The sequence below is a fragment of the Pseudomonas sp. PS02290 genome, assembly GCF_029960075.1.
GTDB lineage: Bacteria > Pseudomonadota > Gammaproteobacteria > Pseudomonadales > Pseudomonadaceae > Aquipseudomonas.
Genome location: NZ_JASCOY010000006.1, coordinates 57672 through 114228, shown reverse-complemented (window position 1 = coordinate 114228; position 56557 = coordinate 57672). Strand labels below are relative to the sequence as shown.

The 56557-nt window shown below is 58.9% G+C and carries 51 protein-coding genes and 5 tRNA genes (2 of these 56 only partly in view); 28 read left to right on the top strand and 28 right to left on the bottom strand.

Features of this window, described 5'->3' with window-relative positions; genetic code table 11:
- The 4 genes from ileS to ispH form a co-directional block, all read left to right on the top strand.
- Positions 1 to 2675, top strand: the 3' portion of a protein-coding gene (gene ileS, locus QMX88_RS05610) for an isoleucine--tRNA ligase (RefSeq protein WP_282367101.1). Its footprint begins 157 nt before the window's first position; the window shows 2675 of its 2832 coding nt (coding positions 158-2832); its start codon lies off the left edge, out of view; the stop codon is at positions 2673 to 2675.
- Positions 2668 to 3180 carry a signal peptidase II gene (gene lspA, locus QMX88_RS05605; RefSeq protein ID WP_065987672.1) on the top strand — a complete coding sequence of 171 codons (513 nt, stop codon included), beginning with the start codon at positions 2668 to 2670 and terminating at the stop codon, positions 3178 to 3180. The genes ileS and lspA overlap by 8 nt, the downstream gene beginning before the upstream one ends.
- A 7-nt stretch (positions 3181 to 3187) precedes the next feature.
- Positions 3188 to 3640, top strand: coding sequence for an FKBP-type peptidyl-prolyl cis-trans isomerase (gene fkpB / locus QMX88_RS05600; protein WP_282367168.1), 453 nt, complete (start codon positions 3188 to 3190; stop codon positions 3638 to 3640).
- Between the two features lie 82 nt (positions 3641 to 3722).
- Positions 3723 to 4670, top strand: a complete 948-nt coding sequence (ispH, locus tag QMX88_RS05595; RefSeq protein ID WP_192173395.1) for a 4-hydroxy-3-methylbut-2-enyl diphosphate reductase — start codon at positions 3723 to 3725, stop codon at positions 4668 to 4670.
- 21 nt (positions 4671 to 4691) lie between these two features.
- On the opposite strand, the gene QMX88_RS05590 is transcribed toward ispH, so the two are convergent.
- Positions 4692 to 5195 (bottom strand): GspH/FimT family pseudopilin, encoded by a 504-nt coding sequence (locus QMX88_RS05590; RefSeq protein WP_192173394.1) that lies wholly within the window; start codon positions 5193 to 5195, stop codon positions 4692 to 4694.
- 182 nt (positions 5196 to 5377) lie between these two features.
- On the opposite strand from QMX88_RS05590, the gene pilV (QMX88_RS05585) reads away from it, so the two are divergent.
- From pilV (QMX88_RS05585) to QMX88_RS05570, 4 genes are read left to right on the top strand one after another with little or no spacing between them, the layout of a single operon-like run.
- On the top strand, positions 5378 to 5818 hold the full coding sequence (gene pilV, locus QMX88_RS05585) for a type IV pilus modification protein PilV (RefSeq protein WP_282367096.1): 441 nt from the start codon (positions 5378 to 5380) through the stop codon (positions 5816 to 5818).
- Positions 5815 to 6516, top strand: a complete 702-nt coding sequence (locus tag QMX88_RS05580; RefSeq protein WP_282367094.1) for a PilW family protein — start codon at positions 5815 to 5817, stop codon at positions 6514 to 6516. The genes pilV (QMX88_RS05585) and QMX88_RS05580 overlap by 4 nt, the downstream gene beginning before the upstream one ends.
- A 4-nt stretch (positions 6517 to 6520) precedes the next feature.
- The gene (locus tag QMX88_RS05575; RefSeq protein ID WP_282367093.1) at positions 6521 to 7012 is read left to right on the top strand and encodes a pilus assembly PilX family protein; all 492 of its coding nucleotides are present in this window, start codon (positions 6521 to 6523) and stop codon (positions 7010 to 7012) included.
- Complete coding sequence (locus QMX88_RS05570; RefSeq protein ID WP_192173390.1) at positions 7009 to 7431, top strand: type IV pilin protein; 423 nt, start codon at positions 7009 to 7011, stop codon at positions 7429 to 7431. The genes QMX88_RS05575 and QMX88_RS05570 overlap by 4 nt, the downstream gene beginning before the upstream one ends.
- A 3-nt stretch (positions 7432 to 7434) precedes the next feature.
- Here QMX88_RS05570 and QMX88_RS05565 read toward each other — a convergent pair whose 3' ends face one another.
- Genes QMX88_RS05565 through QMX88_RS05540 form a run of 6 tightly spaced genes read right to left on the bottom strand, consistent with a single transcriptional unit; the run spans position 7435 to position 14705 of the window.
- Positions 7435 to 7845 carry a type IV pilin protein gene (locus QMX88_RS05565; protein ID WP_282367091.1) on the bottom strand — a complete coding sequence of 137 codons (411 nt, stop codon included), beginning with the start codon at positions 7843 to 7845 and terminating at the stop codon, positions 7435 to 7437.
- A gap of 11 nt (positions 7846 to 7856) precedes the next feature.
- Complete coding sequence (locus QMX88_RS05560) at positions 7857 to 12218, bottom strand: pilus assembly protein (RefSeq protein ID WP_282367088.1); 4362 nt, start codon at positions 12216 to 12218, stop codon at positions 7857 to 7859.
- A gap of 24 nt (positions 12219 to 12242) precedes the next feature.
- Positions 12243 to 12821, bottom strand: a complete 579-nt coding sequence (locus tag QMX88_RS05555) for a pilus assembly PilX family protein (protein WP_192173387.1) — start codon at positions 12819 to 12821, stop codon at positions 12243 to 12245.
- Positions 12818 to 13618, bottom strand: a complete 801-nt coding sequence (locus QMX88_RS05550; RefSeq protein WP_282367087.1) for a PilW family protein — start codon at positions 13616 to 13618, stop codon at positions 12818 to 12820. The genes QMX88_RS05555 and QMX88_RS05550 overlap by 4 nt, the downstream gene beginning before the upstream one ends.
- Complete coding sequence (pilV, locus tag QMX88_RS05545; protein WP_282367085.1) at positions 13615 to 14169, bottom strand: type IV pilus modification protein PilV; 555 nt, start codon at positions 14167 to 14169, stop codon at positions 13615 to 13617. The genes QMX88_RS05550 and pilV (QMX88_RS05545) overlap by 4 nt, the downstream gene beginning before the upstream one ends.
- Positions 14169 to 14705: a GspH/FimT family pseudopilin gene (locus QMX88_RS05540; RefSeq protein WP_282367083.1), complete on the bottom strand. Its 537-nt coding sequence runs from the start codon at positions 14703 to 14705 to the stop codon at positions 14169 to 14171. The genes pilV (QMX88_RS05545) and QMX88_RS05540 overlap by 1 nt, the downstream gene beginning before the upstream one ends.
- 191 nt (positions 14706 to 14896) lie before the next feature.
- Here QMX88_RS05540 and thiO point away from each other — a divergent pair, with 191 nt between their 5' ends.
- Positions 14897 to 16000, top strand: a complete 1104-nt coding sequence (gene thiO / locus QMX88_RS05535; protein WP_282367081.1) for a glycine oxidase ThiO — start codon at positions 14897 to 14899, stop codon at positions 15998 to 16000.
- On the opposite strand, the gene QMX88_RS05530 is transcribed toward thiO, so the two are convergent.
- The 6 genes from QMX88_RS05530 to QMX88_RS05505 all read right to left on the bottom strand — a co-directional run bounded on the left by QMX88_RS05530 (position 15970) and on the right by QMX88_RS05505 (position 21417).
- Complete coding sequence (locus QMX88_RS05530) at positions 15970 to 16401, bottom strand: hypothetical protein (RefSeq protein WP_442969432.1); 432 nt, start codon at positions 16399 to 16401, stop codon at positions 15970 to 15972. The two genes, thiO and QMX88_RS05530, sit on opposite strands and share 31 nt — an antisense overlap.
- Before the next feature lie 29 nt (positions 16402 to 16430).
- Positions 16431 to 17000: a nucleotidyltransferase domain-containing protein gene (locus tag QMX88_RS05525; protein WP_282367079.1), complete on the bottom strand. Its 570-nt coding sequence runs from the start codon at positions 16998 to 17000 to the stop codon at positions 16431 to 16433.
- A 77-nt stretch (positions 17001 to 17077) separates the two neighbouring features.
- Positions 17078 to 18418, bottom strand: coding sequence for a sigma-54-dependent transcriptional regulator (locus QMX88_RS05520; protein ID WP_192173380.1), 1341 nt, complete (start codon positions 18416 to 18418; stop codon positions 17078 to 17080).
- 2 nt (positions 18419 to 18420) lie between these two features.
- Positions 18421 to 20013, bottom strand: coding sequence for a sensor histidine kinase (locus tag QMX88_RS05515; protein WP_282367077.1), 1593 nt, complete (start codon positions 20011 to 20013; stop codon positions 18421 to 18423).
- A complete protein-coding gene (locus QMX88_RS05510) occupies positions 20003 to 20242 on the bottom strand; it encodes a PP0621 family protein (RefSeq protein WP_282367075.1) in 240 nt (79 codons plus the stop codon). The genes QMX88_RS05515 and QMX88_RS05510 overlap by 11 nt, the downstream gene beginning before the upstream one ends.
- 152 nt (positions 20243 to 20394) lie before the next feature.
- Positions 20395 to 21417: an outer membrane protein assembly factor BamD gene (locus QMX88_RS05505; protein WP_192173378.1), complete on the bottom strand. Its 1023-nt coding sequence runs from the start codon at positions 21415 to 21417 to the stop codon at positions 20395 to 20397.
- A 151-nt stretch (positions 21418 to 21568) separates the two neighbouring features.
- Here QMX88_RS05505 and rluD point away from each other — a divergent pair, with 151 nt between their 5' ends.
- From rluD to QMX88_RS05470, 7 genes are all read left to right on the top strand, one after another.
- Entirely contained in the window at positions 21569 to 22531 is a 963-nt protein-coding gene (gene rluD, locus QMX88_RS05500; protein ID WP_065987655.1) for a 23S rRNA pseudouridine(1911/1915/1917) synthase RluD, read from the top strand.
- 8 nt (positions 22532 to 22539) lie between these two features.
- Complete coding sequence (gene pgeF, locus QMX88_RS05495; protein WP_282367164.1) at positions 22540 to 23268, top strand: peptidoglycan editing factor PgeF; 729 nt, start codon at positions 22540 to 22542, stop codon at positions 23266 to 23268.
- 176 nt (positions 23269 to 23444) lie between these two features.
- Positions 23445 to 26009, top strand: a complete 2565-nt coding sequence (gene clpB / locus QMX88_RS05490) for an ATP-dependent chaperone ClpB (RefSeq protein ID WP_282367068.1) — start codon at positions 23445 to 23447, stop codon at positions 26007 to 26009.
- 351 nt (positions 26010 to 26360) lie between these two features.
- Positions 26361 to 26436, top strand: a tRNA-Asn gene (locus QMX88_RS05485).
- Between the two features lie 20 nt (positions 26437 to 26456).
- Positions 26457 to 26533: transfer RNA gene (locus QMX88_RS05480), tRNA-Pro, on the top strand.
- 6 nt (positions 26534 to 26539) lie between these two features.
- Positions 26540 to 26615: transfer RNA gene (locus QMX88_RS05475), tRNA-Lys, on the top strand.
- A 94-nt stretch (positions 26616 to 26709) separates the two neighbouring features.
- Positions 26710 to 26786 (top strand) — tRNA-Pro (locus QMX88_RS05470).
- Positions 26787 to 26888: 102 nt separating this feature from the next.
- Here the strand turns inward: QMX88_RS05470 and pstS are convergent.
- Complete coding sequence (gene pstS / locus QMX88_RS05465) at positions 26889 to 27902, bottom strand: phosphate ABC transporter substrate-binding protein PstS (RefSeq protein ID WP_442969433.1); 1014 nt, start codon at positions 27900 to 27902, stop codon at positions 26889 to 26891.
- Between the two features lie 233 nt (positions 27903 to 28135).
- Here pstS and QMX88_RS05460 point away from each other — a divergent pair, with 233 nt between their 5' ends.
- Positions 28136 to 29536, top strand: coding sequence for a diguanylate cyclase domain-containing protein (locus tag QMX88_RS05460; RefSeq protein ID WP_282367064.1), 1401 nt, complete (start codon positions 28136 to 28138; stop codon positions 29534 to 29536).
- Between the two features lie 99 nt (positions 29537 to 29635).
- On the opposite strand, the gene QMX88_RS05455 is transcribed toward QMX88_RS05460, so the two are convergent.
- The 4 genes from QMX88_RS05455 to QMX88_RS05440 all read right to left on the bottom strand — a co-directional run bounded on the left by QMX88_RS05455 (position 29636) and on the right by QMX88_RS05440 (position 33373).
- On the bottom strand, positions 29636 to 30934 hold the full coding sequence (locus QMX88_RS05455; RefSeq protein ID WP_282367062.1) for an NAD(P)/FAD-dependent oxidoreductase: 1299 nt from the start codon (positions 30932 to 30934) through the stop codon (positions 29636 to 29638).
- 254 nt (positions 30935 to 31188) lie between these two features.
- Positions 31189 to 31728: an MOSC domain-containing protein gene (locus QMX88_RS05450; RefSeq protein ID WP_192173373.1), complete on the bottom strand. Its 540-nt coding sequence runs from the start codon at positions 31726 to 31728 to the stop codon at positions 31189 to 31191.
- Complete coding sequence (locus QMX88_RS05445; protein WP_074888345.1) at positions 31725 to 32354, bottom strand: DUF1780 domain-containing protein; 630 nt, start codon at positions 32352 to 32354, stop codon at positions 31725 to 31727. The genes QMX88_RS05450 and QMX88_RS05445 overlap by 4 nt, the downstream gene beginning before the upstream one ends.
- A gap of 116 nt (positions 32355 to 32470) precedes the next feature.
- A complete protein-coding gene (locus tag QMX88_RS05440) occupies positions 32471 to 33373 on the bottom strand; it encodes a helix-turn-helix transcriptional regulator (protein ID WP_192173372.1) in 903 nt (300 codons plus the stop codon).
- Between the two features lie 348 nt (positions 33374 to 33721).
- Between QMX88_RS05440 and QMX88_RS05435 the strand changes: the two genes are divergently transcribed.
- The 4 genes from QMX88_RS05435 to QMX88_RS05420 all read left to right on the top strand — a co-directional run bounded on the left by QMX88_RS05435 (position 33722) and on the right by QMX88_RS05420 (position 37721).
- Complete coding sequence (locus QMX88_RS05435) at positions 33722 to 35038, top strand: MFS transporter (RefSeq protein WP_244655970.1); 1317 nt, start codon at positions 33722 to 33724, stop codon at positions 35036 to 35038.
- Positions 35039 to 35231: 193 nt separating this feature from the next.
- Positions 35232 to 35921 carry a fumarylacetoacetate hydrolase family protein gene (locus QMX88_RS05430; RefSeq protein ID WP_282367058.1) on the top strand — a complete coding sequence of 230 codons (690 nt, stop codon included), beginning with the start codon at positions 35232 to 35234 and terminating at the stop codon, positions 35919 to 35921.
- Positions 35922 to 35971: 50 nt separating this feature from the next.
- On the top strand, positions 35972 to 36736 hold the full coding sequence (locus QMX88_RS05425) for an SDR family oxidoreductase (RefSeq protein ID WP_282367056.1): 765 nt from the start codon (positions 35972 to 35974) through the stop codon (positions 36734 to 36736).
- 31 nt (positions 36737 to 36767) lie between these two features.
- Positions 36768 to 37721, top strand: a complete 954-nt coding sequence (locus tag QMX88_RS05420) for a 2-hydroxyacid dehydrogenase (protein WP_282367054.1) — start codon at positions 36768 to 36770, stop codon at positions 37719 to 37721.
- A gap of 381 nt (positions 37722 to 38102) precedes the next feature.
- On the opposite strand, the gene QMX88_RS05415 is transcribed toward QMX88_RS05420, so the two are convergent.
- Positions 38103 to 39002, bottom strand: a complete 900-nt coding sequence (locus QMX88_RS05415) for a LysR family transcriptional regulator (protein WP_282367052.1) — start codon at positions 39000 to 39002, stop codon at positions 38103 to 38105.
- 153 nt (positions 39003 to 39155) lie between these two features.
- On the opposite strand from QMX88_RS05415, the gene QMX88_RS05410 reads away from it, so the two are divergent.
- Complete coding sequence (locus QMX88_RS05410) at positions 39156 to 39800, top strand: hydrolase (RefSeq protein WP_282367050.1); 645 nt, start codon at positions 39156 to 39158, stop codon at positions 39798 to 39800.
- 100 nt (positions 39801 to 39900) lie between these two features.
- On the opposite strand, the gene yacG is transcribed toward QMX88_RS05410, so the two are convergent.
- The 6 genes from yacG to QMX88_RS05380 form a co-directional block, all read right to left on the bottom strand.
- A complete protein-coding gene (gene yacG / locus QMX88_RS05405; protein WP_074888353.1) occupies positions 39901 to 40104 on the bottom strand; it encodes a DNA gyrase inhibitor YacG in 204 nt (67 codons plus the stop codon).
- Positions 40105 to 40106: 2 nt separating this feature from the next.
- Positions 40107 to 40724 carry a dephospho-CoA kinase gene (coaE, locus tag QMX88_RS05400; RefSeq protein WP_282367047.1) on the bottom strand — a complete coding sequence of 206 codons (618 nt, stop codon included), beginning with the start codon at positions 40722 to 40724 and terminating at the stop codon, positions 40107 to 40109.
- Positions 40721 to 41593 carry a prepilin peptidase gene (locus tag QMX88_RS05395; RefSeq protein ID WP_282367045.1) on the bottom strand — a complete coding sequence of 291 codons (873 nt, stop codon included), beginning with the start codon at positions 41591 to 41593 and terminating at the stop codon, positions 40721 to 40723. The genes coaE and QMX88_RS05395 overlap by 4 nt, the downstream gene beginning before the upstream one ends.
- 2 nt (positions 41594 to 41595) lie before the next feature.
- Complete coding sequence (locus tag QMX88_RS05390; RefSeq protein ID WP_282367042.1) at positions 41596 to 42831, bottom strand: type II secretion system F family protein; 1236 nt, start codon at positions 42829 to 42831, stop codon at positions 41596 to 41598.
- Between the two features lie 2 nt (positions 42832 to 42833).
- Positions 42834 to 44528, bottom strand: coding sequence for a type IV-A pilus assembly ATPase PilB (pilB, locus tag QMX88_RS05385; RefSeq protein ID WP_282367040.1), 1695 nt, complete (start codon positions 44526 to 44528; stop codon positions 42834 to 42836).
- A gap of 196 nt (positions 44529 to 44724) precedes the next feature.
- Positions 44725 to 45147, bottom strand: a complete 423-nt coding sequence (locus QMX88_RS05380) for a pilin (RefSeq protein WP_282367038.1) — start codon at positions 45145 to 45147, stop codon at positions 44725 to 44727.
- Between the two features lie 135 nt (positions 45148 to 45282).
- Between QMX88_RS05380 and QMX88_RS05375 the strand changes: the two genes are divergently transcribed.
- A tRNA-Thr gene (locus QMX88_RS05375) sits at positions 45283 to 45355 on the top strand.
- A gap of 1309 nt (positions 45356 to 46664) precedes the next feature.
- On the opposite strand, the gene nadC is transcribed toward QMX88_RS05375, so the two are convergent.
- Positions 46665 to 47513, bottom strand: coding sequence for a carboxylating nicotinate-nucleotide diphosphorylase (gene nadC, locus QMX88_RS05370; RefSeq protein ID WP_282367036.1), 849 nt, complete (start codon positions 47511 to 47513; stop codon positions 46665 to 46667).
- Positions 47514 to 47897: 384 nt separating this feature from the next.
- On the opposite strand from nadC, the gene QMX88_RS05365 reads away from it, so the two are divergent.
- The 5 genes from QMX88_RS05365 to QMX88_RS05345 all read left to right on the top strand — a co-directional run bounded on the left by QMX88_RS05365 (position 47898) and on the right by QMX88_RS05345 (position 55775).
- Complete coding sequence (locus tag QMX88_RS05365) at positions 47898 to 50138, top strand: DUF1631 domain-containing protein (RefSeq protein WP_282367034.1); 2241 nt, start codon at positions 47898 to 47900, stop codon at positions 50136 to 50138.
- Positions 50139 to 50262: 124 nt separating this feature from the next.
- A complete protein-coding gene (gene ampD, locus QMX88_RS05360) occupies positions 50263 to 50811 on the top strand; it encodes a 1,6-anhydro-N-acetylmuramyl-L-alanine amidase AmpD (protein ID WP_282367032.1) in 549 nt (182 codons plus the stop codon).
- 15 nt (positions 50812 to 50826) lie between these two features.
- Entirely contained in the window at positions 50827 to 51663 is an 837-nt protein-coding gene (gene ampE, locus QMX88_RS05355) for a regulatory signaling modulator protein AmpE (protein WP_282367030.1), read from the top strand.
- Positions 51664 to 52083: 420 nt separating this feature from the next.
- A complete protein-coding gene (gene potE, locus QMX88_RS05350; RefSeq protein WP_282367028.1) occupies positions 52084 to 53493 on the top strand; it encodes a putrescine-ornithine antiporter in 1410 nt (469 codons plus the stop codon).
- Positions 53490 to 55775: an Orn/Lys/Arg decarboxylase N-terminal domain-containing protein gene (locus QMX88_RS05345; RefSeq protein ID WP_282367026.1), complete on the top strand. Its 2286-nt coding sequence runs from the start codon at positions 53490 to 53492 to the stop codon at positions 55773 to 55775. The genes potE and QMX88_RS05345 overlap by 4 nt, the downstream gene beginning before the upstream one ends.
- A gap of 42 nt (positions 55776 to 55817) precedes the next feature.
- Here QMX88_RS05345 and QMX88_RS05340 read toward each other — a convergent pair whose 3' ends face one another.
- A complete protein-coding gene (locus tag QMX88_RS05340; RefSeq protein WP_282367024.1) occupies positions 55818 to 56090 on the bottom strand; it encodes a hypothetical protein in 273 nt (90 codons plus the stop codon).
- Positions 56091 to 56451: 361 nt separating this feature from the next.
- Positions 56452 to 56557, bottom strand: the 3' portion of a protein-coding gene (locus tag QMX88_RS29580) for a hypothetical protein (RefSeq protein ID WP_442969431.1). Its footprint extends 53 nt past the window's final position; 106 of the gene's 159 nt are visible here — the last part of the coding sequence; the start codon falls outside the window, past its right edge — the gene reads right to left on this strand; its stop codon occupies positions 56452 to 56454.

Genomic DNA, 56557 nt, shown 5'->3' with positions numbered 1-56557 from the left:
TGCACGACGGGCCTCCGTACGCCAACGGCAATATCCACATCGGTCATGCGGTCAACAAGATTCTCAAGGACATGATCGTTCGCTCGAAGACCCTTTCGGGCTTCGACGCGCCTTATGTTCCGGGCTGGGATTGCCACGGTCTGCCGATCGAGCACAAGGTCGAGGTCACCCACGGCAAAAACCTGCCTGCGGACAAGACCCGCGAACTGTGCCGTGCCTACGCGGCCGAGCAGATCGAAGGCCAGAAAGCCGAGTTCATTCGTCTGGGCGTGCTCGGCGACTGGGACAACCCGTACCGCACCATGGACTTCGCCAACGAAGCCGGGGAAATCCGCGCGCTGGCCGAAATGGTCAAGAACGGCTTCGTCTTCAAGGGCCTGAAGCCGGTCAACTGGTGTTTCGACTGCGCCTCGGCATTGGCTGAAGCAGAAGTCGAATACCAGGACAAGAAATCGTCCACCATCGACGTGGCCTTCCCGGTTGCCGATGCCGACAAGCTGGCTGCCGCCTTCGGTCTGCCGAGCCTGAGCAAACCTGCTGCCATCGTGATCTGGACCACCACCCCGTGGACCATCCCGGCGAACCAGGCGCTCAACGTTCACCCGGAATTCACCTACGCGCTGGTCGATACCGGCGAGCGTCTGCTGGTGCTGGCCGAGGAATTGGTTGAGTCCTGCCTGAAGCGCTGGAACCTCGAAGGTTCGGTGTTGGCGACGGCCGAGGGTTCGGCGCTTGAGCTGATCAATTTCCGTCATCCGTTCTACGATCGTCTGTCGCCCATCTATCTGGCCGACTACGTCGAGCTGGGTGCCGGTACCGGCGTAGTTCACTGCTCGCCGGCCTATGGCGTCGATGACTTCGTGATCTGCAAAGCCTACGGCCTGACCAACGACGACATCATCAGCCCGGTGCAGAGCAACGGCGTGTACAGCCCGTCGCTGGAGTTCTTTGGCGGCCAGTTCATCTTCAAGGCCAACCAGCCCATCATCGACAAGCTGACCGAAGTCGGCGCGTTGCTGCACACCGAAACCATCACCCACAGCTACATGCACTGCTGGCGCCACAAGACGCCGCTGATCTACCGCGCCACCGCGCAGTGGTTCGTGGGCATGGACAAGCAGCCAGCGTCGGGCGACACCCTGCGCAACCGCGCCGTGAAAGCCATCGAAGAAACCAAGTTCGTCCCGGCATGGGGGCAGGCGCGCCTGCACTCGATGATCGCCAACCGCCCTGACTGGTGCATCTCCCGTCAGCGCAACTGGGGTGTGCCGATCCCGTTTTTCCTGAACAAGGAAAGCGGCGAGCTGCACCCGCGCACCGTTGAGCTGATGGAAGAAGTCGCCCAGCGCGTCGAGCAGGAAGGCATCGAAGCCTGGTTCAAGATGGACGCGGCCGAGCTGTTGGGTGACGAAGCGCCGCAGTACGACAAGATCTCCGACACCCTGGACGTCTGGTTCGATTCCGGCACCACGCACTGGCATGTGCTGCGCGGCTCGCACCCGATGGGCCACGAAACCGGTCCACGCGCCGACCTGTACCTGGAAGGCTCCGACCAGCACCGTGGCTGGTTCCACTCGTCGCTGCTGACCGGTTGCGCCATCGACAATCACGCGCCGTACCGTGAATTGCTCACCCATGGTTTTACCGTGGACGAGAACGGCCGCAAGATGTCCAAGTCGCTGGGCAACGTCATCGCACCGCAGAAAGTCAACGACACGCTGGGCGCCGACATTATGCGTCTGTGGGTTTCGGCGACCGATTACTCCGGCGAAATGGCCGTCTCGGACACCATCCTGCAGCGCAGCGCCGATGCGTACCGTCGCATCCGTAACACCGCGCGTTTCCTGCTCTCGAACCTGACCGGCTTCAACCCGGCGACCGACCTGCTGCCCGCCGAAGACATGCTCGCGCTGGATCGCTGGGCCGTGGATCGCGCGCTGCTGCTGCAACGTGAGCTGGAAGAGCATTACGGCGAGTACCGTTTCTGGAACGTCTACTCGAAGGTGCACAACTTCTGCGTGCAGGAGTTGGGCGGCTTCTATCTCGACATCATCAAGGATCGCCAGTACACCACCGGCGCCAACAGCAAGGCGCGTCGGTCCTGCCAGACCGCGCTGTTCCACATCTCCGAAGCGCTGGTTCGCTGGATCGCACCGATCCTGGCGTTTACCGCCGACGAGCTGTGGCAGTACCTGCCGGGCGAGCGTAACGAGTCGGTCATGCTCAACACCTGGTACCAGAACCTGAGCGAGCTGCCAGAAGGCTTCGAGCTGGACCGCGCCTACTGGGAGCGGATCATGGCGGTGAAGGTCGCGGTCAACAAGGAGATGGAGAACCTGCGCGCGGCCAAGGCCATTGGCGGCAACTTGCAGGCCGAAGTCACGCTGTACGCTGAAGACGCGCTGGTTGCGGATCTGTCCAAACTGAGCAACGAGCTGCGTTTCGTGCTCATCACCTCGACGGCCAGTGTCGCGCCTTTCGTCAGCGCGCCTGCCGATGCTGTGGTTACCGAAGTGGCCGGTCTGAAGCTCAAGGTCGTCAAATCCGGCCACGCCAAGTGCGCGCGCTGCTGGCATCACCGCGAGGACGTCGGGGTCAATCCTGAGCATCCGGAAATCTGCGGTCGTTGCGTCGACAACATCAGCGGCGCAGGCGAGGTTCGTCACTATGCCTAATGCATCGGCTGGCCGTATGGGCCGACTGGGTTGGTTGTGGCTGAGCGTGCTGGTGGTGGTCATTGACCAGGCCAGCAAGTTCTACTTCGAAAACCGTCTGGAGTTGTACGAGCAGATCGTCATCCTTCCTGACTACTTCAGCTGGATGCTGGCCTACAACACTGGCGCTGCGTTCAGCTTCCTGGCCGACAGTTCCGGCTGGCAGCGCTGGTTGTTTGCACTGATCGCGGTCGTGGTGAGTGGGGTGCTGGTGGTCTGGCTCAAGCGCCTGGGGCGTGACGAAACCTGGCTGGCGATTGCCCTTGCCCTGATATTGGGTGGGGCGCTCGGCAATCTGTATGACCGAATCTTCATCGGCCATGTCATAGACTTTATCTTCGTGCATTGGAAAGAACACGGCTTCCCGGCCTTCAATGTCGCGGACAGCGCCATCACCGTCGGCGCGATCATGCTGGCTCTGGACATGTTCAAGAGCAAGAAAACCGGAGAAACCGTCAATGACTGATCAGTTGATGACCGAACAGGCAGCACAGGAAACACGCATCGGTCAGAACACGGAAGTCACCCTGCATTTCGCCCTGCACCTGGAAAACGGCGACAACGTCGACAGCACGTTCGACAAGGCCCCAGCGACCTTCAAGGTCGGCGATGGCAGCCTGCTTCCTGGCTTCGAAGCGCTGATTTTCGGTTTCAAAGCCGGCGACAAACGTACGCTTCAGGTGCCGCCGGAAAACGCTTTCGGTCAGCCGAACCCGCAGAATGTGCAGATCATGCCGCGCTCGCAGTTCCAGAACATGGAGCTGTCCGAAGGGCTGCTGGTGATCTTCAATGATGCGGCGAATACCGAGCTGCCGGGCGTGGTGAAAGCGATAGACGATGATCAGGTCACCGTCGATTTCAATCACCCGCTGGCGGGCAAGACGTTGACCTTCGAAGTGGAAATTTTCGAGGTGAAGGCACTCTGAGCATCGCCAGAGCGCTTGGCCCCGGCACTGTTCGGGGCCTTTTCGTTTTTATGTTTCATTGCGCGTAGACACGAGGCACATCATGCAAATCAAACTCGCCAACCCACGAGGCTTCTGCGCCGGGGTGGACCGTGCGATCGAAATCGTCAATCGCGCGCTGGAAGTGTTTGGCCCGCCGATTTACGTGCGCCATGAAGTGGTTCATAACAAATTCGTCGTCGAAGACCTGCGCAGCCGTGGCGCGATCTTCGTCGAAGAGCTTGAGCAGGTGCCGGACGACGTCATCGTGATTTTCAGTGCCCACGGCGTGTCACAGGCGGTGCGCACCGAGGCGGCAGGTCGCGGTTTGAAGGTGTTCGACGCCACCTGTCCGCTGGTGACCAAAGTGCATATCGAGGTGGCGCGCTACAGCCGCGATGGCCGCGAGTGCATCCTCATCGGTCACGCCGGCCACCCGGAAGTCGAAGGCACGATGGGCCAGTACGACGCCAGCAATGGCGGCGCGATCTATCTGGTCGAAGACGAAGCGGACGTCGCCAAGCTGCAGGTCGGCAACCCCGAGAACCTGGCTTTCGTGACCCAGACGACGTTGTCGATGGACGACACCAGCCGTGTGATCGACGCCTTGCGCTCGCGATTCCCGGCCATTGGCGGTCCGCGTAAAGACGACATCTGCTATGCCACGCAAAACCGTCAGGATGCGGTAAAGGTTCTGGCCGATGAGTGTGACGTGGTGCTGGTGGTCGGCAGCCCGAACAGCTCCAACTCCAATCGCCTGCGCGAACTGGCTGAGCGCATGTCGACCCCGGCCTATTTGATTGATGGTGCCGAAGACATGCAGCGCAGCTGGTTCGACGGCGTTGGACGCATCGGCATTACCGCCGGTGCTTCGGCGCCCGAGGTGCTGGTGCGTGGCGTGATTGAGCAGTTGCACGCCTGGGGCGCGACCGGCGCGGACGAACTGGCCGGGCGCGAGGAAAACATCACCTTCTCGATGCCGAAGGAATTGCGCGTCAAGTCACTGCTGTAATCCGGTCATTCTGTCACCGCATCATGCGCAGGGCTCGCTGCCGAATCCCTCGGATCGCAGCGTGACCCTGCCAGTCACCGCGATCGCCAACTGATAGCGGCTGGCGGGTGCGTCTTTGAGGCACACCGCCAGGGTGCCGTTGGCGTTGTTCAGCAGCCGCCCCGTGTTATCAAAACCAATCCGCGCAGCTACTTTGCTGTTGCCGACGACCCTGACATTTCGGTGGCTGGCGAACTCGGCCAGAGAAAGCTCGCCCTCGTCCCTGAACTGGTTGCGGTTGCTGTCAACGAACACATTCCAGCCTCGGCTCCAGTCATTGTCCAGCGCCTGCATCACCACCGGCTGACTGCGCAGAATCGCCTCCGTGCGAGCCATTCGCAGCCCACTGGCCAGTTGCTGAGCCGTGTCCTGACGGCGTTGAGAATCGATCAGTTGCCCGAAGGCGGGGATCGCCAGCGTGGCGACGATGCCGACAATCACCAACCCTGCCAGCAGTTCAATCAGCGTCAATCCTTGCTGTTTCACGAGCGTCTTCCGTTGAGTGCGGCGCTCAAGCAAACACCCGCGTGGCCGCGCTGACAACCGGGTCGATTGTCAGCCGGTATGTCCGCAAGCCGCCGTTACACATCCTCCGGGCAAACCGCCGCGCATCGGCTTCACTGGTGGCTGCACAGCGGATGGCAGAGGTGACGATGCGAGGGAAGACGATGCAATCAGGGATGACATTGATCGAGGTGTTGGTCGCGTTGCTGATCTTCAGTGTCGGCATATTGGGCGTGGCGATGTTGCAGCTCAACGCCCTGAAATACACCGACAGCTCGATGCGCAGCATGCACGTCAGCTTTATCGCCCATGACCTGTTCGAGCGCATCCGCGCCAATCCGGCGACCCGTTACGCGCTGGCTTCGCTGAGTCAGGCGCCTACTTCCGGCAGTCTCGCCGTGCCCCGCCAGCAAGACCTGTACGACTTCGCGACGCAGTTGAAACGCGCGGTCGGTGACGACGCCGAGGCATCGATTGCGGTGGCGGGATCGAGCGTGACCCTTACATTGAAGTGGGACGATTCCCGTGCCAGCCAGAAGCTTGCGGACAAGCAAACACTTACGCTGATCGCCGATGTCGCTGCCGAGCGGGGCGCACGGCCATGAAGACTCTGGAGAGGGGCTTTGGCCTCGTCGAAGTCATGTTGGCGCTGGTTCTGGGGTTGGTGATGTCGCTGGCCTTGGCGCAGATATTTATCAGTTCAAAGAGCAGTTATGCCAGTCAGACATCGTCCGCCAGCCTGCAGGAAGACGCACGATTCGTGCTCAGCAAAATGGTCCAGGAAGTGCAGCTGGTGGGCATGTTTGGCTGCCTGGGGAAGGTCGAAGACGCCAGCGTCAGTAATGGTTTCTCCAGGGCGTTTGAAGACCCCATCACGTGGGACGCCAATTCGCACACTCTGACCCTCGCCACGGCCGGAACCGGGGAGGGCGGCGGCTGGTCGACCTGGGTCATTCACACCGACTGCATTTCATCCGCCACCGCGTACTCCAGCGGCCGGGCGCCTCGACTTGCCGTGGATGAGACCGCCATGCCCATTCACCGGCAGGTCTATCGCTTCAACGAGGCACGCAATGAGCTGTCGCTGAACGGCCAGCCTCTGGTCAGTAACGTTCGCGCGTTCAGCGTGCTGTTCGGCGTCGCCGGATCCATCAACGACCGCTCCATCTCGCGGTACGCCGCCACTGCCGAACCCTCCCTCATCCGCAGCGTGCGATTGACCCTGACCCTGTTCGACCCCGCAGACCGGGCCCAGGAACAGACCCTTGATGTTGTCGCTGCCATCCGTAATCGACTGGGGTAAGTGCATGAACGTGAATGCACAACGTGGTGCGGTGTTGATCGTCAGTTTGGTGTTCCTGCTGTTGTTGACCTTGCTGGCCACATCGTCGATGCAAAACGCCACGCTCCAGGAAAAAGTGGCCGGCACGCTAAAGCTGGGCGATGGGTCGTTTCAGTCCGCCGAGACAGCGCTGCGCCTTGCGGAAGCGAAAATCGTGGCACCGGGTTTTTCCCTGCCAGCTTGTTCGTCGCCAGCCAAATGTGTGCCACCGCCTGAAGCGTTGACCCTTTCCAGCAGCGGAACGGGCGCGGCGTCGGGCGTGGATTGGGTCGCGACGCGAGGTGGTTTTTACGGCATTCAGCATGTTGGCCAAACCGACCAGCCGGCCGAAGGCGCAGACGGTCAGTTTTGGAACTTGTATCGCGTGACGGCTGTTGGCATCGAGGGCGACTCACGCACCGTGCTCGAAAGCATCCACACCCAGGAGCGTCGCGTGATGTGGCGGCAGCGGCAATGAACAGAGCAACCGCAGGCTTCACCCTGATTGAACTGCTGATTGCCATCGCCATCGTCGCGATTCTCGCCGCCGTCGCGTACCCGCAGTACAGCGAATACACCCGTAAAACTCGCCGCTCCGAGATCGCCGGGGTGCTGGTTGAAGAGGCGCAGAAGCTGGAGCGGTTTCATTCGCGGGCAGGGCAGTACTCGGACGTCAGCGGGCCGCCGGCGTTTAGTCATGAGGTGTCAGTGGGAAATGCATTTTATCGGATAGGGGCTGAGCGCAAGGAGCGGACCTTTACGCTGACCGCGTCGCCGATTGGCGGGGGCCTGATGGGAGGCGATGCCTGCGGCAGCTTTGTGCTGGAACACACCGGCAGGCGCGACAATCTCGGGATGTCGGGGGCTGCCAGTGTGGCGGGATGTTGGGGGCGGTGACGGCTATTTGAAACACTCAGCGGCGCCGGATGCTGATGTTTTGTTCCCGAGTTGGTCAATGGTCAACGAACCGCATGCATCTTGCATTTGCTGCCCCAGAGGGGCTGCGGTAAATGAATACGTCGTCGCTGTCGCAGCTACGCTCAACTGGTATTTGCCGGTTTGTGAGGCCGGCGTCGCGCTGGCGAAACCCAAAGCTGTGAGACTCGCCGAATAGCTATTGTTCTGCGCGTAATACCGCTCCATTCGCGCCACTGCGTCGTTGAGCATCACGATCCCTTCGGCACGATAACCGCGCTGGACATATTTGGTGTAGGCCGGATAGGCAATCGCGGCCAGGATGGCGACGATGGCGACGGTAATCATCAGCTCGATCAGCGTGAAGCCGCGTTCAGATCGTGTTACAGAATGCATTGAGTACAGCCTCATGGAGTGTATGGGATGACGCGCCAGTTCTGACGGCCATTGAAAGCGGTTCCGGTGTTGACGGCAGTGGGTTCGCCGCTCGAGTCGGTGGCGTACTTGCTGCCGCCGATGCTGCCAACGTCCACACCCCCGGCACTGATGCTCATCCCGCTGACGACGGTGTCGTTGTAGTTGTCAGCGCTCGAGATCGTACCGTTGCGTCGAAGGTTGAACACGGTAAAGGTCGTGCGGCCTCCGGTGGTCGGGTTAAGGCCGTAAAGCCATCCGGTGACGCCCGGGCTGCATACGTCGGTGACAGGGGTCCTCGTCGATGCAAACAATACGCTGCCGCTGAGGACCAGCGGATCGACCAGCCGCTCACCCAGAAGCGTGTTGCCCACAGCAAGGTCGAGATACCAGCCCGACTTGGCGGTCCAGTCCACCGTGTTATTACTCACGATGCGGACATCGTTACTGGTGCCCGCAAAACTGACGTTATTGGCTTGGGACGTAATCGTCTGAGCCTGAAGGCTGCCCCGCGTCAACGTCGGCGTTGACGATGCTGCAGCGCCCACCGTTTGTTTATCCCAGATGCCGTACAGAGTCTGCAGGTCGGTGCTGGCCTTATCCGCCGTCGCGAAGTAGCGACCCGTTCCGAACAACACGATCGTTCCCGCTGCGGTCGGGTGGGCCACGACCGTAGGCGGCGCAGTAATGGACTGCACGGCGGCCCCTGCTGTATCGCTCGCGGTTGCGGTGTAGAGCGGTTTGTTGCCAAACGCTACTTTGTAGTTACTCGCTGTGGCGTTTGCCGTCAGCGAACCTGCGATCAGGTCAAAGCGCCACAGATTGCCAAGCAGGTCCCCGGCATACACGTAATCTGCATAGCCGTCGGCGTTTGCATCCAGCACCACGGGAGAAGACAGCCCGTTGTTGCCGGTCACCGAGGTGGTCAACTTGCTGATCGTGGCACCTGTGGCGGCATTGAGGATGAACAGTGATGCGTTGCCGTTGTTGCCGCTGTAGCCATTGCCGACTATGACGCCCCATTCTCCGGAGTGCAGCTTGGCGATGACAGGAACGGAAAAACTTGAGCCCAGATCCACGTCGTTCTGTGACGTGAACTCCCAGAGCAGGCTGATGCTGTCGGGATTGGTGACGTCCAGCGCAAAGATTTCCCGTCCTCCAGCACCCAGCGTGCCCACCAGAATCGTGTGCCAGGCGCTGCCAAAGTAAACGTCTGCGACGACCGGCGTGCTGTCGACGAAGAAACGGTGAAGGGCGGAGTTGGAGTTGTAGTCCTTGTTGGTCAACGCATTCAGGTTCGAGATCACTGCCGTGGGGATGAACGCGAATTTTTCGACGCCGGTCAGGGTGTCGAACGCATGCAGCATCCCGTCATTGGCACCGACGTAAACTTGCCCGCGTCGGGTGCTCTGGGTCGTCTGGAACGTTCCGTAGGCGCCGCTCTGTCCGTCGAGCGTATCGGCAACGGTAGCGTCATAGAGCGCTGTGTCCACCACCACTGGCGAGGAGTTGACCAGGTCACCGATGAGCGATGCACGGCGGCGATAGGTGGAGGTCGCTTTACTAGTGTCGCCTTTCACGAAGTCCACTTGGTCAGACGTCAATGTCGTCTGCAAGTTGATGCCGGCGTAGGTACGGTTCGCCAGGTTGGCATAGGTGAACGCCTGCAGGCCGTTAGTGGTCGTGCCTGCCATCTGGATGTTGCGCGAACTCCATGTAGGCACTACCTGCGAGGCAGACCAGTTCTGTACGCTGCTGGTACTGCCGTCCGCTTTGTTGATCGTGGTGGTGGTCTTGATCAGGTCGCCGCTCCAGGTGGCGACATTGAGGCTGTTCAAATATGTCGCGGCCGCGTTGCTGGTGCCGAGCGCAGGGACCACTGCCGGTGTCGCCACCGAGTTATTGGTTTGCAGAATCTGGTTGAAGGCGGCGTCGAGCTGTTGCTTGAGCGTCGAAGCGTTGGTCACCAGGAAGTAATTGTTGGGTGTGCCCGATTTTGTCGAATCCCACTGTCCCGCCACCGGCAGGCTGCTGCTGGTGTTGGTCGGGCCGCCGAAGCCGCCCCACTTGGCCGCGTACCACAATGGATCCTGGAGGTTGGTGATGGAGGTCGTTGGCGAGGCAACGAATCTTCGCGTGTGAGTATCTCCGCGAGTCAAAGGAAGCACAGCCTGGTTTTGGTCTTTGCGTCCCGGCAGCAGGTCGGCCGTGTTGTTGCAGGTCGCGGTGGATGTCGCGCATGCACCGGGAAGTCTCGTACCGGGCGTGTCCAGCGAGTAGTGAAGGTTGCCGTTGGCCCCCCCTGTCACCTCCAGATAAATACCATCGGTGGTGGTGCCGGAAATGGTATAGCCCATGTGCGACTCGGCGCCCGATACCGAGTAGACGGTCTGCAGCGTCACATCCAGAGTGCCGAGGGCGTTGACCGCGACGGTATAGAGCACGATGGCGTCCATGTCGTAATCACAGCCCTGACCGCAGTCATCGAACACCACCCGGAAAACCGCCTGCGCCCGGCCGCCGTTGATATTGGCGTTGGTGGGCTGGCCTGTCATGTTGTACAGCGAATCGATATAAAAGCCGGTGATTTGCTCGGTAATGCCGCTGCTCGCCACTTTGCCAAATGGTACCAGCGTGATTGAGCCCGTACCGACGGGCATTTGAATCCGCGGTAGTGTCGATGAGAGCGCGATGGAAAATGTCTGGACCTTTTGGTTACCCAGTGACGTGATCGGGTTGGTATTGGCGAAATAAGCCACCGCTGCCGCGTTGAACGTGCCCTCTTTGGTGGGCTCTTCGGGCAATCCCCTGATGTCGCCCAGACTGGACGCCACTTTTGCAGTCGGCGCCTGATCGCTAGCGCTTAATGTCTGGCCGATGTTGATGTTTTTGCTGCCACCCACATCGGAGTTCCAGATTGTCTGCCCAAGGGCGCTGACATCCAGGTTTTTCAGCGCATCGGAACTGCCCGGGGCGGCGTTTATCGTGTATTTGCTGCCAGGCAAGTCGGAGTCATAACTAGGGGTGACGTCACTGAAAAGTGTCTCGAATGGTTTGGAACAGCTCGGATAGGTCGGCGGTGTGGCGGCTGCGTTCGGTGTCGCCGAGTAAGGGTTGCTCCACGTCGTGACGCTGGTCAGGCTCAAGCCACCGCTGGTGTCAGCATTCCCGGATTTATAGTTGGCAGTAGGCGTGGTCTCGCCACTGAAGTAGCGCATGGTCTCAAACATCATTTCGCCAAGCGGATTCCCCCAGTTTGGGCAGTTCGCGTTCGGCATCGGGGTCACGTAAATATTGCACCCGGTGGTACTGAGCCTCAGCCCGTCCAAGGTGCCGATGATCGCGCCTTTTACGTAGTTGCCATATCTGTCCTGTGTGCCAAAGATGCCGGTCGAGGCATCGATTTCGGCAGAGAAGCTGCCCATCGCTTTGCGGACCACGCCGCCCTGAATGTTGTTCTGGTAGGTTCCCGTCACAAGCCCGAAATACATCTGGTTGCCTTCACCGTAGTCGTGAAGGATGCCTGTGGGTTTGTAGGTACCATTGGGATAGAGCTTGCAATTGCTTTCGATAAAGCCCGATTTACAGACCTCGACCCGCACCTGATAGCTGGTGGGCGAAACATCTACGTCGCTGAAGCTGGTGTTGGTTGCCTTGGACCCGCCCTGGGTCACTTCCCGGGATACCCAGCCAAAGATGCGGATGTTCGACACGTTGGACAGCACACGCAGCAACGGCGCGCTGCTTTGCGTGTTGTTGGCGAAGAGCGTGTAGTTGCCCGCACTGGGATTCGACAGTGGCGTGTAATCCGACAGGTCGTAACCATCGATTGTACGGCTCGAATATTCCTTGCCCCACGTGTGTGCGTCGGTCGAAATATAGGCGCGGGTAAGAATGGTCTGCGAGGTGGTGTCCACCTCGCGATAGCCGCCATAGAGCACTTTACGCAGCGCATCAGCGCGTGAGGTCGTCAGGTAGTTAAGGTAATCGCCACTCCAGCTGCCTGGACATTTCTTCAGGTTGGCAACCGTTGTTTTTGACTGCGCCGAAAAGTAACCATTGTTGTAGCTGTAGCACGTGAGTGAGTCGAAATAGCCCAGGTAAGTGATTGAAGGCTTGTAACGAATATCGATTGAGCCGTCCCCGTCCAGATCCGAGGCGTCGTTATAGGCAGGGAAAAACAATTTATGGTCGCGGCCCACCACCAGCATGTTCAACGGCGGTACGGAGTTGTTCAGGAACAGCGGCAGCTGCGCGGGAACCTGGCTCACGGCAGCGTGCGCCAAGCCGAACGGCAGCAGGATCAGACAGGCCAGTGCAACGATGAAACTGCTGAGCGTGATTGGCTTATTCATGGTCGTTCACTGTCTGGCAGGCACTTAAGAGTCGGAAACGGCAAAAACCGTGCGAAGGATGACGCGTTGCGTGGTTGTGTCGCTGGAGCATCTGACGTTGGAAGCGCAGGCGGTGATTTCGTAATAGTGACGGCCGCAGTCTCTGGCCAGAAGCGCGCAATTATTCTGCGTCTGACCGTCCAGGAACTTCAGATCGGTTACATACCATTCAATCTCGACGTTATTGCCGGTGACCGGATTGTATTGATAAGTAGTAACCAGGTTGATATTGGCGATGTTGGCGGCGTTGAATGCCGGCAAATAGTCGCCATTTGTCAGGGTCGTCGGGATACGCATGCAGGGCTTGTTCGTATTGCCGGCGATCGCAGTGCATTGCCACTGGTTGATGCTCAGTTCACCGATTCGCAGCCCCGCTTCGGCGGCGTTGGTCAGGGTCTTCTGGAGCCTGAGGTTACCGGTGATCCGGGATTCGAGCGACACCCCCCGCATGCTGGAAAGTGCAAGCAACGTGATGATCAACAGCATCATCAACGCCACCAGAAGCGTGGCGCCGGTCTGGTTGCGGTGTTGCCAGCGCGCAAGCGTATTGATCGGGGGCTTCATGGCATCTGATTCCGGATCATGACGGTCCCCTGCACAATTTGATAAATACCTTTCGTATCGTTGTAACTGGTGCCATAGCGCCCGTTCCAATCTTTCAAAGCGGGTGAAATATCGGTGGTAGAGTCGCGGATCATTGGTGTGCCCGAGCTCTGCATCAACGCGCTGTAGCGCACCGCCGCAATGGTCCCGGTCGGCGCGGAGGTGCTGAATTTGCTGACAGCTTTCGGGTCCGAGGGGTCCGATCCATATTCAAAACGCAGATCCTGAACGCCGCTCACCAACTGTTGAGTCGCGGCACCGCTGGTGCACGTAATGGCCTTGTTGGCAGAATCAAAATCTATTCTTTCAACAATTTTCGGGCGCACAGTGGTCGGCACCGACCGCGCCGAATAGGGCGTGGTTATGTTGTTCTGGTCCCCCGCTGCAAGAGCGGCGCCTTGGCAGGTGACATCAAGCTTGCTGGTGGCCTGATATTGAATGCACAAGGACGATTCGGATAGTGCTACGACGGAGGCACCCTGGGGGAAATTGCAGCCATTCATGGAATTGTCAGCGGGAATCACTGCGCCGAGGCTGCTGCGGTACCCTGCCTTCAGCAGTTCCTGGCTCAGGATGGCCAAGGTAAATCGGCCGTTTTCCTGATTGCCCATCTGTGCCTGCTGGAATAGATAGGTCCGTTGGTTGCTGATGAAAATCTGAGTCACGCCGAGGATCAGAAATAGCCCGATGACCATCGCGACCATCAGCTCGATCAGTGACAGGCCTTCCTGCCGGTTAGGTAAGGCGTTCACTGTCATTTGATGCGTGTCCTCAAGCGGTAGGTGCAGGTGCCTGGCGTCGTGAGACTAGAGCCGGTCATGCAGTCGGCGGCGTTCTTGACCGTCCAGGCAACCTGAATCTCCAGATCAGCGTTCGTTGTGCTTGAGGTCGTACAGGCTGATACATCGCCTGGCGTAGGTGTTTTGCAGATATAAAAGCTGTCCGAGTCAAGCAGGTTGTCGGCGCCTGGCAACATGGTGCGTGCACGTGATGCCCAGCAACCGATCTGCTCGGAAAGCGCTGAAGGTGACGGTGTGCAGTCCGAAGCGGGATCCGGAAACGGAGAGCCCGGCGCCTTCAGGCATGAGTTGGCGGTGGTGCAATCCGCGGGTGCGCTGCGAATGATTTCGACGAGATCGTCCACCAGCATCATCGCGGTATTACGCTGAACAGAATCCTGAGTGTAGGGAATGGCCTTGCTTTGCAGGGCAACCATCCCAAGCACGCCCACCACAGTGATGAGCAGGCTGACCAGGACTTCGATCATGCTGAAACCCGCTGAACGACCGGGCGCGAAGCTAGCGTCCATCAGCACCCTCCAGGGCGCGTCGAGGCGGGAGGTGTTACCCGTCCGCTGGACTGCACGGAGATAAATTGCGGCGTAACGGAGGCGTCACTGGCGTATGAAACCTGGAAGCAGGTAGTCGCAGATGACGTGCCCGTCGGCGAGAAAGCAATGCTGCCCACTGCGGTAGCAATAGTGATACCGGCCTGCAGCCCAGAGGCGCCAATCTGTCTCAGCGTTTGCTGAGTCGTTTTAACCGAGAGATCCCCAGCCCAGTTGGCGCTGCTGTTTCCGGGCGCCGCAATGGTGACAGGCGTGCTACGAGTCACCGCTTCGCCCCGAGCATATTGCAGCAGGTCATACAGCTCATCGGCCCCGGCCCTCACGTTACTTCGGTGAATCAAGCCAACGAAACTCGGCACCGCAATGGCCGCGAAAATACCGACGATTACCACGGTCACGATCAACTCGATCAACGTAAACCCGCCGCTCATGCCCTTGTCAGGACATTGCCAGCTGCGACGCGGATTCGGGCGCGTTAGACCAGAGCTGAGATCCATCAAGGAAATTCCATTTTTTGCGTTGAAATATGGTGATACTACCCAGCTCCGAAGTCGCTAAGTAGTAGATGTCCGGGAATTTTCGGCGGACCGGTGGCATACAGTATTTCTTCGGCCGCTTTCGCGTCAGGTTGATTGCTATCTGACGGGCGGACTGCGGCGCATATTATCCGTGGGTGGTTGGGTTCAGCATGTCCAGGCAACACATCATTATCATCGGCGGCGGCGTCATCGGCCTCCTGACGGCCTTCAATCTCGCCTCCAAAGTCCGAAGCGTAACGCTGATCGACCGTTCCGAAGTCGGCCAGGAATCCTCATGGGCCGGCGGCGGCATCGTGTCGCCGCTCTACCCATGGCGCTATAGCCCGGCGGTAACGGCACTCTCGCACTGGTCCCAAGATTTTTACCCACAGCTCGCCGAGCGCTTGCTGGCAATGACCGGCATCGACCCGCAAGTACACAAGACTGGCCTTTACTGGCTGGATCTGGACGACGAAGCCGAGGCCCTCAAGTGGGCGGCGCTTATGAAGCGTCCGCTGACATCGGTGGATATTTCTGCGGTGTACGACGCCGTGCCCGTCATGGGGGGCGGCTATTCAAGTGCAGTGCACATGGCCGACGTCGCTAATGTCCGCAACCCGCGTCTGGTCAAGTCGCTCAAGGCTGCACTGCTGGCGTTGCCCAATGTGGTGATTCGCGAGCACTGCCAGGTCATCGACTTCGTACGCGAAGGTAATCGCGTACTGGGAGTCACGACAGACGAGGGCGATGTGCTCGGCGACAGCGTAGTGCTGGCGGCGGGCGCATGGAGCGGCGATCTGCTCGGCAAGCTGGGGCTGGCGCTGCCCGTCGAACCGGTTAAAGGGCAGATGATCCTCTACAAGTGCGCCGCCGACTTTCTGCCGAGCATGATCCTCGCCAAAGGCCGTTACGCCATCCCCCGGCGTGACGGACATATCCTCATCGGCAGCACGCTCGAACACGAAGGTTTTGATAAAACACCCACTGAAAATGCTCTGGAAAGCCTAAAAGCTTCGGCGATCGAACTGATCCCGGCTCTGGCGGATGCGCACGTGGTCGGGCACTGGGCAGGGCTGCGGCCGGGATCGCCTGACGGCATTCCTTTCATCGGCCCTGTGCCGAATCATCAAGGCTTGTGGCTCAACTGCGGCCATTACCGCAACGGCTTAGTGCTGGCGCCGGCTTCGTGTCAGTTACTGACGGATTTGCTGGTCGGGGAAATGCCGATTATAGATGAGGCGCCTTATGCGCCAGAGGGGAGACTGAAACCATGAGCGGCCATCTCCGACGCCAGTAGACCTCGAAGTGCTTCGGTACTCGTGAGTAGCTCCGCGAGCAGCGCGTCATCGATATCCATGTAGCCTTCGTGTTCAGCGAGGTTTCTGCGCTCGTGGCAAAGCGCAAAGAGCCTCACCCGCACTTTATCCAGATTCAGCGTGTGTGGAAGGCACTGAAACACGAGATAGCGGCGGTCTGACCGATATCCTTTCAGGCGCATTGCCGCCAGCGCCAGTGCGTGTGCAGCGTTATAGGCCAGATCAAAACGGCTGGCGTATGAAAGCGCGGAATTATGAGCGTCCAACAGCCTATCAAGCGCCGAGCGGACCAGTCCGATACATTCGTTCTTGTCAGCAGGCTCGGCTTTCAATCCGCCGGTACGTACCAAGTTCGCCAAAGGCTCGTTGCCCAGTCCGTAGGTTCTCCCTAATCGCTTCCGATGATGTCGATCTTTTCCTGCTCTGCCACTCGGGTCACAAAGCTGTTGCCGGTGGCGAGCTTCGCTTTCCAGTCCGACGGCGTGTAGAGCGTCGGGTTGATGGGTCTGCCCAGCATCTCTTCGAGCGGGATCATACGCTCCATCACTTCGCTGTAGCTGACGCCTTCACCGATCAGCATCAGATCTATATCGCTGGATGTGTTTGCGGTCCCTTTCGCAACCGAGCCGCAAATAAACGCTCGCTGAATCTGGTCTGCGAAAGGCAATAACTCCACTCGGAGGTGATCGGCGATGCCGAATGTTTTGCGCACAAGGCCAACCAGTTCGGGGTACACCGGACTTTCAGGATTCGCCTGATAATGGATTTGGTTGCCTTGGCGGGTTGCGGTCAGCAAACCTGCTGAGTGCAATTTCTCCAGCTCACGAGTTGTGCTGCCTTTGCCGACTTGGGCCCAGCGACTGATTTCGTTGGTATAGAAACTCCGCTCCGGATTGCCGAAGAGCAGGCCCAGCACTCGTTGCTGAGTGGTGGTGAAGAGCGCGTCGCCGATGTTCATAGGGATTTGTCTGGATAAGTCCCAAAAAGGGAACGATAGGTCCCTTTTTGGGACTTATAAAGCGTACGTCGAATCCATCACTCCAACCCCAACTTCTTCAACCGATAGCGCATCGACCTGAAGGTCAAATTCAAACGCTGCGCGGCCGCCGTGCGATTCCAGCGGGTTTCTTCCAGCGCTTGCAGGATCAGTTTGCGCTCGATGCTTTCCAGATAGTCTTCCAGATTATCGATGTCGGCCAGGCTCGGGCCGTCTTGCTCGGTGGGGCGTGACGGCTCGGCCAGGCGCAGGTCTGCGGTGTTGATCTGATCGTCTTCGCACAGCGTGTACGCCCGCTCGAGCATGTTTTCCAGCTCGCGCACATTGCCGGGAAAACGATAGCCCTTGAGCGCCGCCAGCGCATGGGGCGGGAGAAGGGTGGCAGGCTCGCCGGCGGATTCAGTCAGGCGACGCAGCACGCTGTTGGCAATCTCTTCGATGTCTTCGCGGCGCTCGCGCAAGGGCGGTACGCGCAGCTCGATGACGTTCAGCCGGTAGTACAAATCCTGACGGAAACGCCCGGCCGCCACTTCCTGATTGAGGTCCTTGTGGGTGGCACACAGCACGCGAACGTCCACCACCTGCTCCTGCTGGCCGCCGATGGCGCGAACGGATTTTTCCTGGATCGCGCGGAGCAGTTTCACTTGCATCGCCAGCGGCAGGTCAGCGACTTCATCGAGAAACAGCGTCCCACCATTGGCGACCTGAAACAGGCCGGGCTTGTCCTCGTGGGCGCCGGTGAAGCTGCCTTTGCGGTGCCCGAAGAATTCGCTTTCCATGAGCTCTGACGGGATTGCGCCACAGTTGACCGGCACGAACGGCTGCTCGGCGCGCGGGCCTTGCTCATGAATCAACCGGGCGACCAATTCTTTGCCGCTGCCCGATTCGCCACTGATGTAAATCGGCGCCTGGCTGCGGGCCAGTTTGGCGATTTGCTTGCGCAGCGCCTGCATCGGTGGCGAGCTGCCGAGCAGGCGGTTATCGATGCGGTTGTCTTCAGCAGGCGCAATACGCAGGCGCAGAGCGCTCGTCACCAACTCACGCAATCGCGTCAGGTCGACAGGCTTGGTCAGAAAGTCGAACGCGCCGGCTTTCAGGGCATGGATCGCTGTGTCGAGGCTGCCGTGGGCGGTGATCATCGCCACCGGCACCTGGTTGTGGCGCTTTTGAATGTGCTGCACCAGCTCCAGGCCATTGCCATCGGGCAGGCGCATGTCGGTCAGGCACAGGTCGAACGCTTCGCGGGCCAGCCACTCTTGGGCTTCCTTGACGTTTCGCGCGCTGCGGGTGTCTAGCTTCATTCGTCCGAGCGTGATTTCCAGCAACTCACGAATGTCCGGCTCATCGTCGACGATCAGAATTTTTTGCCGTGGGCTCATGTTCAGCTCAGCTTGAACGGATGGGCGAAGGTAATTCGCATGCAGCTTCCGCCACCTTCCCGTGGAGTGTAATTGAGGCTCGCCTGATTGCTTTCGCACAGTTCGCGCGACAGGTACAGGCCCAGGCCGGTTCCTTTGGTTTCGGTGGTGAAGAAGGGCTCGAAGATTTTCGCGAGATGCTCTTCGGCAACGCCCGGCCCGTCGTCAAGAACTTCCAGCGTCGGCAGTTCGCTGAACGGTGCTTGAAACAACCTTAGCCAAACTTGCGCGTGTGCGTGCAGCTGGCCGCTATAGCGCAAACCGTTTTGCACCAGATTGCTCATCACTTGCTGCAACTGTTCCGCGTCCATCTGCGTACTGAGCACGCCTGCACCGATGTCCAGATGCACGCTTTGTCCCGCCGTCAGCTCATCGCCAAGGTTGCGGACGAACGCCTCGAGCCACTGCTTGAGGTCGAGCAGATGGGGCTCGGTCTGACGTCGACGAGACAACTGCAGAACGTTCTCGATCACCAGATTCATCCGCCGCGATTGATCGTGAATGATTTGACTGAGACGCCGGTCCGGAACGGTCAGTTCCTCGGATTCCAGCAGCAGTTGGGCGGCATGACTGATGGCGCCCAGCGGGTTGCGGATCTCGTGGGCGATACCGGCGGTCAGTCTGCCCAGCGCGGCCAGTTTGAGCTGCTGGGCCTGTTGGGAAATCTGCGACAGGTCATCGAGAAATACCAACGTATGGCGATGACTGCCGCGCGCCAGGGCGATGAACCCCGGACGCAGCACCGGGCCGATTGCCGAAGTGGTAATGCTGCGCGGTGCCATGGACGGATTGGTCATCCACTGACCCAGGCGCTCGACCAACTGCGGCGAGTAAACATCGACGATCTCGCCCAGCAAGCGTTCGTGGCCCAGCAGATTCAGCGCGCTCTGGTTGGCGAGCAGCACTTTATGATCCTCGTCGAGCACCAAAATGCCGGTCCGCATGCGCTGCAGGATCAATGCGTTGAGCTCTTCAAGGTTGTCGACGTCAGCGGCGCGACGTTCGGCGATGTCTTCGCTGAGCTGCAGCCGGCGTGAGAGGGCCTGGACCAGCAGGGCCGCCGCAAAGCACAGGGCACCCAGCGAGCCGGCCTGCACGAAATGATTGGCGGCAGAGGGCTTGTGATAGCTGATGTAGAAGGTCAGATAAATGATGCCGATGGCTGACAGCGCGGCAATCAGCAGCCCGGTTCGTTTGCGCAGCAGCACATTGCTGATCGCCACAGAGGCAATGATCAGGTTGCCAATGCCGCTCGGCGCCCCGCCCCCGGCATAGAACAGCGCCGCCAGCATCAGCGTGTCAGCCATGGCCAGGGAGAACAGTTGCCCTTGGCGGCTTGGGCGTTCGAGCAGCACCACGACGAGGATGTTGAACACCAGATACAGCCAACAGCCGATCCGGAATAGCTCGATATCGGCCAGCTCCAGCAGTTCGGCATCCAGGCTGCTGGAGATCAGCAGCACCAGCAGTACGCCGATGCTCAGACGATAGAGGTGATACAGCCGCAGGATGCGTTGTGCCTGAGGCGTGGTCAGCGACAGGCTGTCAGCGGTCACGTGCAGCGGGGCCCTGCAAACGGTGCGCTTCGGTGCAATACCATTGCTGATTCTGGCTCAGCGCGCGATCGCGAGGGACATACACGCCACATTGCGCGCAACGCACCATGGGCGCAGCGTCGACTTCCGGCGTTGCGGGTTTCGGGCGTGGGGCAGGGCCTTTGGTCAGGCGTTTGAAAAACCAGATGGCCGCCACGATCAGGGCGATCCACATAATCAAGCGAATCATGTCTGTCAGCTTATGAAGTGAAGAGCGCGCAGTGTAGCCAAGCGGGTGTCGGGCGCACAGTCATCTCCATCGCCGGATGCTGTCGGAAAACGGTCAGGCATGAAAAAAGGCCCCGAAGGGCCTTTTTCAGCTGACGCTTGGCAGGGACTGAATCAGTCGAACAGGCCAAAGGTCATGTAGCTGAAGATCGAGCGGCTTTTCGGCGTGCCGTCGTCATCATTGTTTTTCTTCTCTTCGTCAGCCGACTGGTTCTCAGGCAACAGGTCGGCAGGGATGGCTTCCTTGGCGTCCTGGTACTGCTTGATCACGTCCTGGTTGGCGCGGGTTTGTCCTGGTGGCAGCGGCGGACGGCTTTCGATCAGGCCCAGCGTCGCCTTGGACAGCCACGAGCGGTTGTCGGCTTCTGCCGTGCGCGCTTCGAACTTGCCGTCCACCAGTTGCGGGTGATCCGGGTAGTTGGTTTTCAGGACTTGCAGGCTGGTGTCAGCCAGGTCGTCGAGGTGCAGACGCTGATAGGCCTCGACCATGACCGCCAGGCCGTCACCGACCGATGGGGTTTCCTGGAAGTTCTCAACCACGTAACGACCGCGGTTGGCGGCTGCGACGTAGGCCTGACGGGTCAGGTAGTAGTCGGCAACGTGGATCTCGTAGGCCGCCAGCAGGTTGCGCAGGTAAATCATGCGCTGCTTGGCGTCAGGGGCGTAGCGGCTGTTCGGGTAACGGCTGGTCAGCTGAGCGAACTCGTTGTACGAATCGCGAGCGGCGCCCGGGTCACGCTTGGTCTGATCCAGCGGCAGGAAGCGGGCGATGATGCCGACGTCCTGGTCGAACGAGGTCAGGCCCTTGAGGTAATAGGCATAGTCGACGTTCGGGTGTTGCGGGTGCAGGCGAATGAAACGCTCTGCCGCCGACTTGGCAGCTTCGGGCTCGCCATTCTTGTAGTTGGCGTAGATCAGCTCGAGTTGCGCCTGGTCAGCGTAGCGACCGAACGGATAACGCGACTCCAGCGCCTTGAGCTTCTCGGTGGCGCTGTTATAGCTGTTGTTGTCCAGATCGGCCTGCGCCTGCTGGTACAGCTCGACTTCACTGAGGTTTTCGTCGATGACTTCTTTCTTCGAAGAACAGGCAACAGTAAGTCCGAGGATGGCTATCAGCAGCAGGTGTTTCACTTGCATGGCGGCTTGCGTCCCTATAACGGCCTGCTGTCTTGCGCAGGACCGTCCTGTTATGATGGGCGCCCCGTGGAACCCCCGGGACAAAAGACGCCGTATTTAACCACAAGCGCACAGCCGAAACCAAAGGCCAGTGCCACCTCCTAGTTTGAGCATGTCTGAGATCATAGAACTCCGCGCAGAGGTGCCGTCCGAATTGGGCGGTCAACGCCTCGACCAAGTCGCCGCCCAACTATTCGCAGAGCACTCGCGCTCGCGCCTTTCCGCCTGGATCAAAGACGGTCGCCTGACTGTGGACGGAGGCGCGTTGCGCCCGCGTGACATCGTGCATGGTGGCGCCGTTCTGCTCCTCAAAGCCGAGCAGGAAGCCCAGGGCGAGTGGATCGCGCAGGACATCGAGCTCGACATCGTCTACGAAGATGACCAGATCCTGGTGATCAACAAGCCGTCCGGTCTGGTTGTGCATCCGGCAGCGGGTCACGCCGACGGCACCCTGCTCAATGCCTTGCTGCACCATGTGCCGGACATCATCAATGTCCCGCGTGCCGGCATCGTGCACCGCCTGGACAAGGACACCACCGGCCTGATGGTGGTCGCCAAGACCATTCAGGCGCAGACGCAGTTGGTCACCCAACTTCAGAATCGCAGCGTCAGCCGCATTTATGAGTGCATCGTCATCGGCGTGGTGACCTCGGGCGGCAAGATCAACGCACCGATCGGTCGTCATGGTCAGCAGCGTCAGCGCATGGCGGTCATGGAAGGCGGCAAGCCTGCCGTCAGTCATTACCGGGTTCTGGAGCGTTTCCGTTCGCACACCCACGTGCGGGTCAAGCTGGAAACCGGGCGTACCCACCAGATCCGTGTGCACATGGCCCACATCAACTTCCCGCTGGTCGGCGACCCTGCCTACGGCGGTCGTTTCCGGATCCCGCCTGCGGCCAGTGTCACCATGGTCGAATCGCTGAAACACTTCCCGCGTCAGGCGCTGCATGCGCGTTTCCTTGAACTGGATCATCCGACGACCGGTAAGCGCATGAGCTGGGAATCGCCGCTGCCAGACGACTTTGTCTGGTTGCTGACGCTGCTCAAGCAAGACCGCGAAGCGTTCATCGGATGACTGAGGGCGTGACGGACTGGCTGATTCCCGACTGGCCTGCGCCGGCGGGTGTCAATGCGTGCGTCACGACGCGATCGGGCGGAGTCAGCGCGACGCCGTTCGACAGCTTCAATCTGGGTGATCACGTTAACGACGATCCAGCGGCCGTTGCGCACAACCGTTCCGCACTGACCTCGCGCCTGAATATCCAGCCTGCATGGTTGAAGCAGGTTCATGGCGTCAACGTGGTCGAGGCCGCGCCGGCAGAAGTGCTTGAGGCTGATGCCAGTTGGAGCAAAACCCCGGGCGTGGCCTGCACCATCATGACGGCCGATTGCTTGCCGGCACTGTTCTGCAATAAAGCGGGCACTCAGGTTGCAGCCGCCCATGCGGGCTGGCGCGGTCTTGCGGCGGGTGTACTTGAGGCGACGGTGGACAGTTTTGCCGATGCGCCCTCCGACATCCTGGTCTGGCTCGGTCCTGCCATCGGGCCGCAGGCATTCGAAGTCGGTCCCGAAGTGCGCGAAGCCTTCATGGCGACGCACCCTGAGACAGCCGATGCGTTCGTGCCGAGCGCCAACGCTGGCAAGTTCATGGCCGATATCTACCAGTTGGCTCGCCTGCGTCTGGCCGCCCACGGCGTGACAGCGGTGTATGGCGGCGGCCTCTCAACCTACAACGATGAGCGATTCTTCTCCTATCGCCGTGGCGCACGCACCGGACGGTTCGCCTCGCTTGTCTGGCTCGAAGCCCGGTAGCCTCCGCGCTCCCGCACTAATTCCTTCTGAATTCCTTCCTTCAAGCTAATGTTGATCCATGTCAACCCGTCAGCGCTTGAATCCTGCCTAATCGGCCGCATGTAAAGAACCATCTGGCAGGTTTTCTTTATTAGGTGTGTTCATTACTCCGGCCTGCCCATTTAGGAAGGTGACCCATGCGTATTGACCGTTTAACCAGCAAATTACAACTCGCTCTTTCAGATTCTCAATCACTGGCAGTGGGCCTGGACCATCCGGCCATCGAGCCTGCGCACTTGATGCAGGCGCTGCTTGAACAGCAGGGCGGTTCGATCAAGCCTTTGTTGCTGCAAGTGGGCTTCGACATCAATAGCCTGCGCACCGCGCTGACCAAAGAGCTCGATCAACTGCCGAAGATCCAGAACCCGACTGGCGACGTGAACATGTCGCAGGATCTGGCGCGCCTGTTGAATCAGGCCGATCGTCTGGCTCAGCAAAAAGGCGATCAGTTCATCTCCAGCGAGCTGGTGTTGCTCGCCGCGATGGATGAGAACAGCAAACTCGGCAAGCTGCTGCTCGGCCAGGGCGTCAGCAAGAAAGCCCTGGAAAACGCCATCAGCAACCTGCGTGGCGGCGATGCTGTCAACGACCCGAACGCGGAAGAATCCCGTCAGGCGCTGGACAAGTACACCGTCGACCTGACCAAGCGCGCCGAGGAAGGCAAGCTTGACCCGGTGATTGGCCGCGACGATGAGATCCGTCGGACCATCCAGGTACTGCAACGCCGGACCAAGAACAACCCGGTATTGATCGGTGAGCCTGGCGTGGGTAAAACCGCCATCGCTGAAGGCCTTGCTCAGCGCATCATCAACGGCGAAGTACCGGATGGCCTGCGTGGCAAGCGTCTGCTGTCCCTGGACATGGGCGCGCTGATCGCGGGCGCCAAGTTCCGTGGCGAGTTTGAAGAGCGCCTGAAAGGCCTGCTCAATGAACTATCGAAGCAGGAAGGGCAGATCATTCTGTTCATCGACGAACTGCACACCATGGTCGGTGCCGGCAAGGCCGAAGGCTCGATGGACGCCGGCAACATGCTCAAGCCGGCGCTGGCCCGTGGCGAGCTGCATTGCGTGGGCGCCACGACGCTCAATGAGTACCGCCAATATATAGAGAAGGACGCCGCTCTCGAACGTCGCTTCCAGAAAGTGCTGGTGGATGAACCGAGTGAAGAAGACACCATCGCCATCCTGCGCGGCCTGAAAGAGCGCTATGAGGTTCACCACAAGGTGGCGATCACCGACGGTGCGATCATTGCGGCGGCCAAGCTCAGCCATCGGTACATCACCGATAGGCAGCTGCCGGACAAAGCCATCGACTTGATCGATGAGGCGGCCAGCCGCATTCGTATGGAGATCGACTCCAAGCCGGAAGTGCTCGACCGTCTTGAGCGTCGCCTGATTCAGTTGAAGGTAGAAGCGCAGGCGCTGAAGAAGGAAGACGACGAGGCCGCGATCAAGCGCCTGGAAAAACTCCAGGAAGAGATTCAGCGCCTTGAGCGGGAATATGCCGACCTCGAAGAAATCTGGACCTCCGAAAAAGCGGAAGTCACCGGTTCTGCGCAGATTCAGCAAAAGATCGAGCAGTCTCGCCAGGAACTGGAAGCGGCGCGGCGTAAGGGCGATCTGAACCGCATGGCTGAATTGCAGTACGGCGTGATTCCCGATCTGGAACGCAGCCTGCAAATGGTCGACCAGCACGGCAAGCCGGAAAACCAGTTGCTGCGCAGCAAGGTGACCGAGGAAGAGATTGCCGAAGTCGTGTCCAAGTGGACCGGCATTCCGGTGTCGAAGATGCTCGAAGGCGAGCGTGACAAGCTGCTGAAAATGGAAGAGCTGCTGCACCAGCGCGTGATCGGGCAGAACGAAGCGGTCGTCGCGGTGGCCAACGCTGTGCGCCGGTCGCGTGCCGGGCTGTCGGACCCTAACCGCCCGAGCGGCTCGTTTATGTTCCTCGGCCCAACCGGCGTGGGTAAGACCGAACTGTGCAAGGCGCTGGCGGAGTTCCTGTTCGACACCGAAGAGGCGATGGTGCGGATCGATATGTCCGAGTTCATGGAGAAGCATTCCGTGGCTCGTCTGATCGGCGCGCCCCCTGGCTATGTCGGTTACGAAGAGGGTGGCTATCTGACCGAAGCGGTACGCCGCAAGCCTTACTCGGTCATCCTGCTGGACGAAGTCGAGAAAGCGCACCCGGACGTCTTCAACGTCCTGCTGCAAGTGCTCGAAGACGGGCGTTTGACCGACAGTCACGGGCGTACGGTGGATTTCCGTAATACCGTGATCGTCATGACCTCCAACCTGGGCTCGGCTCGCATTCAGGAGCTGGTGGGCGATCGGGAAGGGCAGCGCGCAGCGGTCATGGATGCGCTCACCACGCACTTCCGTCCGGAGTTCATCAACCGGGTCGACGAAGTGGTGATCTTCGAACCGCTGGCTCGCGACCAGATCGCCGGCATCACCGAGATCCAGTTGGGCCGTCTGCGTCAGCGTCTGGCGGAGCGCGATCTGCGCCTGGAACTGTCCACCGAGGCGATGGACAAGCTGATCGCCGTCGGCTACGACCCTGTATACGGCGCGCGTCCGCTCAAACGAGCGATCCAGCGCTGGATCGAAAACCCGCTGGCTCAGTTGATCCTGTCGGGCGGCTTCATGCCCGGCACCAGCATCAGAGGCACGGTGCAGGACGACGAGATCGTCTTCGGCTGATCCCCGCCTCTATATAGAGGGCGCAGAAGGGCTCCCCTGGTGGGAGCCCTTTTTTATGCGCCGTGATTTATTCACTGAACCGCAGGATTTTCGGGGGCTTGAGGACGATCCACAAAAAAATCGCAAATCATTGTCTTGAAAGCAATTTAGAGGGTTGACAGGTGTTTCTGGAAATGTAGAATAGCGCGCCTCAGAGACGTGAACGCAGCGATGCAAACAGGTCGAAGAGGCTGAAAATGCGGTAGGTTCAGTGAGGTAAATGCCAGATTCGTCTGGTGAAGATTTACTGAATTTGTTGTGTTGAAGCGCGTCAAACGCTGCATCTGAAATTGATAGATTTGAAAAGATCGTTCCGTGATAGCTCAGTCGGTAGAGCAAATGACTGTTAATCATTGGGTCCCAGGTTCGAGTCCTGGTCACGGAGCCAATTTCAAGAGGTAGTACCGTCGGGGTATAGCGCAGTCCGGTAGCGCGCCTGCTTTGGGAGCAGGATGTCAGGAGTTCGAATCCCCTTACCCCGACCATTATTTGGGTCGTTAGCTCAGTTGGTAGAGCAGTTGGCTTTTAACCAATTGGTCGTAGGTTCGAATCCCACACGACCCACCATTTTTGACCTGGCTTCATCGGGTTGGATCTTAGGGAGTGACGCCAGTCGCGTCACCCGCTCTGAAAATACCTTAGGGTGTTTTCAATGTTTTAACGGGGTATAGCGCAGTCCGGTAGCGCGCCTGCTTTGGGAGCAGGATGTCAGGAGTTCGAATCCCCTTACCCCGACCATTTTCGCCTAAGCAGTATCCGGGCAGAAAATATCGCTGAAGCGCCACTCGCGCTGAAGCTACAAAAAAGCGTCCTTCGGGACGCTTTTTTCGTTTCTGGCTTTCACTGAGCCTTGGGCGGATTAGCCCAGTAAGCTTCGATCTGATTTTTCAGGTCATCGGGGATCGGTGCGAAGTCGAGCGAGCGTGCGTGTTCCTGCCCGCTCTCCAGCGTCCAGCGAAAAAAATCCTGAACGGTCTTCTGACGATCAACGTCCTTGGGCTGCTTGTACATCACGATAAACGTCGCGGCGGTAATCGGATAAGCGTTTTCCCCCGGCGCGTCGAGCATCGACAGGTCAAAATCCTTCGCGTTTTTCCAGTCTGCTGTGGCCGCTGCCGCCTGAAAGCTTTCGGTGCTCGGCGTCACGAACGTGCCGGCAGCGTTCTGCAACAACCCATAATTCAACTTCTGCTGTTTGACGTAGGCGTACTCGACGTAGCCGATCGAGTTCGGCACCTGTTTCACGTACGTCGCCACGCCCTCGCTGCCCTTGCTGCCCATGCCCACCGGCCACTTCACCGACGCGCCCGCGCCAAGCTGGTTCTTCCATTGCGGACTGACCTTCGCCAGGTAACTGACCCAGTTGAACGTGGTGCCGGAATCATCCGAGCGATACACCACGCTGATTTTCGCGTCAGGCAATTTCACGCCCGGGTTCAGGGCGGCGAGGGCAGGGTCATTCCATTTGCTGATTTTGCCCAGGTAGATGTCGGCAAGCACCGGGCCTGTGAATTTCAGGGTCCCCGGTTTGACCGAGGCGACGTTGATGACAGGAACAATGCCGCCGATCACAGAAGGGAACTGCTGCAGGCCGAAAGTTTGGAGGTCGGCCGAGCTCATCGGTCGGTCAGTCGCACCGAAATCCACGGCCCCTTCCTTTATCAGGGCAATGCCCGCGCCAGAGCCGATGTACTGATAATTGACCTTGACCTGAGTCTTCTGGTTGTAGTCGGTCGCCCATTTGTACAGCACCGGATAAATGAACGTGGAGCCGGCGCCGGTGACCTCGGACGCTGCACCTGCCGTGGCGGCCATGGATAGATTGAGCGCGATGCCGAGGCCTGTGGCCAGCATCAGTCGTGAGAGCTGCAACATGGATGGACTTCCTGTAATCGAGCGACATCGGGGTGAGATGCGTGATGGGATCACAGCAAACAGCACGTTTTTATGACAAGGCGTGACAGATTTTCTTCATCGGCAGGTTGATCAATCGCGGCGGCCGAGCCTGTTATTTACACGTCGCTCCGGGTGCGGATTCATGAGGCCCGGTATAGACTTCAGGCAGTCTTTTCAGGATCGGCCGTTATATGAAGTCGCCAACTCCTCCATTCGAGCAACAGCGACTTGAAGCGCTGCATCTTCTCGAAGTTCTCGACACTCCCCCCGAGGTCGCCCTAGACCGGATCACTCGTCTGGTGGCGCAAGTGCTGAACGTGCCGATCGCTCTGATATCGCTGGTGGATCAGGACCGTCAGTGGTTCAAGTCCCGAGTAGGGCTTGAAGCGACAGAGTTGCCGCGGGAGCTCGCGTTCTGTACGCACGCCATCCTTGAGGCCACCGAGCTTGTGGTGCCCGATGCCGTCGAAGACGCGCGTTTCTGCGACAACCAACTGGTCACAGGCGATCCTCATATCCGTTTTTATGCTGGCGTACCCATACGCACCAGCCAGGGCTTTGCCGTGGGCACGCTTTGCGCCATTGACGCGCAGCCCAGAATCCTCACCCCAGACGAGCTGTCCATCCTCCACGACCTGGCCGAGATCGTCAGCCGGGAAATGCAGCTGCGGGAAAACCTGATGCTGACGCGGATTCAGAAGAATCGCTCCGAGGCCTTGTTTCAGGCCAGTGAGGCGGGCTATCGCTCGATGTTCGAGCTGGCGTCGGTAGGTATTGCGCTGGTCGCGCCGGACGGTGGCTGGATCAGCGTCAACGCCGCGCTGTGCGATGTCCTTGGCTACGCGCCCGATGAGCTCAAGCACCTGACGTTTCAGGACATCACCCACCCCGACGATCTGGACAGTGATCTTGAGATGCTGCATCAGCTGAGCGTCGGTGAAATCAACAGCTACCAGATGGAGAAGCGTTACCTGCGTAAAGACGGCAGAGCGGTTTGGGTCAATCTGAGCGTCACGAAAAAGCTGTCCGAAGCAGGAGAGCTGGAATATTTCATTTCGATCATCCAGAACATTCAGGCGCGCAAGGAGCTAGAGCAGGAGGCCCGACATGACTCCCTGACCGGTCTGCACAATCGCCGCGCGCTGGACTCGCTGTTGCCGATCGCTCAGGCGCGGGCGGATCGCTCCAGATTGCAAATGGCGCTGATGTTCATTGACCTGGATGGATTCAAAGTCATCAACGACAGTTACGGGCACGATGCCGGTGATGATCTGCTGCGCGCTATCGCCACACGTTTGCAGAGCTGCATCCGCAGGACCGACAGCCTGGTGCGGCTGGCCGGTGATGAATTTATCGTGATTCTGGAGGGCATCACGCCGGGGGTGGAAGAAGCGCGCGAAGTGGCTCAGAAACTCCTCGTCGCGGTTGCACAGCCCCTCACGATCAAAGGCGATGTCATTTGCAGCAACGCCAGCATCGGCTTTTCGATGTACGAACCCGGCTCCGGTAAGGCACCGGATGAACTCATGCGCGAAGCCGACCGCTGGATGTACAAGGCCAAGCATCTGGGCAAAGGGCGGGTGATGCCGTAACAGGCACGCACTCTCGCACCCGTCCGGTAAGGCAGGTGTCTGGAATGAGGGAGGGATGAGGCCCGCCGCATTGGCGCGGCGGACCTGCAGGACTCAGCCTTAGTGCAGCTTCATCCGTGGCTCGGTGCCGCGACCGATTCGGCTGCCCAGCATGAGCATCAGCGTGCGGAACATGCCGTACAGCGCCATCTGGTGCATGCGGTACAGCGAAACGTAGAACATGCGCGCCAGCCAGCCTTCAAGCATGACGCTACCGGTCAGGTTGCCCATCAGATTGCCGACCGCCGAGAACTTCGACAGCGAAATCAGCGAGCCATAGTCCTTGTAGCGATACTCGGGCAGCGTGCCGCCCTCGATGCGCAGCTTCAGCGACTTCACCAGCAACGACGCCTGCTGATGCGCCGCTTGCGCACGGGGCGGGACGTTGCGGTCAGTGCCTTTTTGCGGGCAGGCCGCGCAATCACCGAAGGCGAAGATATTATCGTCGCGGGTGGTCTGCAGCGTCGGACGCACTTGCAGCTGGTTGATGCGATTGGTCTCAAGGCCAGCGATGCCTTCCAGAAATGCCGGAGCGCGGATGCCCGCCGCCCAGACCTTCAGCGTTGCAGGAATCACCTGACCGGTTGCGGTCACCAGGCTGTCTGCCGTCACTTCACTGACCGCCGAATTGGTCAGCACCGTGACGCCTAGTTTTTCCAGCGTCTTGTGCACCGGGCCGCCAATGCGTTCCGGCAGCGCTGGCAAGACGCGCGGGCCCGCCTCGATCACCGTGATGCGCAGGTTTTCCGGTTTGATCTGGCCCAGCCCGTAGGCCGCCAGTTCGTGGGCCGCGTTGTGCAGCTCTGCAGCCAGCTCGACACCCGTGGCCCCGGCGCCGACGATGGCGACGTTGATCTCCTCGGCCACATCCGTCTGGCTCGCGTGGGCGCGCAGATAGCGATTGAGCAATTGCTGATGGAAGCGCTCGGCCTGCTTGCGCGTGTCAAGGAACAGGCAGTGTTCCGCTGCGCCTTTGGTGCCGAAATCATTGGTCGTGCTGCCCACCGAAATCACCAGTGAGTCGTAATCCAGGCTGCGCGCCGGGACAAGCTCATTGCCGTTTTCGTCGAGGGTTTCGGCCAGGTGGATCTGCTTGTTTTCCCGATCCAGACCGGTCATGCGACCCATCTGGAACTGAAAGTGGTTCCACTTGGCTTGCGCCACGTAGTTCAGCTCATCCTCATAAGAGTTGAGCGAACCGGCGGCCACCTCGTGCAGCAGCGGTTTCCAGATGTGGGTCAGGTTGGCGTCGACCAGCGTGACGCTGGCGGTGCCTTTCTTGCCCAGGGTTTTACCCAGACGGGTAGCCAGCTCCAGACCGCCAGCGCCTCCGCCGACAATCACAATACGATGGGTCATGGGGATATCTCATAAGGCTTAAGGAATTCTGTGTCAGCGCAATCCGCGCGAGCGCAAGGCAGCTCATAGCGTCAGATTGCTCTGTAAATGGCTCAAAAAGGGCCCGGTCCAAGCACCACCACAAGGAGCCGCTAACGCCAAAAAGGCCGGCGCTCGACTTGGGCGGGGGGCTCGAACGTACGCTTCGACACGCGCGGTGTCGGCAGGTTTCAGGCGGCTGATCATTTGAGGCTCTTTATCACTATTGACCCGGATCAGGAAACGGCGCTGTTGGCTGCGTTAAAGTCCTGGACGCTCGGTTCGATTGGCTCGATACACAAAACATCATCCAGACGCACGATGCCGCTTTGTATCACCCGCGCGGTGATTCCGCCATGGCCGCGAACGGCCTGGAAGATGCCGTGGCCGAGACGTTGCTCAAGGCGCGCGCAGGGTTGGCACCAGCCAGTGGTTTCGAAGATCGCCTGACCGATGCGGAAGCGTCGGTTTTTCAGGCTGAACAGATTGATGCCGCTGATTACGATGTTGCGCCGCAGATCCTGGGGCAACACCGGGTTGTCCTCGGCCCGGCCCATCAGCGAGCTGACCACGGCGAAATGCTCCCACTGGATGAGCGTCACCTGTCGGGCATTGCGCGGGCCAGGGCGTGCGTGATCACCCGTCAGGCCTGCTTCGCGACGGGCTTCCACGGCGTCCAGCTCAACCATCTCGCCACGGGATTCCGGGCGCACGCCGATCCAGCGCACGCGTCCACGCTGGGGTACATCGGCGATCAATTCCTGCAACGGACTCATAAACTGATTCCCACATCAAAAACCACGCTGCGGCCCAAATTGGTCCGCAGGAAATCCGGGGCATCCGGATGGGCGAACAATACCCGGGCGAAGGTCGGCCCGACCAGCGAGAGTGATCGCCAGCCCTGACGCAGATACTCGGTAGGCGGCGGAAAGTGGCTGTTCAGGTCGAGCACCTCGCGCTTGAGGCTGGCGAAGGCGATGATGTCGAGTTCGCCCAGATCCAGCCCGCGTTCTTTGTAGTTGTGAGCTTTTTTGCGCAGGGTTGGCGCCAGGCGCCGCAGCAATTCGGCAGCGGGGATGCGTTTGGGTTTGGCTTCCCGGCGCACCAGTTGGCTGAGGGAAAACGCGCTGCGTCGGCGTTGCAGTTCTTCGCGCCATTCATCGTTCAACCGACGGCCTTCGTCCAGAACGAAGAACACTTCAAAACACGCATCGCGAAACAGTACGTCCGGCGGCTCTTGCCCGGCAGGCAGGAAGTCGTCGGTGCGATGGGGAATGTTCAGGCCCTGCAGCAACCGTTCGCACACCCAACGTTCGCGCTCCCACTTGCGCGCATTGGACAGAAACGCATTGGCTTGCTCGGCCTGGCTCGTCAAAAGACGCAGATAATCGGAGTCATCCATGGCGCCAAGCTTAACGCTCTGGAGGGGAGAAGAAACACTGGCGCCGAGATAAAGTTGGCCGGGGAGGCGCTGATCCATTTAAGGAGCTGCCCGGCCCATGAGCGGGGTCTGACAGGCTACAAATCCCGCTGCTTCCTGAACTGCCCCGGCGGCATGCCGTGGGCGTGGCGGAAACGCCGCGAGAAGTAGGCCTCGTCGGCAAACCCACACAACCGCGCCACTTCCCCCACCGGTTTGCTGCCGTTGAGCAGCAACGTGCGCGCCAGGTGCATGCGCCGCTCCAGCACCAGCTCGCTAAAGGTCTTGCCGACTTCCTTGCGCAGCCAGTGGGTCAAGTAGTTGGGCGACAGAAACGCGGCTGAAGCGGCCTTTTTCAGGCTCAGGTCCGGGTCGTCGAGGTTCTTGCGCACGTACTCCGACATCCGCGCCAATGCATCGCGGCGGCTGCGCTCGGCGGCGTTGTCATCGGCCAGCCGCTTGATCGGCTCGGCGTACAGCTGGCAGACCGTGCCGATCAGTTGCAGCAGGCACCCTTTGAGCACCTCCCGCGTGCCGAACTGCCGGTTCGCATCCAGCTCGCGCATCCGGCCCAGCAAATGCTCGATCTCGGCGAAGTCGTCGGCGTCCAGAGTGAAATCCAGATGCTCCTGAAAACGGAACGGCGACAGCTCCGGGGCGAGGGCGATGGCCACGTCTTCGAGGTCCAGCGGGTCGCATTGCAACTGGGGCAGCAGGAAGGTCTGGGCAAAGTTGATCAGCAGAAAATTGCCTTCCGGCGGATGCGGGATCAGATGCAATTTGTGCGGGAGGATGAACGCCAGCGTGTTGCGCGGGAAGGGCCGGACCACGCCGCCAATGTGCTGCACGGTGTCGCCGCCGAGGTTGATTTGAATCTGAAAATATTCGTGCCGATGGGGCGCGGTCTCCGGTTTGCCCTCGGTTTTGCCGCGGATGTAAAAGTCCGGCCGCTCACTGCGCTGCTGCATGCCGTAGGTGGGTACGCGATTGACGGAATCCATCGAGTGCTCCTCGTCGTGTATTTCTTATTGTCGGTCGTCGTATGACCAAATCCAAAAATTTCATCAGCGTGGTGGCGAGTCGATTTGTCCAAGAATGGTCTGACTGGTCTCCTTATACAGACCGCTCTAGCGCAGGCATTTTCGCCCCCTTTTGGTTGCTAATTGCTGTTTTAGCACGCGCGCTGTTTTTTGGACAATTCATTACGGGCACCTGTTGAAATCCAAAAACGTTCTAAGCATCGTCTTGTTTAAAACCGGTCGTACGATAACTTGTGGGTGCACGTCATCACTCGATACCAATAAAAACAATGAGGAATTCTCATGTCGAGCAACCCTGATATTCAGGCGATGGATGCTGTCGTGGCCGCACCAGTCACTGCCGCTCCCGCCCGACCTATGACCCACCGTCGCTGGTTCATGCTGTCGCTGTTGCTGATCGCCACGATCATCAACTACGTCGACCGCGTCAACATCTCCATCGCTGCGCCTTTCATGGCCAAAGACCTCGGTCTGGACAAGGTCGAGATGGGCCTGATCTTCTCCGCTTTCGCCTGGACCTACGCCTTCGCCCTGGTGCCCGCCGGCTTCATCGCCGACCGATTTGGCTCGCGCTTCACCTACGGTGCCTCACTGATCTCATGGTCGGCGGTCACGGTGTGCCAAGGCATGGTCGGCGGTTTCGCTTCACTGTTCGGTTTGCGTCTGGCCATCGGCGCGATGGAAGCCCCGGCGTTCCCGGCCAACAGCCGCGCGGTCACGGTCTGGTTTCCGGCGCGGGAGCGGGGCATGGCCAGCAGCATCTATGTGTGCGGGCAGTATCTGGGCACGGCGCTGTTCACCGGTTTGTTGCTCTGGCTCGCGACGACCTATGACTGGCGCCACGTCTTTTACAGCACTGGCATTATTGGCATCGTTTTCGGGATTGCCTGGCTGTACTTGTACCGCGATCCGATGAACTGCAAGAAGGTCAGCAAGGAAGAACTGGCCTACATCGAAGACGGCGGCGGCCTGGTCAAAAGCAGTCAAGAACGGAACAAATTCAAGTGGGCGCAAATCGCCGAGCTGCTGAAATATCGCCAAGTCTGGGCCATCTGCCTGGGCAAGTTCGCCAGCACCTCGGCGCTGTACTTTTTCCTGACGTGGTTCCCGACCTATCTGATTGAAGAGCGGCATTTGACCATGGTCAAAGTCGGCATCTTCGCAGTGCTGCCGTTCATTGGCGCCACGGTCGGCGTACTGCTGGCCGGGTTCATCGCCGACTGGATGATCCGTCGCGGGTACTCGCTGTCCTTCTCTCGCAAGCTGCCACTGGTGGTGGGTTCGGCGCTGGGCATGTCGATCATGCTGGTCAACTTCACCGACTCCAATGAAGTCTGCATCGCACTCCTCACAATCGCCTTTTTCGCACAGGGCATCGCGTCATCCTCCTGGGCGGCCGTGTCGGAGATCGCTCCCAAGGAGCTGATCGGTCTGACCGGGGGCATCACCAGTCTGGCGGCCAATATCGGCGGCATCGTCACGCCGATTGTCATCGGGCAGATCCTGCACGTCACCGGCAACTTCGCCTGGGCGTTCTGGTTCATCGGCGGTGTCGCGTGTATCGGCACGCTGTCTTATTCACTGTTGCTCGGCCGCATTTATCGCATCGAGCTCAAGGCCCGGTAACCGCTCAAGAATGTGTGTGTGAACTTATGCCGTACTGGGCAGAGGCGTATGTAAATACGCCTTTTTTAATGCCGTCGATATTGAGTTTTTTAGTCCAGCGCAAACACGGTTTTATCCAACTTTCCCGCCGTGTGATCCCGTAGTCTGAAATGCATCTGGCTGGGTTGAGCGTCTTTCGGTGATAAGGAATTCCATGAACAACTTTGTATTCGAACCGCCCCGAGTCAGCAGTCTGCCGGTGCATGGCAGTGACGCGCGATTCCCTGTCGGCCGGGTGTTTTGCCTGGGCCGTAATTACCAGTGGGGCGATGTAGTCAGTGCCGAGCGCGAGGTCCCGGCATTCTTTATGAAGCCGGCGACATCGGTTGTGGACGCAGTGGGCGAAATCGCGTTTCCGACCCAGACCGAACAGTTTTGCCACGAGATCGAACTGGTCGTCGCCATCGGCAAGGACGGCTATGAGGTCGACGCCGAAGACGCGCTGGATCACGTGTGGGGATACGCCGCAGGCCTTGATTTGACCCGCCGCGATCTGCAAGTGGCCGCCAAGGCGGTGGGCAATCCATGGGAGCCGGCGAAGGCGTTCGACGGCTCTGCGCCGATTACGCCCATCCGCCCCGCAGGCCGCGACGGTCACGGGCGACAGGGCGCCATCTGGCTGAGGGTCAACGGTGTTGAGCGTCAGCGTGCCGATCTCGATAGCCAGATCTGGTCGGTGAGCGAAGTCATCAGCCAGCTTTCCCATTCCGTCACGTTGCGCGCCGGCGATCTGATCATGACCGGCACGCCGCCCGGCGTTGCTGCGCTCCAACCGGGCGACGTGATCAACGGCGGCATCGACGGCATCGGCGAATTTGAAGTGAGAGTGGGCGAGCGCCGCTGAGCGATGCATCCAGAACCGCAGCATTTTGATGAGCAACAAGGAGAACAATAATGACTGATCAATCCGTTTCGAAAATTGCCCTGGTCACCGGCGCGGGCAGTGGCATCGGCCGCTCCGTCGCGTTCGGCCTGCTTGAAGACGGCTACAAGGTGGTGGTGACCGGGCGTCGTCTGGAACCCCTCGAAGAATTCGTGGCGCAAGCGCGCGATCAGGGCGGTGAAGCGTTGGCGGTGTCGTGCGATGTGCGTGATCCGGCCAGTGTCGATCATCTGTTCGCGACCATCGAGGAGGTGTATGGCCGCCTCGACCTGGTGTTCAACAATGCTGGCGTCAACGCCCCTGCCGTGCCGATGGACGAGTTGCCGATCGAGAAGTGGCTGAGCGTGATCGACACCAATGTGACCGGGGTTTTCCTGTGCAGCCGTGGCGCGTTTGGCCTGATGCGCAAACAGTCGCCCCAAGGAGGCCGGATCATCAACAACGGTTCGATCTCCGCCCACGTGCCACGCCCGTTCACCGGGCCCTACACCGCCAGCAAGCACGCCGTGTTGGGGCTGACCAAAAGCCTGGCTCTCGACGGTCGCGAGTTCAATATCGCCTGCAGCCAGATCGACATCGGCAACGCGCTGACCGAGCTGTCGGTGCGCATGACCAAAGGCGTGCGTCAGGCCAATGGTTCGACCGCCATCGAGCCGATGATCGACGTCAAACACATCGCCGATGCCGTGCGTTACATCGCCGCGCTGCCGCTGTCGGCCAACGTGCTGAACATGACCGTCATGGCCACCAACATGCCCTTCGTGGGCCGTGGTTGATCCGTCCGAATTCGAGATGAGCGAGATACCGATGAAACCTGAAATCCTCCAGCTGAGCCCGATCCTGATCCCTGACATCAACGCGCGGCTGAACGAGCTTTACACCGTTCGCCCGTACTTCCAGCAGGCCGACAAGGCGGCTTATCTGCGCGAGCACGGCGCCAACATTCGCGGCGTGGTGACTGGCGGCCACACCGGCATTACCCGCGAAGTGATGGAGCAGTTGCCGAGCGTGGAAGTCATCGCGGTCAACGGCGTCGGCACCGATGCGATTGATCTGGCCTACGCGCGGGACCGTGGCATTCGTGTCTCGGCCACTATCGGCGCGCTGACCGAGGACGTCGCCGACCTCGCCATCGGCTTGCTGATTTCGGCCTGTCGCGGGCTGTGCACAGGCGACCGTTATGTGCGCGCCGGCGCATGGGCCAAGACCGCGACGCCGCTGGTGCCGCTGCCACTGGCGCGTCAATTCAGCGGCATGCGCATCGGCATCGTCGGCATGGGCCGGGTAGGGCGGGCCGTCGCTACACGCGCTGCTGCGTTCGGCTGCCCCATCAGCTACACCGACCTAAGCGCCATGGGCGACGTGCCTTACACCTTCGTCAGCGATCTGGTCGAACTGGCCGCGCAAAGTGACGCGCTGATCGTCGCTGCAGCCGCCGACAAAGCCAAAGGCATTATCAACGCCAAAGTGCTGGAAGCGCTGGGCGCGCAGGGTTTTTTGATCAACGTGGCGCGGGGCAGCCTGGTCAATGAGCCGGACCTTGTTGCGGCGCTGGAGGCAGGGTCAATTGCTGGGGCGGGGCTGGATGTGTTTGCCGACGAGCCTCATGTGCCTGATGCCCTGTTCGCCCTGGAGACCGTCGTCCTGCAGCCCCACCGCGCCAGCGCCACTGTCCAGACCCGAACGCGGATGGGTGAGATGGTGTTGGCGAGTCTGGCGGATGGCCTGGCGGGGAAAGTGCCGGTGGGGAGTGTGGTTTGAAGGACGTGATTGACTAAGCTGAAGCGCGTCCCTCGCGAAGCCGGTATTCCAGCTGCCATAGATGCAGCAGATGTTCCTGCCTCTTCGCGAGCAAGCTCGCTCCCACATGATGTGCGTCATACCCAAGAATCCTGGGTTAGATCACGGACTTGTGGGAGTGAGCTTGCTCACGAAGATGGCTTTCCAGCCGCTGGATATTCAGCGGATGGTCCTCTCTCTTCGCGAGCAAGCTCGCTCCCACAGGATCGGCGCCATACCCGAGAACTCTGGGTAGATCACGGACTTGTGGGAGTGAGCTTGCTCACGAAGATGGCATTTCAGCCGCTGAAAAATCAGCGGTTGTACCCGCTTCTTTGCCAGCGAGCTCCCGAAGGGGCAGTGTCAAAACGCCCCCGACTCAACCGACAGCTCAGCCACCAGAAAATCAATGAACGCCCGGGTCTTCATCGGCACGCGCCGGGACGAGGGATACACCGCGTTGACCGTAATTGCCGGCGCCTCCCAATCGCACAGCACCGGCACCAAGCGCCCATCCGCCACCGCGCGCTCGACGATAAAGTTGGGCAGCAGCGCGATGCCCATTCCCGCCACGGCCGCCTGCGCCAGGATGTCACCGTTATTGGCGTGCAATGGCCCGCTCACCGTCACCCGCTGGGTATCCTTGCCGTTGCACAGCTGCAGACTCACGCCGCTCTGCAGATAGCCGTAGCTCAGGCACTTATGGTGTGCCAGATCCTTCGGCGTTTGCGGCGTGCCTTCGCGCGCCAGGTAATCGGGCGAGGCCACCATGATCCTCGGCGCCGGGGCCAGTGAGCGCGCGATCATCGACGAATCCGGCAGGCTGGCAATACGAATGGTCACGTCGAAACCGCCCTTGACCGGATCCACCTGCTGATCGCTCAAAACCACTTGCAGCTCGACGTTCGGATGCAATTCGTTGAAGCGCGGAATCAGCGGCCCCAGACGACTCAGCCCAAACGACATCGGCGCGTTGACCCGCAACACGCCGCGTATCTCACCCATGCCGGTCCGCGCCCGTTGCTCGGCTTCGTCCAGCGAAGCGATGACATCCCGACACGCGTCGTAGTACTCAGCGCCCGCTTCCGTCAGATGCAGGCTGCGCGTGGTGCGCTGCAGCAACTGCACGCCGATGGCCTCTTCCAGCGCCTGAATCTGCTTACTGATTTTCGAGCGCGGAACATCCAGCGCACGGGCCGCTGCGGCAAAGCCGTTAGCGCCGACGGTGGCGACGAAAGCGCGCATGCATTCGATACGATCCATGACCGTCCCTGAATTAGAAACAATGAGTCCCGATTCTATGGGATTGTTCCTTAAGCAGCCAGTCCGTAAATTCACTCCCAAGCCAGCCGCCAAGCAACCAGCGCAGCGGCTAACCCATATCGAACTCACTGCTGAGCACTAAGGAATCTACCCATGTCCATTCGCGAACTGCTGAACCCAACCAACGCTGCTCTGATCCTGATCGACCACCAGCCGCAAATGGCTTTCGGCGTTCAGTCGATCGACCGCCAGACGCTGAAGAACAACACCGTCGGCTTGGCCAAAGCCGCCAAGATCTTCAACGTGCCGACCATCTACACCTCCGTCGAAACCAAAAGCTTCAGCGGCTTCATCTGGCCTGAATTGCTGGCGGTGTTCCCGGATCAGCAGCCGATCGAGCGCACCTCGATGAACTCGTGGGAAGACAAGAAACTGGTGGAAGCGGTCAAGGCGACCGGCCGCAAGAAGCTGATCATCGCCGCGCTCTGGACCGAGGTCTGCCTGAACTTCCCGACGCTGGACGCATTGGCTGAAGGCTACGAGGTGTACATCGTCACTGACGCTTCCGGCGGCACGACAAAAGAAGCCCATGACATGTCGGTGCAGCGAATGATTCAGGCGGGCGCCGTGCCGGTGACCTGGCAGCAGGTTCTGCTCGAGTTTCAGCGCGACTGGGCACACAAGGAAACCTACGAAGCAGTGATGGAACTGGTCCTGGAACACAGCGGCGCTCACGGCATGGGCGTCGATTACGCTTACACCATGGTTCACGGCGCGCCGCAGCGTAATTTGGGCTAAAACTCTCGGCCACAAAAAAAGCTTCGCGATTAAGGTCGTGAAGCTTTTTTAGTTATTGCGATTTAATGCGGGTCGCGGACCATCCGGCCGCTGAGTTAAATCAATGCTGACGAGGGTCTAGATCACCCGAAAACAGCTCGTCTTCAGCATCCGGCGCCACCGGAATCGCATGTTCTTCCGACGCCCAGGCGCCCAGGTCGATCAGCTTGCAACGGTCCGAACAGAACGGCCGGAATTTACTCTCCGGCGTCCATTCCACGGGCGCTCCGCAGGTTGGGCAATCGACGGTCATTGGTTGGCTCATCATTAGCCTCCACGCAAAGTTAAATAAAAGTGATGCAGACGCTCGACTTCGCTTTTCAGCCAGGCCGGGTCACGGTCGTTGACGATCACATCATCGGCCCGGCTCAAGCGCTCTTCGCGACTGGCCTGCGCCTTGAGAATCGCCCGCACCTGCTCCTCGTTGCTCTTGTCACGCAACACCGTGCGCTCGATCTGCACCGATTCCGGCACATCAATGACCAACACTCGCTGCACCATCTGGTGCTGAGAGGTCTCCAGCAACAACGGCGACACCAGAATCGCGTAAGCCGATGCGGCGCGCGCCAGGTACTGACGGATTTCCTCGCGGATCAGCGGATGCAGAAGGCTTTCGAGCCAGACACGCTGTTGCGGATCCTTGAAAATCAGCTCGCGCAACGCCGAACGATTCAGCGTGCCATCGGCCTGCAACACGCTTGGGCCGAAGTGCTCGGCAATCTGCGTCAGGGCAGGGCGCCCGGGTTCGACCACCCAACGGGCAACGTTATCGGCGTCCACCAAGTGCACGCCCAGCTCCATGAAGCACTGAGCCGCCGCACTCTTGCCGCTGCCGATGCCACCGGTGAGGCCGAGAATCCAGGGTTTTGACGCAGGAGAAGTCATCTGAAACCGGCGATCTGCAAATACGAAGTCGTTATTTGATCACCCCAGAGCAAAGCGATCCACCCCGCGAGCGCCAGATAAGGACCGAAGGGGATCGGCGTGCTGGTTTCGACATTGCGCAAGCGCAGCAGAATCAGGCCCAACACCGCCCCGACAATCGACGACAGCAGAATCGTCAGCGGCAGAATCTGCCACCCGCCCCACGCGCCGAGCATAGCCAGCAACTTGAAGTCGCCGTAACCCATGCCCTCCTTGCCGGTGATCAGCTTGAACAGCCAGAACACACACCACAACACCAGATACCCCGCGACCGCGCCCCACAGCGCGTCGGTCAGCGACGTGAACAGGCCGAACGCATTCACGATCAGGCCGAGCCACAACAGCGGCAGCACGATTGCGTCCGGCAGAAGCTGGTGATCGGCGTCGATTAGACTCATCGACAACAACCCCCACGTCAGCACCAGCATTGCCCCAGCCTGCCAGCCGAAACCGAACTGCCAGGCGATGAAGGCCGAGAGTAAGCCGCAGGCCAATTCAACCAGCGGGTAGCGCTTGCTGATCGGGGCTTTGCACTGGGAGCATTTGCCGCCCAGGAGCAGATAACTCACGACGGGAATGTTTTCCCATGCGCGGATTTTGTGTGAGCAGTGCGGGCAGCGGGAGTGGGGGAGGATGAGGTTGAAGGTTTCTGTTTTTGGCTCGGGGGGGAGGTCGAGCATTTCCCGGGATTGGGTTTTCCAGTCGCGGATCATCATTAGCGGTAATCGGTAGATGACTACGTTGAGGAAACTGCCGACGAGCAGGCCGAGGATTAGGGCGCATAGAACGAAGGCCAGCGGGGAGCTGGCCAGGAGGTCGAGGAGGGGCATGGTTAGACGACGCTGCCGAGTTTGAAGATTGGGAGGTACATAGCGATGACGAGTCCACCTACGACAATGCCTAAGACAGCCATGATCATTGGCTCCATGAGGCTTGTCAGACTGTCGACCATATTGTCGACCTCTTCCTCATAATAGTTGGCGACCTTATCAAGCATTGAGTCCAACGCGCCGGACTCCTCGCCGATAGCTGTCATTTGAATCGCAAGAGTGGGGAAAACGCCCGTGCTTCGCATCGAGAAGTTCAGCTGCATGCCAGTTGAGACATCTTGCTTGACCTTATTGACTGCGTTTTTGAACACAATATTGCCGGTAGCTCCTGAAACTGAGTCCAACGCTTCGACGAGGGGCACGCCTGCGGCGAACGTCGTGGACAGTGTGCGGGCGTAGCGTGCGACTGCGGACTTATAAAGGAGCTGCCCGATAATCGGGGTTTTCAGCAGCGCTCTGTCGAGACCATTGCGGAATTTCTCAGACGTCTTATAGGCGCGTTTGAACCCGATGATGGCCAAAAAAAGCGCAATCAAAACAATAAGCCAGTAGTCCTGTAGCGCTTGAGACAGTCCGATGACCATCAGCGTAAAAGCGGGCAGATCAGCTCCGAATCCCGCAAATAGCGTCTGAAACTGGGGGACCACCTTGATGAGCAAAATGCCTGTGACAATGAATGCGACGACTACCACCGCTATTGGGTACGTCATTGCTTTCTTGATCTTGGCCTTAAGGGACTCCGTTTTCTCCTTGTAGGTCGCAACTCTGTCCAGAAGCGACTCGAGAGCACCTGCCTGCTCACCCGCATCTACTAGATTACAAAACAAATCATCGAAGTATTGCGGCTTCTGCCGTAGAGCGGTTGCGAAGCTATGGCCTGCTGCGACTTCTTGCTTTATGTCCTCGACTAATTTGCGCATATTGGGGTTGGTCGAGCCCTCGCTAATGATGTCGAAAGACTGCAGGAGCGGCACGCCTGCTTTCATCATCGTCGCCATCTGGCGGGAAAAAAAGGCAATATCAAGTGGTTTGATTTTCTTGCCAGAGCGGAATATCGATATCGATTTCTTGCGAATTTTGAGCGGATTTATGCCTTGTCTTCTGAGCTGCGCTTTAATCAAAGCGGGATTATGCCCAGCCAATTCGCCAGAAATCTTCACACCTTTTTTATCCAGTCCCTCCCATGCATACATCGCGGGCTTCGCCACCTTGGGGCTCTTGGCTGCTTTAGTCGCCATGCTTAATCCTTGGTTACCCGATTTATTTCCTCAAGGCTCGTCACGCCTTGCATCGCCTTGAGGAGGCCCGATGTGCGCAGATCGTTGAAGCCGTCTTTGCGCATCTGACGTGAGATTTCAATCGAATTGCCTTCTTCCATGATTATCCGTTCGAGATCCGGCGTGTTTTTTACCACCTCGTAGATACCAATTCGCCCTTTATATCCGGCGTTGCACTGGTCGCAGCCAGCAGGCGAGTAAAGTTTGAAGGTTCCAATCCTTGATTCTGGAAACCCCTCTGCAATGAGCGTCTCTCGAGGGACGTCTATCTCTTTCTTGCAGTGAGGGCACAACTTGCGCGCCAAGCGCTGGGCAATGATCAGATTGATAGCGGTCGCGATATTGAATGCCGCGACGCCCATATGATGAAGGCGAGTCAGGGTTTCAGCTGCGCTGTTGGTGTGAAGCGTTGACAGAACCATGTGCCCTGTCTGCGAAGCTTTGATCGCTATCTCGGCGGTCTCAAGGTCGCGGATCTCACCCACCATAATTACGTCAGGGTCTTGACGGAGAAATGCGCGCAAAGCTTGAGAGAAATCCATACCCTGCCGCGGATTGACGTTGACTTGGTTGATGCCTTCCAGGTTGATCTCGACAGGGTCTTCCGCAGTGGAGATGTTGATGTCTACCGTATTCAGTATGTTCAGGCCGGTATACAGCGAAACGGTTTTACCTGAGCCTGTCGGGCCTGTGACCAAAATCATGCCTTGTGGCTGACGTAAAGCAGCCATGTAGAGATCTTTTTGTTCTGGCTCGTAGCCGAGCGAATCGATCCCCATCTGCGCGCTGGTGGGGTCGAGTATTCGCATGACAATCTTTTCTCCCCACAGCGTGGGCAGAGTGTTCACACGAAAATCGATCGCTCGATTTTTTGAGATACGGAGCTTGATCCTGCCATCTTGTGGTTTGCGGCGCTCGGATATGTCGAGCCCGGCCATCACCTTCAAACGAGCTGCAATCCGTCCCGCCAACTGCGTGGGAGGTTTTGCTACCTCGTGAAGAATTCCGTCAGTACGTAACCGCACCCGAAAAGTTTTTTCGTATGGTTCGAAATGTAGGTCGGAAGAGCCGAGGCGAATGGCGTCCATCAACATTTTATTCACGAAACGAACGACTGGTGCGTCTTCTGCATCGACTTCGCCTAGCGTAGTTTCTTTGCTTTCAACGGAGGGCTCAATTTCCAGGCTGAGATCAACGTCGGCCATCTCGCCCAGACCACTGTGGGTGTCGAAGAACTTGTCGATAGCGCGACTAAGCTTGTCGTCCTCAACCAAAATAGCTTCGGTCGTAAGGCCGGTGCTGAACTGGATGTCGGTAATTGCTTGATGATTAGTAGGATCAGATATGCCTACAAATAATTTGTTGCCGCGTTTCCACAGCGGTAGAGCAGAGTGCTGACGTACCAGTTTTTCGCTGACCACCCCCCTCGGTTGGCTCTCTTTATCCAGCATGTTCAGGTCTAGAAACGGCAATCCGAATTGCTCCGAAGCCATTTCTGCTAGAACGAGGCTGTCAACGAGCTTGCTTTGAACCAGATAGCTCACAAGCGATAGCTTGTCGCTGCGCGCATGCTGATAGGCCTGCTGAGCGACTTTTTCGGTGAGAAGCTCGGCCACTACGAGTTGCTTGGCCAAACCGGTGAGGACAACGTCAGTCATAAAACCACCAGGCGCGAACAGTACGTGCGTTATAGCGTAGTCGGGCGACGCTGCCAATTAGCGGCGGGGAGGGTGACAAAAATTGTCAGATTGTGTCTGAGCATGATCTTTCACGCTCTGATTTTGGCAAGCAAAATCGTTAGGAAGGCATGGATAAAAAAAGCCCCGAAATGTCGGGGCTTTTTTTGGTTCAGAGTTATGCCTGAGGGCAGCTCTTCGGAGTGACATCTTTGTCCGCTGCGCCCGAAGTGGCACAAGTCCATGCGCCAGGAGCAGTCCGCGTCCACGTAATTACCGCGCCTTTTGCTTGAGGCGGCGCGTTCACGACTGTACAAGTCAACGTACCGGCGCCCGTGCTAAGGTCGGTCAGTCCCATCGTGCAGTTGGAGGTCGAAGTAGCAGTAACACCGCCCAGTGCGAGTGTGGATACTGCAACACCATCATTGATCTTGGTCTCAACGACTGTCTTCGCCGACGAAACCTCGGCCAAAGCTGCAGATAGCTTGGCTTTCGCCTGATAGCTGCTGTAGGCGGGGATGGCGATAGCGGCCAGAATACCGATGATCGCTACGACGATCATAAGCTCGATCAGTGTGAAACCTTTTTGGAGTGACTTCATATCTACGCCCTTTTGATGTAACGGAAATTTGGCAACGGGTATCCTCCAGCAAGCTTGATGCCAAGTGCGATGCGCGGCCCAAATCCCTTTTTACATCTTGGCAACTAGGAGCGGGCACGCTACATTTTCTCCATTGCCGGAATAGCTCAGTCGGTAGAGCAGCGCACTCGTAACGCGAAGGTCGTAGGTTCGATTCCTATTTTCGGCACCGTTTTCACGTCTCCGCCGTCGAGGGGATGATTTCGGGTAAATTCACCCGGATTTTGAAATAACCGCAATATTTCTTTAAAGTCACGCTGGACGACCCGACTAGCCATTCGCCTTTCTCACACACGGCATTGAGTCGCGCATAATATGGTTTGGTCGCTACATCGTCACTTGCCTGTAACCAAGGTTTCAGCGTTTAAGTATCAGGTCGAATCATTGAGGTAAAGCTGTGTCACTCCAAAAGCCTGTCGAATACAAGGTATCCCCTGCCTATCTTTTTCGGTGTGCAGCGGTAGGGATATCGTTGTTCTGGTTGGTAGGGGTGTGGGTGTTGCCCGAGCGTCACCTTGTCTTGGAAAGCTTTAGAGGCTATATCGCGGTAGGGTTCGTGTTAACCCTGTTCGGTGCGTATGTTCATGAGAGCGGTCACGGCGTTGTCAGGGGCATTGGGAAAGGTCTACTCGGAAGCGGTTTCGGCGCTATAGGGGCTTTTTTCGCGATGTGCTTTTACTTGGTTATGTCGTTTACGTTCTACAAATGACATTTGTGCTGGTCGAACGTTAGGGGTGTAGGAAGGGCAGGCAGCGACTTGGAAAGAGTGCCTTGAGGGCATGGTCGTCTTCGTTCTCGCAGGTGTAGCCCCGTACAACGCTTGGTCTAAGAAATATGAAGTCTCTGGTAACGTATCTATAAAGGGAAACAACATGAGGTCGCCAAAGAAGACTTTGATACTCATATCGATTTTCACTGAGTCGATTCCAAAGCAATCAGCGTGACATATATCACGGCTCTGGCATGGGCTAGATTGTTTGTGAAATTCTCTCGCCTATTCTTGCGCCCTGACGATATTCGCTAGTCTTTAATGTGGCAAATCTTTAGTTTTGACACTTCTCTTATTTTCGTATGAGTGGCTTGAGATGTTTGCAAACCAGAATGCTGACGATCAACACCTGCCAGCCAGTATCGGCTTGTTTCGGTGTCCGTGAGTAGATACAGATGGATTTTCACGCGCTGTCGCTATGGGGTGGTAAAACGTCAGCGAAGGCCGCATTGCTGTCCAAGCAACGCGGCCAGCGCCAATCAACAAATCCCAGGCGGAATCCCGTCTTTATTGAAATCCTTCAACCGCTCCTTCTCCTCTTCAGTCGAGTGAGCCGGAACGTCCTCTTCAGGTTCGACAGGTTGCTTTTCGTCAGCCATCGTCATTTCCTCATTCGTCTAATCAACAATCCGATCTCAAGACCTCGAGCTCCTAACAAGCAGAGCCCGAGCACCCGTCGCAGTTCAACCTTTAAGACGTTGCCACCCTCTTAGAGGCTCAAGCGCATCGACAAATCCACAGCCTTCACATCTTTAGTCAGCGTCCCAATGGAAATGTAATCAACGCCAGTCTCAGCAATGGTGCGCAAAGTCGCGTCAGTCACCCCACCGCTGGCCTCTAGCTTGGCGCGACCCGCCGTGAGGCGCACAGCCTCACGCATGTCGTCCAGGCTCAGTTCATCAAGCATGATGATGTCAGCGCCACCGTCGAGGGCTTGTTTGAGTTCGTCGAGGCTTTCCACTTCGATTTCCACCGGCTTGCCTGGCGCAATCTTATGCGCGGCGGTGATGGCTTCCGCTATACCGCCACACGCGGCGATGTGGTTTTCCTTGATCAGGAAGGCGTCGAACAAGCCGATGCGGTGGTTATGACAGCCGCCGCAGGTGACGGCATATTTCTGCGCCATTCTCAGGCCCGGTAGGGTCTTGCGGGTGTCGAGCAGTTTGACCTGAGGGTCGGCGACCATGTCAGCGTAGTGCTGCGCGCGGGTGGCAACGCCTGACAGCAGCTGCAGAAAGTTGAGCGCGCTGCGTTCGCCCGTCAGCAAGGAGCGGGCGGGACCTTCCAGGTGAAACAGCGCTTGATTGGGCTGCACGCGATCGCCGTCGACGATCTGCCAATGCACGGCGACGCGCGGATCAAGCTGACGGAAAACAGCATCGACCCACGCCGTGCCTGCAATCACGGCAGCGTCCCGGGAAATGACAGTGGCTTTGGCCAGTCGCTCCGCCGGAATCAGCTGCGCGGTGATGTCGCCACTGCCCACATCCTCCAGCAACGCACGGCGCACGTTGGCTTCGATTTCGGCAGTGAGGGCGTCAAGACGTAGGTTTGGCATATCAGGCTCCACGGACTAAGTGCGCCGAGTATATGGCAGACGCGTGTACCAACCTACGTACGCCAGGTGTCCACTCGAATGCATAACCTGCACTTTGTCGGTTTTTTCCTCGCTTATGCGACAGATTGTGATTTTGATGGTCTACCGCTGCACATGTCCCTTCGCCGCCTTCTATTATTCCAATTAAGGCGAAGAGTCCGCTGGCGAGCGGCCCTGATTTACCTGATACTTTCGCCTTGTATTTGACGTCATAGCGTTGACGTTAGCCTGCAACATCCCAAGGGATAAAATTTTGAGATCCGTCCGAATGGAGTCGAGTCTTCCTTCGCTGCGGGGTGTAGCTGTTGTTAAAGCAGTTGTGTCGACGGTGTGAAGGAGTCCTTGATGCAGAACGACGGTAACAAAGTGGTGCCCTTGAAGGCAGGTGCGGATCATCCCGGTTCTTCGCCTGTCGCTCGGCTGCCCGTCGTTCTGCTTCAAGTTCGTGACCGGGCCGCCCAGCAACTGAAGGAAAGCCTGCAGACGCTGTTCGACAATGCCGACGACACGCTCTTCGAAATGGCCGACCGTGCTCACAACAACGCTGAGCAGAACATTTTTTTTGAAGCCATGCGCGACTTGCGTCTGAAGCGCAAAAGCATCGAGCGTAATTTCCTCGACAAGTTCTTTGAAGCATTCCTGCGCCTGGGCCAATACGAAGTGGCCGAGCCTCCGATGCCCGAGCCCGTTTCCTACGACAAGCTCGCGCTGGTCCATAACGATGATCTCGAACGCACCGTTGCGGTTGACGCAATGGTGGTCAAGGTCATGAGTCGCGACGGTATCGCCCTCGGTCAATTGACCACACGTTTGAACGTACTCATCCCCCAGCCGTTGACCGACGAGACCAATCCGTTGGGCCCGACGCTGCTGTGCGACTATTTCCTGCAAGCCGGGCGCAGTCTGGGCGTTGAAATCAAAGTGAAGCTGATCATTCTGAAGCTGTTTGAGAAGTACGCCTTGAGCAACGCCGATCAGCTTTATGAGGAAGCCAACCAGTTGTTAATTTCCGCAGGTGTATTGCCGGAATTGAAGGCATTGCCGTCCCGCCGCTCGACTGATCGTATTGCCAGCGTGCCGCTTTCGAGCGAAGCCGTGCGTGCCGACAACGCCGCCATCCTGCAGGCGACCGAAAGCCTCGATAAAAGCGTGCAGGACGTGTTTTCCGCGCTGCAGGAGTTACTGGTGCACGTGCGTGGTCATCTGACGCCGCGCCCTGATTCGGTGACCGATGCGCGCCCAATTTCCAGCCAGGACTTGCTGCGTCTACTGTCCCACTTGCAACAGTACGTCCCGAAAGTTGAGGAGAGCGACGATTTCGATCTGCGCGCTCAGCTTGAGCAGTTGATCAGCCGGGTCAGCGCGAGAAGCGGCAAGTTTCGCGTCGTCGGCACAATGGATGAGGACGTTATCAACCTCATCTCGATGCTGTTTGAGTTCATCCTCGACGACCGCAACCTGCCGAGTTCGCTGCGTGCGTTGATCGGTCGTTTGCAGATTCCGATGCTCAAGGTTGCGGTCATCGACAAGAGTTTCTTCAGCCGTGGCAGCCACCCTGCGCGTCGGCTGCTGAACGAAATCGCCTCTGCAGCGCTTGGCTGGGGTGGTCGCGATGACACCCAGCGCGACTCGCTCTACGCCCGCATCGATCAGATCGTCCAGCGCCTGCTCCACGATTTTGTCGATGACCCGGCGATCTTCACCGAACTGCTGGTGGATTTCCTGGCCTTTACCAGTGACGAACGTCGTCGCAGCGAACTCCTTGAGCAGCGCACCCGCGACGCCGAACAAGGCCGCGCATTGGCCGAGTTGGCCCGTCAGCGCGTGCAGCAGGCGTTGAACGATCGCCTGCTCGGCAAGACCCTGCCGCAGGTGGTTGTTCGCCTGTTGCAGGAGGCCTGGAGCAAGGTCCTGTTGCTGACGTGCCTGAAGCACGGTGATCAGTCGAGCGAGTGGGCTTCAGGCCTTCAGGCCATGGACGATCTGATCTGGAGCGTCGAGCCCCATGATGAGCCGGAAGCGCGACAGCGTTTGCTCGAGCTGGTGCCGGGGCTGCTGAAGTCCCTGCGCGACGGCTTGAGCAGCGCCGCATTTGATCCGTTTGCCACCAGCGAATTCTTCAGTCAGCTCGAAGTGTTGCACGTGCAGGCGTTCAGCCATGTAGCGCGGACGCCAAAAGGTCATGCGGAAGGTGATCAGCCCCAGTCCGCTACCGGCCCCACGATGATGGCGGTGGTGGAGGAGATCGTGCTGGTTGGGCCGGGCGAGCAAATTCAGAACGAACCGTCGACGCAGCTGCCTGCTGACGACGAAGGTTTGTTGCAGGTCGAAAAGCTTCGTCTGGGCAGTTGGGTAGAGATCCAGGAAGACGAATCCCACAAGCTGCGTTGCAAGCTGGCGGCGATCGTCGAGCCGAGCGGGCGCTACGTGTTCGTCAATCGCACCGGCATGAAGGTCCTTGAGAAAACCCGTATGGGCCTTGCGGTGGAATTCCGTCGCGGCACGATTCGTGTTCTCGACGACGCACTGCTGTTCGACCGCGCGCTGGAGTCGGTACTGGGTAATCTGCGCAAGCTCAAGGGCTAAGCGCCAGATCGGTCCTACGACTTCTGCCTGCGAATCTGCGTGACCTCCAAGCTGATTCGCCATCCACATCCTTTCCAGTCGCGGGCATACTGCGCGCTGTCGTTTCACGCCCTAAGGACTTCCCATGCATCTGGACCCTGCCACCGGCTGGTGCCACGGCGCGCAGCATTGCCCTTCACCCAATTTCAATGCCCGGCCGGAAAACGAAATCTCATTGCTGGTCATCCACAACATCAGTCTGCCGCCCGCGCAGTTCAAGACCGGCAAGGTCCAGGCATTCTTCCAGAACCGGCTGGACGTCACAGAACACCCCTACTTTGAAGGCATCGCCGAGCTGCGGGTCTCTGCGCATTTCCTGATTGAGCGCGACGGCGAGGTGACGCAGTTCGTGTCGTGTCTGGATCGTGCCTGGCATGCGGGTGTGTCGGTGTTTGAGGGGCGCGAGACGTGCAATGATTTTTCCATTGGCATCGAGCTTGAAGGCACTGATGATCAATCCTTCACCGACGTGCAATATGAGGCGTTGATCGAGCTGACCCGCCAATTGCAGACGGCTTGGCCGGCGATTACGACGCAACGCATATGCGGTCACAGCGACATCGCGCCGGGGCGCAAGACCGATCCGGGTCCGTGTTTTGACTGGGCGCGGTTTCATGCCGCCCTGGACGTTTGAAGTGAGGAACAGCTAATGAGTTTTCTGGTTTTGCTGCTGGCGGTCTGGGTCGAGAAGTTCTCGGCCCTGCGCCAGCGTATTCAGCGCGACGGGCCATGGCTCAATCAATTGAGCCGGCTGGAATCCCACCCACGCTCGGCCAAACGGCCGTGGTGGATTTTGATGGTGACGGTTGTGCTGCCTTTGGTGGTCCTCGCCCTGGTATTGGTGATTGTCGGCTCGGTGGCCTATGGCTGGCTCGCGTTGCCGATCCATTTGCTGGTGCTGATTTACAGCCTGGGCCGTGGCGACGTGAAAGCCACACTCGGCTCATTTCGGGACGCCTGCCGTCGGGGCGATCAGGAAGCAGCGGTGCTGGTTGCCGAACGTGATCTGGGTGTCCAGGCCGAGAATGAAGAGCAGCTATTGGGTGGCGCTCAGACGTATTTGCTGTGGCAGATCTACCAAGGCTTCTTCGCAGTGATTTTCTGGTATTTCGTGCTCGGCCCGGTTGCCGCGTTGGCGTACCGCCTGCTGGCCCTTGCTTCGGAACACGGCAAAACCCCGGCGCTGGTCGAACGTGCGACTCAGGCAAGGCACGCATTCGACTGGGTGCCGGTGCGCTTGCTGGCCGCCAGCTTTGCGCTAGTGGGGAATTTCGTCGCGGTCAGCCGCGTTATGTTGAGCGAACTGCTCAACTGGAACATCAGCGCCTCGCGCCTCATCAGCAAAGTCGGCTGCGTCGCCGGCGAGGTTCCCGCGCCAGTGGTGGGCGTCGAGGGCGTCAACAGCCTGGATGTATTGTGGGAATTGCTCATCCGCTCGGCTATCGTCTGGTACGTCGGCTTCGCGCTGATCACGCTGTTTGTTTAAAGCCGTGCCAGATTCTCCGTTTACTCGGCAGCTGCTTAGTCGCACAGCCAACGCCGCTTAGGTGGGATTGAGCAAGCTTGCTCCCATGGTTCGATTGGCCTCCTAATTAGCGTCTGCAAAGTGAGGCCATTCAATCCCTGATCATGAAAAATGATCTTCATGGTCTAGATGCTATTCGTCATCCGATTGATATAGATCAATGCCCCTGTTATTTCTGACGCTATCCTCTTTTGCCTCCGGTCAGACGCCGCCATCCCTCAGAACTAACAGTTCTTTCCAACGTTATCCAACCTTCCAAAACCATAACTAGCTCAAGCAAAGATGGCTTGTCGCCAGCAACTAGCGGCCGGCTGTTTCTTGATTAACAAGAATCCTTTGCTATAGCTAAACCCTCTCACTTCTTCCAAATAGGGCAACGGAATGTCAGTCGCTAAGAAAATGAGCGTGGGTCAGCTCACGATGTTGACTGCGGTCAACATGCTGGGATCCGGCATTGTGTTGTTGCCCACCAAACTCGCCGAGGTCGGCGGCATTTCCATCCTTTCCTGGCTGATCACGGCCACCGGCTCGCTGGCTCTGGCCTACGCTTTCGCGCAGTGCGGCATGCTCAGTCGCAAGACCGGCGGCATGGGCGGTTACGCGGAATATACGTTCGGTAAATCGGGTAACTACATCACCAACTACACCTACGGTTTGTCGTTGTTGATTGCCAACGTGGCGATCAGTATCACCGCAGTTGGATATATTCAAACGCTTTTCGATATCAAGTTGGGTTCGCTTGAAGTCGGTCTCGCCACCATCGCGCTGTTATGGATTACCACGTTCGCCAACTTCGGCGGTGCGAGTATTACCGGCAAGATTGGCGCGGTGACCGTATGGGGCGTTATTGCGCCCGTCGTGCTGGTTTCGACCATTGGCTGGTTCTGGTTTGACAGCAGCACCTATGCGGCAGGATGGAACCCCCACGACAAGACCTGGTACGAGGCCGCGGGCGCTTCGGTGGCGATTACCTTGTGGGCGTTCCTCGGTCTGGAGTCGGCGTGCGCCAACGGCGATGCAGTGGAAAACCCCGAGAAGAACGTGCCCATCGCAGTGCTCGGCGGGACCCTCGGCGCAGCGGTGATCTACATCGTGTCGACCAACGTCATCGCCGGCATCGTCGACAACGCGGAACTGGTTTCTTCAACCGCGCCGTTCGGGCTGGTGTTCGCCAAGATGTTTAACCCCATGGTCGGCGACATCATCATGGGGCTCATGGTCCTCGCGTGCATCGGCTCGCTCTTGGGCTGGCAGTTCACGGTGGCGCAGGTGTTCAAAAGCTCGGCGGACACCGGATACTTCCTGCCGATCTTCGCCAAAGCCAACAAGTACGGAGTGCCGATCATCAGCATGTTGATCCTGCTGGCGATCCAGACAGCCCTGGCGCTGTTGACCATCAGCCCCGACCTGGCCAAGCAATTCGACACCCTGGTCAATCTTGCAGTGGTCACCAATCTGGTGCCGTACATCCTGTCGATGGCGACGCTGATGACCCTGCAAAAGGTCTCCAACGTGCCGCCGCAAAAAGCCCTCATCACCAACATCGTGGCCGGCATCGCGACCGCGTACAGCTATCTGGCGCTGTACAGCTCCGGCGCCGAAGCGTTGATGCTTGGCGGGGTGGCGACCATCGTCGGCTACACCCTGTTCGGTTACGTCAACACCCGCCTGATCCGGCTCGAAGCGCTGAACAACAGCGTACCCACCCAGACCGTCGCGGCGCAGCACATCGTCGGCGAGCCGATCCCCGTCAATAACCTGAAGATGGCCAACCTGGAGACTCGACCATGAGCGACAACAGACACTTGCTCGGCATGCTGGCGCTGCTGGTCAGCAGCCAGCCCGACAAACGCAGCGTGTTCGGCCGGGCCCTGATCCAGTTGATCAGCGACGTGGAAGACCGCGCCATCAGCGTGCTGACCTCCGAAAGCCTTAGCGATGCGAAGTCGATCCTCAGCTCCGATCCGGCGATCCAGTGTGTGTTGCTCAGTTGGGAAATGGACAGCAGCGACGACCACAAGGAATGCATCGATCTGCTCACCACCTTGCGTGAGCGCAACACCCGTGTGCCGGTGTTTCTGATCAGCGATCGCAGCACGGCGTCGAGTGTGCCGTTGATCGTCATGCAGCACGCCGATGACTTCATCTGGCTGCCCGAAGACACCAGCCGCTTCCTCAGCGGACGCATCATGGCGGCCATCGAACGCTATCGTCAGGCGGTGTTGCCACCGATGTTCGGCGCGCTGCTGAAGTTCGCCCGCAGCTACGAATATTCCTGGCACACCCCGGGCCACGCTGGCGGCACGGCGTTTCTGAAGAGCACCGCAGGCCGCGCGTTTTACGAGTTTTTCGGCGAGAACCTGCTGCGCTCCGACCTTTCGATTTCCGTCGGCGAACTGGGCTCGTTGCTCGACCACAGCGGCCCGATCGGTCAGGGCGAGCGCTATGCGGCGAAGGTGTTCGGCGCCCACCGCACATACTACGTGACCAACGGCTCCTCAATGTCCAACCGCGTGATCCTGATGGCCAGCGTGACCCGTGACCAGATCGCCCTGTGCGACCGCAACTGTCACAAGTCCGCCGAGCACGCGATGACGCTGTCCGGTGCGATCCCGACCTACCTGGTGCCGACGCGAAACCGCTTCGGCATCATCGGCCCGATCCTGCCGCGGACCTTGAGCGCCGAGAGCGTCAAAGCCGCCATCGCCAGCAACCCGCTGGTAAAAAGCCACATCGACCCGACGCCGGTGCATGCCATCGTCACCAACTCCACGTACGACGGCCTGACCTATAACGTCACCCGCGTCGAGGAGCTGCTGGGGCAGAGCGTTGACCGGCTGCATTTCGACGAAGCCTGGTACGGCTATGCGCGGTTCAACCCGCTGTACAAAGACCGCTTCGCCATGCACGGCCGCCCGGAGGATCACGATCCGTCCAAGCCCACCGTGTTCGCCACGCAGTCGACCCACAAGCTGCTCGCGGCGCTGTCCCAAGCCTCAATGATTCATGTCCGTAACGGCCGCAACCCGATTCCCCACGGGCGGTTCAACGAGTCCTACATGATGCACGCGTCGACCTCGCCCAATTACGCGATCATGGCGTCGTGCGATGTCAGCTCGGCGATGATGGAAGCGCCAAGTGGACAGATTCTGACCAACGAATCCATCGAAGAAGCCGTCGCGTTCCGTCAGGTCATTTCGCGCATGCAGACCGACATGCTGAGCCAGGACGACTGGTTTTTTTCCTGCTGGCAGCCGCCCTCAGTGCAGGTCGGGGCTACGGCGATTCCGTTTCACGAAGTCGATCCGGTGCGGCTCAAGACCGATCCGAATTGCTGGGTCCTTCACCCCAACGAGGTATGGCACGGCTTCGGCGACATCGAAGACGGCTACTGCATGCTCGACCCGATCAAGGTGTCCATCCTCAGCCCGGGCATGGGCGATGACGGCAACCTGATGGACTTCGGCATTCCGGCCTGCGTGCTCAGCGCTTATTTGGGGCATCAGGGCATCGTCGTCGAGAAGACTACGGACTTCACCATCCTTTTCCTGTTCTCCATCGGCATCACCAAGGGCAAGTGGGGCACGCTGGTCAACGCGTTGCTCGACTTCAAACGCGACTACGACAACAACCTGGAGCTGGAGCTTTGCCTGCCCGAGTTGCTGGCCGCGAATCAGCAGCGCTATGCCGGCATGGGGCTGAAAGATCTGGCAGAAGACATCTTTGCCGCGATGAAAGAGACCAAGACCACGGCGGCCATGTCGAAGGCGTTCGGCACGTTACCCAAGGCGGAATTCAGCCCGGTGGAAGCGTACGAGAAATTGGTCAAGAACGAGGTGGAGCAGGTCACTTTGGAGGAGGCCGCCGGGCGTATTGCCGCGACGGGCATCGTGCCTTATCCGCCAGGCATCCCGCTGCTGATGCCTGGGGAAAACGCAGGGCCTGCGGACGGGCCTTTGCTGGCCTATCTTCGGGCGCTGGAAAGCTTCGATCGGTCGTTCCCCGGCTTCACCCATGACACCCACGGGATTGAAAGCGAAGCGGGGATTTATCGGATGCTGGTGTTGAAATAGCTTCAGCGTTGAAAGAGGTGGGCCGGTTGGCGCACCTCCGGCTCAGTTGCTCTGGGCCTTTTGCAGCGCTTGCTGCGTTAGCGCCACACACTCACGCCCGCCATCGTCGTTGTGCCGCGCCAAGGCTGCTTCGGCGCGGTGCACGGTGGTGTCGATATCGCTTTTGACCGCGTCGCTGAGATTGGGGTTGGCGACTTTCGCGTCACGAACCTTGCTCAGGTTCATCTGGCACTGATTGTTTTCGTCGTTGGCAGTTGCCGCGAAGGGCAGGGCACAGGCAGTCAGGAGCAAGCCGGCGAGCAGGGCGTGTTTCATGTTGGCTTCCGCAGAGGTAAGTGTGTGGCTCGTTATCTGTACGAGCTTTCCGCATCAGACCTCAGATTCCGGATTTCCGCCAGTGGGTGCCAAAGCAAACGCGACTATCGATTGCCGACATAAGCTCCGATTGGCGTCCGCGGCAGGGATCAGGCAGATGCCCAAAAAGAAAAACCACCCGTGTCGCCAAGGTCGGGGTTACCTAGCTGCAGGGGTGGCAGTGTGCAAAAACTCTATTTACAAGCTGCGCGACTGAGCTGACTGTCGAGCTCGGCGTGCAGGTCGGGCCTCTTCAACTTCCAGCAAGTGCATGGCCAGTACGTCAGTCAAAAACCGGAACTGATCGTTGAAGCCCACCACCTCATTTGCTGAAGTGGTTCTCGGCCGAAGGCATCATGAAGCCGCCGAAGCGATTGTCCTCAACGAGACCGTGGCTGTTCTTGAGGGCGATGACATGTTGTGAGTAA

What these genes read in the sequence shown, in the direction of transcription:
- pilB (WP_282367040.1), bottom strand. Translation starts at nt 44,528, where the DNA reads ATGACTGACGTTGTCCTCACCGGTTTGGCCAAGCAACTCGTAGTGGCC.
- pilV (WP_282367085.1), bottom strand. Translation starts at nt 14,169, where the DNA reads ATGGACGCTAGCTTCGCGCCCGGTCGTTCAGCGGGTTTCAGCATGATC.
- rluD (WP_065987655.1), top strand. Translation starts at nt 21,569, where the DNA reads ATGTCTGAGATCATAGAACTCCGCGCAGAGGTGCCGTCCGAATTGGGC.
- QMX88_RS05380 (WP_282367038.1), bottom strand. Translation starts at nt 45,147, where the DNA reads ATGAAGTCACTCCAAAAAGGTTTCACACTGATCGAGCTTATGATCGTC.
- QMX88_RS05430 (WP_282367058.1), top strand. Translation starts at nt 35,232, where the DNA reads ATGAACAACTTTGTATTCGAACCGCCCCGAGTCAGCAGTCTGCCGGTG.
- QMX88_RS05550 (WP_282367087.1), bottom strand. Translation starts at nt 13,618, where the DNA reads ATGACAGTGAACGCCTTACCTAACCGGCAGGAAGGCCTGTCACTGATC.
- QMX88_RS05520 (WP_192173380.1), bottom strand. Translation starts at nt 18,418, where the DNA reads ATGAGCCCACGGCAAAAAATTCTGATCGTCGACGATGAGCCGGACATT.
- QMX88_RS05460 (WP_282367064.1), top strand. Translation starts at nt 28,136, where the DNA reads ATGAAGTCGCCAACTCCTCCATTCGAGCAACAGCGACTTGAAGCGCTG.
- nadC (WP_282367036.1), bottom strand. Translation starts at nt 47,513, where the DNA reads ATGCCAAACCTACGTCTTGACGCCCTCACTGCCGAAATCGAAGCCAAC.
- ampD (WP_282367032.1), top strand. Translation starts at nt 50,263, where the DNA reads ATGCATCTGGACCCTGCCACCGGCTGGTGCCACGGCGCGCAGCATTGC.
- thiO (WP_282367081.1), top strand. Translation starts at nt 14,897, where the DNA reads ATGTCCAGGCAACACATCATTATCATCGGCGGCGGCGTCATCGGCCTC.
- QMX88_RS05425 (WP_282367056.1), top strand. Translation starts at nt 35,972, where the DNA reads ATGACTGATCAATCCGTTTCGAAAATTGCCCTGGTCACCGGCGCGGGC.
- QMX88_RS05420 (WP_282367054.1), top strand. Translation starts at nt 36,768, where the DNA reads ATGAAACCTGAAATCCTCCAGCTGAGCCCGATCCTGATCCCTGACATC.
- QMX88_RS05560 (WP_282367088.1), bottom strand. Translation starts at nt 12,218, where the DNA reads ATGAATAAGCCAATCACGCTCAGCAGTTTCATCGTTGCACTGGCCTGT.
- coaE (WP_282367047.1), bottom strand. Translation starts at nt 40,724, where the DNA reads ATGACTTCTCCTGCGTCAAAACCCTGGATTCTCGGCCTCACCGGTGGC.
- ampE (WP_282367030.1), top strand. Translation starts at nt 50,827, where the DNA reads ATGAGTTTTCTGGTTTTGCTGCTGGCGGTCTGGGTCGAGAAGTTCTCG.
- QMX88_RS05565 (WP_282367091.1), bottom strand. Translation starts at nt 7,845, where the DNA reads ATGCATTCTGTAACACGATCTGAACGCGGCTTCACGCTGATCGAGCTG.
- QMX88_RS05510 (WP_282367075.1), bottom strand. Translation starts at nt 20,242, where the DNA reads ATGATTCGCTTGATTATGTGGATCGCCCTGATCGTGGCGGCCATCTGG.
- QMX88_RS05410 (WP_282367050.1), top strand. Translation starts at nt 39,156, where the DNA reads ATGTCCATTCGCGAACTGCTGAACCCAACCAACGCTGCTCTGATCCTG.
- QMX88_RS05415 (WP_282367052.1), bottom strand. Translation starts at nt 39,002, where the DNA reads ATGGATCGTATCGAATGCATGCGCGCTTTCGTCGCCACCGTCGGCGCT.
- QMX88_RS05365 (WP_282367034.1), top strand. Translation starts at nt 47,898, where the DNA reads ATGCAGAACGACGGTAACAAAGTGGTGCCCTTGAAGGCAGGTGCGGAT.
- ispH (WP_192173395.1), top strand. Translation starts at nt 3,723, where the DNA reads ATGCAAATCAAACTCGCCAACCCACGAGGCTTCTGCGCCGGGGTGGAC.
- pilV (WP_282367096.1), top strand. Translation starts at nt 5,378, where the DNA reads ATGCAATCAGGGATGACATTGATCGAGGTGTTGGTCGCGTTGCTGATC.
- QMX88_RS05570 (WP_192173390.1), top strand. Translation starts at nt 7,009, where the DNA reads ATGAACAGAGCAACCGCAGGCTTCACCCTGATTGAACTGCTGATTGCC.
- QMX88_RS05450 (WP_192173373.1), bottom strand. Translation starts at nt 31,728, where the DNA reads ATGAGTCCGTTGCAGGAATTGATCGCCGATGTACCCCAGCGTGGACGC.
- fkpB (WP_282367168.1), top strand. Translation starts at nt 3,188, where the DNA reads ATGACCGAACAGGCAGCACAGGAAACACGCATCGGTCAGAACACGGAA.
- pstS (WP_442969433.1), bottom strand. Translation starts at nt 27,902, where the DNA reads ATGCTGGCCACAGGCCTCGGCATCGCGCTCAATCTATCCATGGCCGCC.
- QMX88_RS05575 (WP_282367093.1), top strand. Translation starts at nt 6,521, where the DNA reads ATGAACGTGAATGCACAACGTGGTGCGGTGTTGATCGTCAGTTTGGTG.
- QMX88_RS05340 (WP_282367024.1), bottom strand. Translation starts at nt 56,090, where the DNA reads ATGAAACACGCCCTGCTCGCCGGCTTGCTCCTGACTGCCTGTGCCCTG.
- QMX88_RS05580 (WP_282367094.1), top strand. Translation starts at nt 5,815, where the DNA reads ATGAAGACTCTGGAGAGGGGCTTTGGCCTCGTCGAAGTCATGTTGGCG.
- clpB (WP_282367068.1), top strand. Translation starts at nt 23,445, where the DNA reads ATGCGTATTGACCGTTTAACCAGCAAATTACAACTCGCTCTTTCAGAT.
- QMX88_RS05395 (WP_282367045.1), bottom strand. Translation starts at nt 41,593, where the DNA reads ATGCCCCTCCTCGACCTCCTGGCCAGCTCCCCGCTGGCCTTCGTTCTA.
- QMX88_RS05440 (WP_192173372.1), bottom strand. Translation starts at nt 33,373, where the DNA reads ATGGATTCCGTCAATCGCGTACCCACCTACGGCATGCAGCAGCGCAGT.
- QMX88_RS05525 (WP_282367079.1), bottom strand. Translation starts at nt 17,000, where the DNA reads ATGAACATCGGCGACGCGCTCTTCACCACCACTCAGCAACGAGTGCTG.
- potE (WP_282367028.1), top strand. Translation starts at nt 52,084, where the DNA reads ATGTCAGTCGCTAAGAAAATGAGCGTGGGTCAGCTCACGATGTTGACT.
- QMX88_RS05540 (WP_282367083.1), bottom strand. Translation starts at nt 14,705, where the DNA reads ATGGATCTCAGCTCTGGTCTAACGCGCCCGAATCCGCGTCGCAGCTGG.
- QMX88_RS05435 (WP_244655970.1), top strand. Translation starts at nt 33,722, where the DNA reads ATGGATGCTGTCGTGGCCGCACCAGTCACTGCCGCTCCCGCCCGACCT.
- QMX88_RS05345 (WP_282367026.1), top strand. Translation starts at nt 53,490, where the DNA reads ATGAGCGACAACAGACACTTGCTCGGCATGCTGGCGCTGCTGGTCAGC.
- QMX88_RS05505 (WP_192173378.1), bottom strand. Translation starts at nt 21,417, where the DNA reads ATGCAAGTGAAACACCTGCTGCTGATAGCCATCCTCGGACTTACTGTT.
- yacG (WP_074888353.1), bottom strand. Translation starts at nt 40,104, where the DNA reads ATGAGCCAACCAATGACCGTCGATTGCCCAACCTGCGGAGCGCCCGTG.
- QMX88_RS05390 (WP_282367042.1), bottom strand. Translation starts at nt 42,831, where the DNA reads ATGGCGACTAAAGCAGCCAAGAGCCCCAAGGTGGCGAAGCCCGCGATG.
- QMX88_RS05445 (WP_074888345.1), bottom strand. Translation starts at nt 32,354, where the DNA reads ATGGATGACTCCGATTATCTGCGTCTTTTGACGAGCCAGGCCGAGCAA.
- QMX88_RS05455 (WP_282367062.1), bottom strand. Translation starts at nt 30,934, where the DNA reads ATGACCCATCGTATTGTGATTGTCGGCGGAGGCGCTGGCGGTCTGGAG.
- QMX88_RS05555 (WP_192173387.1), bottom strand. Translation starts at nt 12,821, where the DNA reads ATGAAGCCCCCGATCAATACGCTTGCGCGCTGGCAACACCGCAACCAG.
- lspA (WP_065987672.1), top strand. Translation starts at nt 2,668, where the DNA reads ATGCCTAATGCATCGGCTGGCCGTATGGGCCGACTGGGTTGGTTGTGG.